Here is a 54,569-nt window from a genome sequence, read left to right as displayed (position 1 = left end):
CCCGGTGAACTTCGATGCCAGCTCCGATGACAGACTCCGTCAGAGCGTTGATCCGCTCCCGAGTCCGCTTGCCATCTGTAGTCGCCACCATCTGCTTCCCTTTCTCCGTCTTTCGTTTCTTACCTTTTCTCTGTGCCCTCTCTTTTTAACCTCCGTGCCCTCTGTGTTGACTCCTTTTATCTTTTGTTTTTACATCGTCAGTGCATTCGTCCTCTCCATCACCAGTTGCCGCAGGTGTTTGCGGAGGCTGGGGACGGGGATGCGGCTCAGGAGGTCGGCGGCAAAGCCATAGGTCAGGAGGTTCTTGGCGGCGTTCAGGTCCAGGCCCCGGCTCTGGAGGTAGAAGAGCTCCTCGGGGTCCAGCTGGCCGATGGCGGCGCCGTGGGCGCACTTCACATCGTCCGCCAGGATCTGGAGTTCGGGCTTGGTGTCCACCTGGGCCTTTTCGGACAGGAGCAGGTTGCGGCTCTGCTGCTGGGCATCGGTCTGCTGGGCGCCGGGGCGTACGAAGATCTTGCCGTTGAAGACGATGCGGCTCTGGCCGTCGCCGATGGCCTTGTGAAGCTGGCGGCTGGAACAGTTGGCTTGGGTGTGGTCGATGATCGAGTGGGTGTCTGCCACCTGCTGGCCATCCAGGAGGGCCAGACCGTCCAGATGCACCTTGGCGCCCTCATCGGCCAGGACCACGTGGGGGCTCTGGCGGGAGAGGCGGGCTCCGAAGCTGATGGTTCGGCTGAAGTAGCGGGCGGAGCGGCCCACCTGGGCCCGCAGGTGGCAGAGGTGGATGGCTTCAGGGGATTCCAGCTGGATACGCTCATGGCGAAGCTCTGCGCCATCCTTGACGATCACTTCCGTGAGAGCGTTGGTGAAGTAGCTGCCCTGGCCGCTGTATTCCTCCACCAGATGGAGCTCGGCTCCCTTCTCCAGCACCACCAGGAGCCTGGGGTGGGCGCAGGTGGCTTGGTCGCCATCGGGGGCACCCATGAAACAGACGTGGAGCACCGGCTCCACCTGGAGTCCCTTGGGGACGTAGATGAAGGCACCGTCCGCGAACTTGGCGGTGTTGAGGTTGGCGAAGACATCGCAGGTTTCGGGGGTGGCCAGGGTGCCCAGGGCCGAAGCTGCCTCGGAGGCGCTGGCGAGCTGGAGCATCCGCACGCCCGGGGGCAGGCCCGAGGCGTTGCTGTAGTGGGGATCGTAGTGGCCATTGACAAAGACCAAGCGGGCACCACGGCTTTCCGGCAGGATGTGCCCCCGGATGTCCACGCAGGCATGGATGCCGGGCTTGGGCGCCAGGGTCTTCAGTGGGGCCAGATCGGTGTATTTCCAGTCCTCGGCCTTGGGGGCAGGGTAGCTCTTGCCATCCAGGTGGGTCTCGGCTTTGGCCCGGAGGGTCTCCCACTCCTTGGGCCGGGAGGCCGCAGCCACCTCTGGCAGGAAATCGATGGCGGCGCTCATCAGGCCCTCCCGGCGGCTTCCGCCGTGATCCAGTCGTAACCGCGTTCCTCCAGCTCCAGGGCCAGTTCCTTGCCGCCCTGCTTCACGATGCGGCCCTTGTATAGGACGTGGATCGCATCAGGAACCACGGTCTCCAGAAGCCTGGGGAAGTGGGTGATGACCAGCAGGGCCCGGGTGGGGGTGGTGAGGCGGTTGACGGCCTCGCCCAGGATGCGCAGGGCGTCGATATCGAGACCGGAGTCCAGCTCGTCCAGGATGGCCAGCTTGGGTTCCAGGACGCTCATCTGGAGGATCTCGTTCCGCTTCTTTTCGCCCCCGGAGAAGCCCTCGTTGAGGCTGCGGTCCAGGAAGGAGGAGTCCATCTTCACCAGCTTGATCTTCTCCTGGATGTAGTCATCGAACTCCAGGGGATCCAGCTCGTCCTGGCCGTTGGCCTCGGCCTTCTTGTTATAGGCCAGGCGCAGGAAACTGGCGTTGGAGACACCCGGCACTTCGATGGGGTGCTGGAAGCCCAGGAAGACCCCGGCCCTGGCCCGCTCATCGGCGGAGAGTTCGAAGAGGTTCCTGCCCTCGAAGAGCACCTCGCCGCCGGTGACAACGTAGGAGGGGTGTCCCGCCAGGACCTTGCCCAGGGTGGACTTGCCGCTGCCGTTGGGCCCCATGATGGCGTGGACCTCACCGGCCTTGATCTCCAGATCAATGCCGTGAAGGACTTCGGTTTCCCCGATGCGGGCGGTCAGATTGCGAATGGTGAGCATGTGAGGACTCCTACCGGGGCGGAAATGCGGGAACGCGGAGGGCGCGGAGAAGGAAAAGAAAGGGCGCGGAGGGAAAAGCAAGGGAAAACGGGGAAGGGCTGACCAAGTCGAGGGAGGATCGCTGCAAAACCCAACTGGGCTTGCTTTTCTCTGCGCCCTCTGCGTTCCATCTTTTCTACCCCACCGAACCTTCCAGCTTCAGCGAGAGCAGCTTGGTGGCCTCCACGGCGAACTCCATGGGGAGCTCCCGGAAGACGTCCTTGCAGAAGCCGTTGATGATCATGGAGATGGCGTCCTCGGCGGGGATGCCGCGCTGCTGGAAGTAGAAGAGCTGCTCTTCCCCGATCTTGCTGGTGGTGGCTTCGTGCTCGACCCGGGCGCTCTTGTTCTGCACCTCGATGTAGGGGAAGGTGTTGGCGGCGCAGGTGTGGCCGATGAGCATGGAGTCGCACTGGCTGAAGTTGCGGGCTCCCTCGGCTCCCGGCAGGACCTTCACCAGGCCCCGGTAGCTGTTGACGCTGTCCCCGGCGCTGATGCCCTTGGAGATGATGGTGGACCGGGTGTTCTTCCCGAGGTGTATCATCTTGGTGCCGGTGTCGGCCTGCTGCTTGTTGTTGGTGAGGGCCACGCTGTAGAACTCGCCCACGGAGTTCTCGCCGGAGAGAATGCAGCTGGGGTATTTCCAGGTGATGGCGCTGCCGGTTTCCACCTGAGTCCAGCTGATCTTGGCGTTGCGGCCCTTGCATAGGCCTCGCTTGGTGACGAAGTTGAAGATCCCGCCCACGCCGTTCTTGTCGCCGGCGTACCAGTTCTGGACGGTGCTGTACTTGATGCTGGCGTCGTCGAGGGCCACCAGTTCCACCACGGCGGCGTGGAGCTGGTTGGTATCGAACTGGGGGGCGGTACAGCCTTCCAGGTAGGAGACGGAGGCCCCCTCCTCCGCAATGATCAGGGTGCGTTCGAACTGCCCCGAATCCTTGTTGTTGATGCGGAAGTAGGTCGAAAGGTCCATGGGGCAGGTGACGCCCTTGGGGATGAAGACGAAGGAGCCGTCGGTGAAGACCGCGCTGTTGAGGGCGGCATAGAAGTTGTCAGTGGTGGGCACCACGCTGCCCAGATACTTCTGGATCAGCTCGGGGTGCTCCCGCACGGCCTCGGAGAGGGAACAGAAGATGATCCCCTGCTCGCCCAGGCGCTCCTTGTAGGTGGTGGTGACGCTCACGGAATCGAAGACCACATCCACAGCCACGCCCGCCAGGGTCTTCTGCTCCTCGATGGGCACGCCCAGCTTCTCGAAGGTCCGCAGCAACTCAGGGTCCACCTCGTCCATGCTCTGATACTTGGGGGTCTTGGGCTTGGGGGCGGAGTAGTAGACGATCTTCTGGAAGTCCGGGACTTCGTAGCACACATGCGCCCACTGGGGCACCGTCATGGTCAGCCAGTGGCGGTAGGCCTTCAGGCGGAACTCCAGGAGCCATTCCGGCTCCTCCTTCTTGGCGGAGATCATGCGGATCGTGTCTTCGCTCAGCCCCGGGGGGGCGGATTCCGACTCGATGTCCGTTACGAACCCGTACTTGTATTCCTGGCCTGTGAGATTCTGTAGCGACGAGCTCATGGAAGGCTCCCAATGTCCTCTATGATGAAATCTTGACCTAGAATGTCAACTATAGATCCGGTGGTGAGGGCATCATCCGATCTCCATGTGAACATAGGCGCTTAACCATAGGATCTTGCGCCCCTTCTAAGGAATGAAACCATGTCGCTTAAGACAGATCAGGAAAAGTACAGCTACGCCATCGGCATGGATGTCTGCGAGAACCTGCAGCAGCAGGACTTGGACCTCGCGCTGGCCGCCTTCCTCCAGGGTTTCCAGGACGCCTACAACGGTGGAACCCCCCTGCTGAGCGAGGATGAGAAGCATCAGGCCCTCCGGGCCCTCCAGCAGACCCTGCAGGCCAAGCATGCGGAGAAGGCTACCGCCGCCAGCGCCGAGAACATCGCCGCCGGGAAGGCCTTCCTGGAGGCCAACAAGGCCGCCGAGGGCATCCAGGTCACCGCCAGCGGCCTGCAATACAAGGTCATCCAGACCGGGGATGGCGCCACGCCCACCCTCGGCGACACCGTGACCACCCACTATCGGGGCACCCTCATCAACGGCAAGGAGTTCGACAGTTCCTACCGCCGCGGCGAGCCCGCCACCTTCCCCGTCAACGGCGTCATCCCCGGCTGGACCGAAGCCCTCCAGCTCATGACCGTGGGCTCCAAGTGGCAGCTCTTCATCCCCTCGGATCTCGCCTACGGCCCCCGCGGCGCCGGACAGGATATCGAGCCCCACTCCACCCTGGTGTTCGACATCGAACTGCTGGCGATCAAGTAGTTCGACCGGGCGCGCTTCGGGCAAAGATTCAACGCAGAGGGCGCAGAGAAAGAAAAGAAAGGGCGCTGAGGACAGCCGGAAGGCTCACTCGGTGCCCTTTCCCTTGGACACAGGAGTACGTTGCATATGGGCAGAATTACAGGCAGCTGCGCCTATCGCGCCCGAGTCTTGCATCTGGTGGCCGATCCGGCCGTGGCGGGGGATTCGGCGGCGCAGTACTTCGATGACGGCGTGCTGTGGGTGGAGAATGGGGTGGTACGCGCCGTGGGGCCTGCGGAAAGCCTGCTGCCGCTGGGGGCCGGGGTCGCCGTGCACGAATTCCCCAACCACCTGATCCTCCCCGGCTTTGTCGACACCCACCTGCACTATCCGCAGACCGAGATGATCGCGTCCTACGGCGAGCAGCTGCTGAACTGGCTCGAGACCTACACCTTTCCCACCGAAACCAGATTCCGCGATGCTGATCACGCCCGCCGCATCGCCGAGCTCTTCCTGAAGGAGCTGTTGCGCAACGGCACGACCACCGCCCTGGTCTTCTGCACCGTGCATCCGCAATCCGTGGACGCCTTCTTCGAAGCGGCGAAGGCGCTCGGCCTGTGCATGATCGCGGGCAAGGTGCTGATGGACCGGAACGCGCCGACGGACCTGCTCGACACCGCGGAGAGCGGCTACGAGCAGTCACGGCTTCTGCTCGAGCGCTGGCATGGGGTTGATCGCCTGCGCTATGCCGTGACGCCACGCTTCGCGCCCACCTCGACGCCCGAGCAGATGAGCCTGGCGGCCCGCCTGCTGCGCGAGTACCCCGGCGTATACCTGCAGACACACTTGGCGGAAAACCTGGGCGAGGTCGAGTGGGTGCGGGAGCTCTTCCCCGCCGCCAGGCACTACCTGGATGTGTACGATCAGTTCGGCCTGCTGGGGGAGCGCAGTGTGTTCGCCCACGGCATCCACCTCTGCGAAGACGAGTATCAGCGCTTGGCCCAGTCCGGCTCGTCCGTGGCGCATTGCGCCACCTCGAACCTGTTCCTGGGGTCGGGCCTGATCGATCTGGACCGCCTGCGGGCCCACGACGTGCGGGTGGGGCTGGGCACCGATGTGGGTGCCGGTACCAGCTTCTCGATGTTCAGGACCATGGACGAGGCTTACAAGATCCAGCAGCTGCGTGGCAGCAGGCTGGATCCGCTGCAGGCCTTGCACCTCGCCACCCTGGGGGGTGCTGAGGCGCTACGGCTGGGTGAGCGCATCGGCAATCTCCAGCCGGGCAAGGACGCAGATTTCTCCATCCTGGATCTGGAAGCCACCCCGCTCCTGGCATTCCGTCTGAAACAGTGCCGCAGCGTGCGGGAGCTGCTGTTCGTGCTCAGCACGCTGGGCGACGATCGCCTGGTGCAGGCGACCTACGCCCTGGGCAGGTGCGTCCACAACCGTTAGTCCTGCGGCTCCTGCGAGAGGCTCTGGTCCAGTTCCTGGATCAGTGCCTTCATCTTGGTGTGGACCATGGCGATCTGGGATTCCTGGAGGTCATGGGGGTCAGCTTCGAGGCCGGCTTCCAGGACATCCAAGGCCTCGTCTTCCCGGCGCAGGGCGGCCAGGGCGGTACCGAGCTGGAAGTGGTTGATGAGGGTGGGCTCGTTCTTGAGAACGGGGCCGAGGAGATCCACGACCTCCGCAGGGCGCTTGAGGTCCAGGAGATACTGGCCCAGCAGGGTGCGGGCGCGGCCCTCCTGGCCGGGCAGGGGATTGGCCTGGAGGCGCTTGACCTCCTGGAGGTCTTCATCGCTGATGTCCCCGGCCATGAGGCGGCATGCCTGGTGGATGACGGCGGCCTCCCAGGCTCCACTGCTCTTGGGGTGGGCTGTCATGTATGTGCTCAGGGCCTCCTGGAGCTTATCGTCGGCGTTCTGTTCCATCAGGATATCCAGTACCAGCCGGAGGGCCTGGAAGCAGAGGCGGGGGTGGCGCTTCGAGGCGGCGAAGGCCAGGGCCTTGGAGATGTTGGCCTTGGGATGCTTGAGAAAGGCGATCTGGAGTTCCAGGAACTCGGCCCTTTCGCTGCGCTCCTTGCGGAGGGTGGGCTTGAGGCAGACAGCTGCGTCCGCAGTGGCTCCCTCCCGGATCAGGAGCTCCACCTCGTCCAGGACCATCCGGGAGATGGCGGTGCCTCCCCGGGCGGAACGGAGCTGGGCGGGGTTTTCGGCGTCCAGCAGCAGGAGCAGTTCGTGGTCCCCGGGGTTCTGGCGGAGCAGCTCCTCGAGGATGGCGAAGGCCTTGGGCCGCTCATCGGCCAGGAGGTAGCCCTCCGCCAGGAGTTCCCGCACGAAGAGTTCGCCCGGCAGGAAGACCGAGGCCTCCTTGAGGAGGGGGATGGCCTTGGCGGCATCGCCCCGGGCCAGGAGCACCTCCCCCATGAGGCTGAGGGTGTGGCCGTCCCGCTGGAGGTTGAGGGCATCGGTGGCGGCTTCGAGGGCACCCTGGAGATCCTCCTCGTCCAGCAGGACCTCGCAGAGCTGGATGCGGGGCTCGGCTTCGTCGGGTCTCAGCTCGGCAGCCTTGTGGAGGGCTTCGATGGCCTCGTCGGCCCGCTCAAGATCATCCCGGAGGAGCTTGGCCAGGAGCATCCAGGCCTCGAAATGGCGCGGACTGAGCTGGACGACCTTGCGTACCAGGTTTTCGGCCTCGTCCAGATCCTGGGCCACCTCCTTGAGGGCGGCTACTGTAAATAGCAGTTCATAGTTCTTGGAGTCCATGGCCAGGGCCTGGGCCAGGCGGTTGGCGGCCTCCGGGAGCTTGGCCATGTCGAGAAGGGCCGAGGTCTCCAGAAGGGCGCGGCGGAGCTGGCTCATGGACTTGGGCTTGGCGATGGGGAGGATGCGGGCGCGGTAGCGGGTGAAGAGTTCCCGGGCGCCGATGAGCTGGAGGTTCTCCTCCACCAGTTCCTCCCAGCGGGAGGAGAAGGCGTGGCCATCGAGCTGGCCCTTCTGCTCCATCTCCTGCACCAGGGACATCAGGCCGTTGCGGAGCATGACCTCGGAGCGCTCCAGTTTGCCCAGCTGATCCGAGATGGCCTCCAGGTAGGTCTCGATGCGGCGGAGATTCTCCTCCAGACCGGTGATCCGCTCCAGGAGGTGCTCGTCGAGATCGTCGTCCTGCTCGTTGTCGACCTCGTCGTCCCAGCCCTGGTCCCCGGCCACAATGAGGAGGCGGGTCCCGCATTTTCGGCAGGTCTCCCGATCCCCTGGATTCCAGGTGAAGCAATTCTGACAGTAGGTTCCTGGGGTCTCGGTCGCCATGGGAAGAGGATAGCCAGGGAAATGGGGGGCGGAAATGCCCTATCCTGATTTCCATGGAGAACGAGGATAAGCGACAGGAAGCCATGGAGCTCGTGGGCAAGGCCTACCAGGCCCACATGAAGGGCAAACTGGATGAAGCCATCGAGCTGTACACCCAGTCCATCGGGCTCTGCCCCACCCCCGAGGCCTTCACCTACCGGGGCTGGGCCCAGTCCGGCCTCAAGGATTACCAGGCCGCCATCGCCGACTGCCATCGGGCCATCGACCTGGATCCCGAGTTCGGGAACCCGTACAACGACATCGGGGCCTACTTCCTCGAGATGGGGCTGCCCGAGGATGCGGTTCCCTGGCTCCGCATGGCCCTCAAAGCCAAGCGCTACGAGAACTACTGCTTCCCCTACTACAACCTGGGGCGCATCCACGAGGGTTTCGGCCGTCTGGAGGAAGCCCTGGCGCAGTACCGGAAGTCCCTGGATGAGAACCCGGGCTTTGGCGTTGCGGCCAAGGCCATTGATCGGGTCAAGGCCAAGCTGGCCTCCCTGACCCGAAAGGAAGAACCATGACCCGTTTTGTCATCGCCCACAGCCCAGACTCCGACGACGCCTACATGATGGCCCCCCTGGCCCTGGGATGGCTCGACGAGGACCCGGACCGCGCCGGTTTCGATTTCGAATTCGTGCGGAAGGACATCGAGACCCTGAACCATGAATCCCTTGAGAGCCGCTACGATGTCACCGCCATCAGCTTCGGCGTCTATCCCGAGATCCGGGATCGCTACGATCTGCTGACGGCTGGCAGCAGCATCCAGGAGGGCACCGGGCCCCTGGTGGTCACTCGTCGTCCCATGACCCCGGAGGAGCTGGACGATACCGTCGTGGCCATTCCCGGGAAGCGCACCAGCGCCTATCTGAGCCTTCGCAAGTGGCGCCCCGGCCTGGATGTGGCCCTTGTGTCCTTCGATCGCATCATGGAGGAAGTGGAAGCCGGGAACTACGACGCCGGGCTTCTGATCCACGAAAGCCAGCTGATGTACCAGGAACGGGGCCTCCACCTGATGGTCGACCTGGGGGCCTGGTGGAAGGATAACTACGATCTGCCCCTCCCCATGGGGGGCAACGCCATCCGGAAGGATCTGCCGGAGGAGCTCAAGGCCCAGTTCGCCCGCCTCATGCGCAAGAGCGTGGTTATGGCTCGGCAGCGCCACTGGGAGAGCGTGGACTACTCCCAGGGCTTCGGCCGGGGCATGGATCGCGAGATGGTGAGCCGCTACGTCCAGGCCTGGGTCAACGACTTCACCGAGGATCCCGGGGAGCGCGGGCGGAAGGCCGTGGAGGTGCTCCTGGGGCTCTCGCCGGTCTGGATCCAGGGCTGACGCTCAGCGCCGATCCTCGTCGCGGTCCCGATCGCCTCTCTGGTCGCGGTCACCGTCGGAGTGATGGCGGTCCCTGTCCCTGTCCCGGCCCCGGCGGCCCGAATCCTCGGATTCATAGCGGTCCCCACGATCCCGACCTCCCATTCCGCCGGGGCCTATGGGACGAATGAGGCAGCCCAGGGTCATGCCGAGGCTGGCTACTGCCATCACGGTCAACAACGTGCCTTTGATCAGTCTGGTTTTCATGGCCGTCTCTTATGAAAAGCAGGGATTGGTCGCCCCCTGCCCGGGGCTCATCGGTCGGGACACCCCATCCCTGGAGTTTGGATCCGGACAGCTTACAACGCCGCTGCTTCAATCCTGAAGGACACCCTTCGTTTCTGCCCCTGGTTCTGCACCTCCAGGGTCACTGTCGATCCGATGGGTTCCTCGTAGAGGCGGTCCAGGAATCGGTTCCAGTCGGGGGTGGGCTTGCCATTCATGGAGAGGATGACATCCCCCAGGATGTAGCGGTTGCCGCTGCGCGTGAGGCCCCGGAGACCGGCCCGCTCGGCAGGGCTCCCTGGGGTGACCTTCAGCACCACCACGCCTTCGGGGGCCTTGAAGTAGCTGGCGTAGGCAGCGGGCAGGGGGGTGAATCCTGGTTCGGGCTGGGGGTTCTGGCCGTGGGCGATGAGCTGGGGCACCACCCGGTTGACGATATCCACGGGCACGGCGAAGCCGATTCCCGCGCTGCTGCCGCTGGTGCTCTGGATGGCCGTGTTGACGCCTACCAGTCGGCCCGCGCTGTCCAGGAGAGGGCCGCCGGAGTTGCCGGGATTGATGGCGGCGTCCGTCTGGATGACCCCCATGATGTGGCGCCGGGCGGGGCTCTGGATCTCACGGCCCAGGGCCGAGATGATGCCGGTGGTGAGGGTCTGGTCGAGCCCGAAGGGGTTGCCGATGGCGATGACGCTCTGTCCCACCTGGAGGTCCGAGGAGGTGCCGATGGGGATGGGGCGCAGCTCCCTGGGCGGGGTCACCAGCCGGAGCACCGCCAGATCCTTTTCGGGGGCCACGCCCACCACCTTGGCCCGGTGGGTCTCCTGGTTGGCGAAGGTCACTTCGAACTCCTGGGCGTTCTGGATGACATGGAAGTTGGTGACGATGTGTCCGGCCTCGTCCCAGACGAAGCCCGAGCCCGTGCCCGTGGCCACGGCCTGGACATCGAAGGAGAGCCAGTCCCGCTGGTAGGCGATGGAGGTGATGTAGACCACGGAGCTGCGGGCGGCCTTGAACTGGTCGATGAGGGCCTGCTCCTGGGGGCCCAGGGGCCCGCGGGGGTCGATGGGGCGTGGCGATGTGGAGGGATGTCTGAGCGCCTGCCCGCCGCACCAGCCCGCAAGAACGCCTGCCAGCACCAGTGCCGTCACTCCCATGATCCGGCCTGCTCTCATGATCCGCCCTCCTGATTCCCTATTCTGTCTCCGATTCAGGCGGGGAGGGAATTGGCCGAAATGATTTCCATGAATTCCATGTCGAACCGATCCCTTGCCCTGATGACCGGCCTGCTGGTGGCGGTCTTTCTCCTTGTGACGGCGGGCCTCTTCCAGGCCATGGGGTGGGGACCGGCCCTGGTGGTGGCGGTGCTGGGCGGCCTCTCTCTCCTGGTGGTCCGAGCCCATGCCCAGCGCCTGGAGCTGCTCCAGGTCACCCTGGATCAGAATGAGGATTACCTTGAAGGTGTGGCCGGGCTCTCGTCGGAGATCCACGCCCTGCTAGAGGGTGAGCGCTTCCTGTACGTGAACGCGGCCTTGTCGGAGTCGCTGGGCCATGCCCGGGAGGCCTTCCTGGCGGGGGGGCTGGAGCATCTCCTGGCCCTTGTGCATCCCGAGGAAGTGCCCAGGGTGAGGACTCAGCTCCAATGCCGGGAAGAGGCCCCGGGTGACCTCGTCTTCCGGATGAAGGACAACCACGGGGCTTGGCGCTGGCTGCACTGCCGCCGGATGCTCATGCGGAGGCCCGGTGGGAGGGCTTCTCTGCTGGTGATGAGGGAGATCAGTGCGGAACGCTCCCTGGAGGCAGCCCAGGCGCGGATCCAGAAGCTGGAAACCGTCGCCTCCCTCGCACGCGGGACCCTGCATGATCTGAACAATGTCCTCATGGGCATCCAGGGATACTCGGAGATCCTGGAGGCCGAGGCCCCTCGGGGCAGGCTGCTGGGACTCTTGGAGCGGGGGAGGGAACTGTGCGGGAAACTGGCGGCACAGGTCGGTCCGGGGCGGATCCGTATCGGTCGGATTTCCCTCGACGCCCTCATCCGGGGCTCCCTGCCCCAACTGGAGGCCATGGTGCCGGATAGCGTGGCCTTCGAGACGGAATTCCAGTCCGACCTGCCCCCCATCCACGGGGACGAGGGGCAGCTGCGCCACGCCCTGCTCCAGATCCTCACCCACTCCGTGGGGATCCTGGAGGGGCAGGGAGGGGTCATCACCCTTCGGACCCTCTGTGAAGGGCCCGATCGGGTGTGCATCCGCCTGGAGGACCAGGGGCCGGGGCTCCAGAAGGCCGCCCTGGAGCGACTCTTTGACCCTCCCCACCCTGATACCGGGCCTGATTCCGGGCTGGCGGCGGTGCGGAGCATCGCCCAGGTCCACGGGGGCGAGTTCCGTGTCGAGAGCCAGTCGGGGAAGGGCAGCACATACACGCTCCGCCTTCCCGCTGCGCCAGGGAAGCCCGCGTTTCTCGAGGGAGAGCGGGATGCCTCTGCCGATACCCCCGCCACGATCCTGGTGATGGACGATGATCCTGATATCCGCCACATCCTTCGCCAGGGGCTGGAGGGCCAGGGCTTCCGGGTGATGGAGGGCGGGGATGGGGTGGAGGGCTTCGATCTGTTCCTGCGCCACCGCCATTCCATCTCCCTGGTGCTTCTGGATCTGACCATGCCCAGGATGGGGGGGCAGGAGGTCCTGGAGGGGATCCGCAGTCTTTCTCCGGAAATCCCGGTGGTGCTCATGAGCGGCTACAGCCGGGAGGAAGCCACTGCCGCCTTTGACGGGAAGGGCTTGGCAGGATTCCTTCCCAAGCCCTGCAAGCTGCGGGATGCTCTGGGGGTGGTCCGGGAGGTCCTGGGGCAACGGGAAGGGAGTTTGGGATGAGCTGGCGGAGAGGCGGACTTGCCCTGGCTGGACTGGGGCTCCTCGGGATCCTGGCCTGTCAGGCGGAAAAACCCTTCACCCTGGATGATGCCTCTCTCGGGGTCAAGGCCGTCTTCCCTGGCGAGGCCCGGATGGCCAAATACTCGGAGCAGACGCCCTATGGCGAGATTGAATGGTTCAGCACCGCCTATGCGCCCCCGGGGCGTCTGGATGTCACCTGCCATGTGAGCGTGGGCAATCTTCCCCAGGGCGCCAAGGGTGGCACAAGCTCCGCTGCGGTCCTGGACACCTTTGCCGAATGGATGAAGAAGCGCTTCGGGGGCTTCACCCGCACCGACCTGAGTCCGGCCCAGGGACCGGGTTTCCGCTATCGGGCCACCGTGCCCACCGGTGCCTCCGTGGAGGGCATCGTGGTGGTGCGCCGCGCCCGCCTGCACCATGCCCAGGCCACGACGGGCAAGGCTGCCGATCCCAGGGGACAGGCCTTCCTTTCGAGTTTCGAGGTTCGGAAGTAGCGGCTATGCTGAATCCCAGTTGGTGGCTGTAGATGAGGATGTTTGGCGCCCTGGGCGCATGGATGCTGAGTGCTAGTCTGTTTGCGGGGACCCCGGAGGGCCTCTCATACCGTTTCCGCATCCAGTTTCAGGGTGACTCCGAGGCTGTGGAAGGGCGTTTCCGCCTGGTGCCCACCCCGGTTGTCCGCACCCGCAACCGGGTGAAGCCTCCCCGTCTGGGGGGCTGGCAGGTGGAATCCCCTTCCGGTTCCGTGCGGGGTGCCCTCGCCAGGGTTGAGCGCCTGCTCTACTTCGCGGGGCCCGGCCCGGGGACCTCCCGTCGAGGGGCGGTGATCCGTTACGGGAAGCGCCTCTGTCCGGTATGGGATGTCCAGACCTCTCCCAAAGGGGGCATATACGCCTATCTGGTGGAAGTGAAACCTGGCGTGCTGGCGCTCTCCTACCTGAGTGGCCGATTCGCTTCCGGGGACCTCCATTCCGTGGAGCTGCAGCTTGAGCGAGTGGACCTGCCCGCCCATGCGGCTCCGGCCGAGGAGGGTACGGTTCTGTTGAAGACCCTGGCCCAGCTCGCGGAGCTGCCAGGGGAGGTGGAGGGGATCACGTTCCTCGAAGAACGGGTGGAGCTGCGGTAGAGCAGTCCGGATCCTCGGGTATTCTGGAGCTTGGGGGAAATTATGGCTTTCAAGGACGAGTGTGGCGTTTTCGGCATCTGGCCGCATCCAGAGGCTTCGCGCCAGACCTATCTGGGGCTCTATGCCCTCCAGCACCGGGGCCAGGAGGCTGCTGGCATCTGTTCACGCGGGGCGACGGAGCTTCTGCTCCACAAGGCTCAGGGCTATGTGGCGGATGTCTTCAGCCCCGAGACGCTGGACCGCCTTTCGGGGGATGCGGCCATCGGCCACACCCGCTACTCCACCACCGGAGGCAATGTGGCCTCCGCCGCTCACCCCTTCCTGGTGCAGGGGCGCTTCGGCCAAGTGGCTCTCTGCCATAACGGCAACCTGACCAACACCGAGGTCTTGCGGCGTCGCCTGATCGAGCAGGGACAGGTCTTCACCAGTCCTTCCGACTCCGAAGTGATACTGGCCCTCATCAACCGGGCCTGCGCCGCCACCCTTGAGGACGCCGTCGTGGAGGCCCTCCGCCAGGTCGAGGGCGCCTTCTCCCTGCTGATCCTGAGTGATACACAGATCATGGCCGCCCGGGATCCCCGGGGCTTCCGTCCCCTTTCCCTGGCCAAGCTGGGCGATGCCGTGGTCTTCTCCAGCGAGAGCTGCGCCTTTGACCTGGTGGGGGCTGAATATGAGCGGGAGATCCAGCCCGGAGAACTCCTGATCGTGGACGCAGAAGGGATGCGCTCCCGCCATCCCGTCAGCGGGATCGAACCCAAGCCCTGTGTCTTCGAGCATGTCTACTTCGCCCGGCCCGATTCCTTCGTCTTCAGTCGTTCCGTCATGGGCACCCGCCGTGAGATGGGACGCCTTCTGGCCAAGCGCTATCCCGCCGAGGTGGACCTGGTGGTGCCGGTGCCCGACTCCGGCGTGAGCGCCGCCCTTGGGTATGCCGAGGCCTGCGGGGCCCCCTTCGAGTTCGGCCTGATCCGCAACCACTACGTAGGCCGCACCTTCATTGAGCCGAAGCAGAGCATCCGCTCCTTCGGTGTGAAGATCAAACTGAACCCCGTCCGGGAGCTCCTCAAGGGCAAGCGGGTGGTCCTGGTGGACGACAGCATCGTCCGGGGCACCACCAGCCGGAAGATCGTCCAGATGGTGAAGGAAGCCGGGGCCGCCGAGGTGCACTTGCGCATCTCCAGCCCCCCCACCACCCACAGCTGCTTCTACGGCATCGATACCCCCAGCCGGGAGCATCTCATCGCCGCCAACCATACGGTGGAGGAGATCCGGGAATTCCTGGGGGCCGACTCCCTCGGCTATCTCACCGAGGAGGATCTCCAGACCGCCATGACGGATCCGGGGGGCCAGGGCTTCTGCTATGCCTGCTTCAACGGCGCCTACCCCATCCTGCCCAAGAAGTAACGTGAGCCTGTCCTCATCGGGACCCGCCGGGGCACTGCAGTCGCGGTTCGAAGACGGGCTGCGGCTGCTGGCGGCAGCCCTGGCCCTGCGGGCCGGCTGCTCTCCCGCCCCCGCCATCACGGCGGCCTGCGACGCCCTCCGCTGCTTCCTGGCCATCCTGGAGGCGGGGGCGGAGCGCCATCTCCCGGATCCCGGGGGCGAGGTGGCGCACTTGCGCAACCAGTGCCAGGCCTTGCTCACGGAGCGTCAGGACCCTGCCGAGGTGATGGAGCACGCCCTGGATGCGGCCAAGCTGGCCCGGGATCAGGCCGCCCGCATCCTGCCGAGGCTGCTGTGAAGATCGCCATCCTGGGCCCCACCGCCTCCGGCAAGTCCGCCCTGGCGGCGGCCCTGGCCCGGCGCCTGGAGGCCACAGTGGTCAACGGGGATCCTTTCCAGGCCTACCGGGGCTTGGCCATCGGCACCGGCCAGCCGAGCCCGGAGGAGCAGGGGGGGGTGCCCCACCTGGGATACGGAGAATTGCCTCTCTCCCATCGCCTGAATCCCCAGGCCTTCGGCAGGCTGGTGAGGGGCTGGCTGTCGGGCTGCCCCCGGGCCGTCCTGGTGACGGGTTCCGGGCTCTATCTGCGGGGCATCTGGAACCAGCTCAGTGATCTGCCGGAGGTGCCTGAAGCCATCCAGGATCGAACCCGCTCCTGGTGCGAGCGCCTGGGGGCGCCCAGGCTTCACCGCTACCTCCAGGCCGTGGACCCCCAAAGGGCGGCCCAGATCCACCCCAATGACCGCTCCCGCATCCAGCGGGCCCTGGCCCTCCACCTGGCCACGGGGCGACGCCCTTCGGAATTGCTGGACGGTGTGCGTCCAGGCGTCCCCGCGGGGTGGCGGGCCCTCCTGGTCCTGCCCTCGCGGGAGGCCCTGCGGCACCGTGTCCAGAGCCGGGTGCGGGCCATGGTGGCGGCCGGTTGGCCGCTGGAGGTCCAGGCCCTGGTGGAGGCTGGCCAGGAAGACCTCCTCCGGGATCTCCGCCCCCTGGGCTACCTCGACTGGCTGGAGGGCGGCGACCCCCAGGAAATCGAAGCCCGCATCGTCCAGGAGACCCAGGCCTACGCCAAGCGCCAGACCACCTTCTTCCGGAACCAGTGGCCGGAACTGCCGGTGTGGGATCCCGAAGAGGGGTTGGATGCTGCTCTGGAGCGGGTGATCACCTCAGCGTCCGCCGAAGCGGAGCACGGCGTCAAAAGATAGCCAGGTGATGGAGCTGAAGCCCAGCCCGTCGCTTCCGTTCCTGTCGACGGACACGCTGTTCAGGCTTCCTGTCCGGCCCTTTCCCTCAGGTCACTGATCCGGTTGCGGACCTCGCTCAGAATGGCTTCCCGGTCGGGGTAGTCTCCGGGGCGGACGGGCTGGCCGAAAAGGACATCGAAGCGTCCGGGGCTCGGGGAGAGGCTGTCGGCTGGCAGGATGCGATAACCACCCACGGTGGCCAGGGGAACGATGGGGACGCCAGCGTCCATGGCAAGGTTGAAGCCGCCCTTCTTGAAGGAACCCAGCTTCCCGTTCCGGGTGCGGGTGCCTTCGGGGAAGATCAGGACGTTCTTGCCGCCCCGGATCTCTTCCGCCGCCAAGCGCAGGCTCCTCACGGCCTTCTCGCGGTTTCCCCGGTCGATGAAGATGGTGCCGGCGGCCCAGGCGGCCCAGCCCACCAGGGGCATCCACTTGACCTCCTTCTTGGCGATGTAGACCGCCGGGATGGGGATGGCGTGGATGAGGAAGGGAGGGTCCAGATGGCTTTCGTGGTTGGACATGAAGATCACGGGCTGCTTGCCGTTGCGGATCTCCTCGGGCAGATCCTCCCAGCCCCGGACGCTCCACTTCACGCCGCAGAGGGGGAAGATCTGGCGCACCCACAGGGGGGCGACCGTGAAGAAGGCCCGCTTGGGCCCCAGGAAGATGGCGGCTATCAGGACCCCAAGGGCTGTCAGGCAGACGCTCACCAGCCCCCAGACCACCAGAAATGCCTTCCAGACCGGATTCTGTCGCCAGCTTTTCACAAAACCTCCACCTCTATTGAAACCCAGTTCAGGGGCAGGAGCCCAGGATTCCTTCCAGTGGTTGGGGCTCCACAGGATGTGTGGATGAAATTATTTAATTAATTATTTATTTTTTCATCCTGTCTATCCTGCCCATCCTGTTGAAAAGATGGAGAACAGGATGGGCAGGATGTACAGGATGAAAGCGGGGTGCCAATATCCCTTATCCTGTTGAGAGTGGGGGTGGCATGCGTGTTGAACGGGATTTCCTGGGGGAGCGGTCGCTGGAGGATCCGGTCCGCCATGGCATCCATACCCTCCGGGCCATGGAGAACTTTCCCCTTCTGCATCGCCCCGTCCACCCCGAACTGCTGCGGGCCTTCGGGGCGGTGAAGCTGGCGGCCCTCCAGACCAACGAATCCCTCGGGTTTCTGCCCCCGGACCTGGTCCCGGCCATGAAGCGGGCCTGTCGGGAACTGCTGGCAGGCGTTCTGGTGGGGGATCTGCCGGTGGACGCCCTGCAGGGGGGGGCTGGCACCAGCACCAACATGGCGGTGAATGAAGTCCTGGCCAACCGGGCCCTGGAACTCCTCGGTCGGCCCCACGGGGAATACTTTCTCGTTTCCCCTTCGGATCACCTGAACCTCCATCAGAGCACCAATGACACCTTCCCCACGGCCCTGCGGGTGGCCGCCATCTGGGGGCTGCGGGAACTGGAACGCCAGGTGCTGGCCCTCCAGGAGTCCTTCCAGGCCAAGGAGAGGGCCTTCGCCCATGTGGTTAAGGTCGCCCGCACCGAGATGCAGGATGCCGTTCTCATCACCCTGGGCCGGGAAATGGGGGCCTATGCCGAGGCCCTGAACCGGGACCGCTGGCGTCTGGCCAAGAGCGAGGAGCGCATGAGGGTGGTGAACCTCGGCGGGACGGCGGTGGGCACTGGGCTGGCGGCGCCCCGGCAGTACATCTTCCGGGTGGTGGACGAGCTGCGGCAGATCACCGGGCTGGGGCTGGCCCGGGCCGACAACCTGGTGGAGGCTACCCAGAACGCCGATACCTTCGTGGAGGTCTCGGGGCTCCTGAAGGCCCTGGCCACTACGCTCATCAAGATCTGCGGCGACCTGCGCTTCCTTTCCAGCGGCCCAGAGGCCGGGGTCGGGGAACTTAAACTCCCGCCAAGGCAGGCCGGGAGCTCCATCATGCCCGGCAAGGTGAATCCCGTGATTCCGGAGGCGGTGACCCAGGCGGCCATCATGGCCATGGCCCACGATCAGGCCCTCTCCTTCGCCATCTCCATGGGCAGCCTGGAGCTCCATCCCTTCATGCCCCTGGTGGCCCACTGTCTCCTGGAGAGTTTGGACCTCCTGGCGCGGGGCTGTGACATCCTCCGCCGCCATTGTATTGATGGCATCGAGGCGGACGAAGTCCGCTGTCGGACCACCGTGGAGAACTGCACGGCATCGGCCACGGCCCTGCTGCCCCTCCTTGGTTACGAGCCCCTATGCGCCCTGGTGGGCCGGGCCCAGCTCTCGGCCTGCAGCGTCAAGGACCGGGGGATTGCCGAGGGACTGTTCACCGAGGAGCAGTTCCACGAGCTCACCAGCCCCGAGGCCGTGGGGCGCCTTGGGAGTCCCCGATGAATGCCTGGGTCCTCTTCGACTGGGGGGGTACCCTCATGCGGGATTTCCCTGGTTCCAAGGGGAAGATGAAGGACTGGCGCAGGGTGGAAGCCGTTCCGGGTGCCCGCAAGGCCCTCCATCAGATCCATGGACAGGTGGGCGTGGCCCTGGCCACCCGGGCCGAGGAGAGTGACGAAGCCGATATCCGGGAGGCCCTGGCCCGGGTCGAGCTGGATGCTTTCATCAAGCGGATCTATTCCCCCCTGGCGCTGGGGCTCGACAAAGGCTCTCCTGATTTCTACCGCCGGATCCTGGCCGAGCTCAAGGTGTCGCCGGATCGGGTGGTGATGGTGGGGGACAACTACAAGGAGGACGTGGAGGCCGCCCGGGCCGCCGGGATGCGGGCCGTCTGGTTCAACGAGCACAACTCCGAGGAACGCACGGGTGCACACATGGCCACCCTTCACCACCTGGATCACCTCCAGGGGCTCCTGACCGCCTGGGGCATCCTGAAGAGGAGCTGATTCGGGGCTCACGCGGAGGCGCGGAGACGCGGAGGGAGAAGGACATCTGGCTCCGGGTAGAGGCATCCATCGACGGATGGATGTCATCCGGCACCCGGCAAGGGATACTGTTATCCGATTATCCACATGCCTCCGAAACCAGGAGGCGGACAGGGTGAGGCGGGGTATTTGTGACTGCGGCGAACAAGGCAGGGAAGATGGCCTGGAGGTTGAAGCGGCGATTGAAACGGAACTGGTGTTCGGCAAGGTATCTGGGCAGATGCCGGGCGCTGCACCAGCGACAGACGCCGAGGATGTTGCCCTTCAGGTTGGAGATGACGGTGTTCACGGCCTGAAAGGCCTCCATCTTGGAACCCTTCCAACCCCCTTCACTTTTGATGGGTTCGTGGGAGGCTCCAGATGCGGCCACGCCACGAAAGCAGTGAAGGCCATCCGATACGACGTGAGTTCCAGGGTCCAGGGCCTTCTTGGCCCATGCCTCGATCGTCTCAATTTTGAAGTCCGTCACGGCTTTGAGCACGGTATAGATGACCTGCCTGTGGTTCTCCATCGCTGTTTGGACCGCAACCAGGAAGGGCTGCTTCCCGGGAGCCCCACGGCCACGCTTGCCTCCGTGGGTAGCTCCACCCGCATAGGCATCATCGATCTCAACCCGATCCTTGAGCTTCCGGCTCGATTCCGCAGCACTCATGGCGCAAAGGATCTTCTGCTTCAGGTAGTAGGCAGTGGGGTATCTGACACCCAGATAACGCTTGAGTTCCAGGGCAGAAATCGAGTGTTTGCCGTGTGAAAGCCGATACATGGCCTCGAACCAGGTCCTCAGTGGGAGGTGGCTGGACTCCATGACGGTCCCCACGGTGACAGATGTCTGGTGGTGGCAAGCCTTGCACTGGAACAACTGCCGAGGAACCAAGAAGTAAGCCCCGCCACTACCACACTTCGGGCATTGGAACCCGTGTGGCCACTTTGCCTTCACCATTGCGTCCCTGCACTGCACTTCTGTGCCATACCGGGCTTGGAAATCCCGAAAGGACAGACCCTTCTGGAACTGGATCCGATTGATCGCCATGGAACACCCCCATGACTCGAAGGTTCGGTCCCATGGCGCGACAAATCCTGTCCAAAACCCGCCTCACCCAGAGGTTTCGGAGATACATGGATAATCGGGTACTGTTATGGGTGTCGGACCTCCTGGACTCCGCGCCTCTGCGTCTCCGCGTGAGAATCTCTCCGCTTCTCAATCCGAAGGTCCCCCATGCAAACCACCCCCAAGTCCCTTCGCCTCCACATCGGCCTCTTCGGTCGCCGCAACGTGGGCAAGTCCTCCCTCCTGAACGCCATCACCCGCCAGCAGGTCTCCATCGTTTCGGCCTTTGCTGGCACCACCACCGACCCGGTGGAGAAGCCCATGGAACTGTTGCCCCTGGGGCCTGTGCTCTTCGTGGATACGGCCGGGGTGGATGACGAAGGGGCCCTGGGGGAACTGCGCATCGAGCGCACCAAGGCCGTCTTCGATCGGGTGGACCTGGGGGTGATCGTCACCGAAGCCGGGGCCTGGGGCGCCTTTGAGGAGGGCCTGCTGGAGGAGTTGAAGTCCCGGAAGGTGCCGGTGCTGGTGGTCCTCAATAAGGCGGACCTCCAGGCCGCGAGCCCCGAGGAGCAGGAGGCCCTGGCGGCCAAGGGCACCCGGGTGGTGGTCGTTTCCGCCTCCACCGGGACAGGCATCCTGGACGTGCGGGAAGGGCTGCTCCGCCTTGCCCCGGCGGACTTCTTCGACAACCGCCGCCTGGTGGCGGACCTGGTGCCCCCCGGCGAGGTGGCAGTGCTGGTGGTGCCCGTGGACAAGGAGGCCCCCAAGGGGCGCCTGATCCTGCCCCAGGTCATGACGATCCGGGACCTTCTGGACGGGGAGGCCATGTCCCTGGTGTGTCAGGAGCGGGAGCTGCGCCGGGCCCTGGATCGGCTGAAGACGCCCCCGGCCCTGGTGGTGACCGATTCCCAGGCCTTCCTCAAGGTGGCGGCGGACGTGCCCCGCGAGGTGCCCATGACCTCCTTCAGCATCCTCATGAGCCGCTTCCAGGGGGAGCTCACGGAACAGGTCCGGGGGACCCTGGGCATCGAGAAGCTCAAGGGGGGCGACCGGATCCTCATCGCCGAGACCTGCGCCCACCATCCCGTGGGGGAGGACATCGGCCGGGTGAAGATCCCCCGCTGGCTCACCCAGTACGTGGGGGCCAAGTTGGAGTTCGAGCACACCCAGGGCAGGGACTTCCCCCAGGACCTCAGCCCCTACAAGCTCATCATCCACTGCGGCAACTGCACCGGGAACCGCCGGGAGATGCTGAGCCGCATCCACCGGGCCAGGATGGCGGGGGTTCCCTTCACCAACTACGGCCTCACCATCGCCTATTCGCTTGGCATCTTCGAGCGCGCCCTGGGGCCCTTCCCGGAGGCGGCGATCCTTTAAAGACCAAGTAACCCCGCGCGGGGTTGCTTTTGGTCAGGCCGATTTCGGCTCGTGGGGAGATTCCCAGGCCAATCGGAGGTGCTTTTGGGAAGCCGCGCATTCTCTGAGGTAGAGATTGATCAGAGTTTGGTAGGGGATAGCCATTTCCTGGGACAGTGACTTGAAGTAGGCAAGCGTGGGCTCGTCGAGGCGGATGGTCACCGATTTCTTGAGTAGCTTGGAGTAGGGGTTGGGCTTGGCGTTGGAGAAATCGTAGTGCTTTCTCATGGGTGCACCCTTTTGATGTATCCGTTGCGTTCTTGGCGATCAGCTTTGCGGGCGGAGATGATGCGGATGGTGTCGCCGGTCGCCCGGTAGCAGTGGCATACAAGAAGCACGCGAAGTGATGAGCTAAGGCCCAGCAGGATGAACCGATCTCCCTCTTGGGAGTGATCGGGGTCGTCAATCAACAGGCCGTTTTCGTCGAGGAATACCGTTGAGGCTTCTTGGAACGAGACCTTGTGTCTCTTTTGGTTGGTGAGGTCCTTGTCGGAGTCCCATTCGAAACGCAGGTTGTTCGCCATGCCATACATTGTATGGCTGATTTGGAGGCCGCGCCAGGGGAGGCCTCCCTGAACCCTCATATTCTCCTTCGGCCCTTCTACTTACCAAGTAACCCCACCGCGCGGGGTTACTTGGAGGAGGATCCTTTCTTCAACCGGTAGGCCAGCTGGGGTCTGGAGATCCCCAACAGCCGCGCCGCCGCTGACAGATTGCCCTTGCTCCGCTCGACGGCCTCCTGGAGGAGGCGGGCTTCGAACTGCTCCAGGGAGCACCCTCCTTCGGGCCGCCACTGGGCCAGATGGTCCAGCAGGTCGGTCTGAGGAGGGCGGGGAACCGACTCTTCCGGATTGGCCAGGGTCCCGCTCCGGGCCACGGAATAGACCTGCTCGCGGGGGATCTGCTCCTTGCGGAACAGGTGGGAGATGTCGATGAGTTCGTTCTCCTCGACGGAGATGACCCCCCGCTCCACCAGGTTCTGCAGCTCCCGGATGTTGCCAGGGAATCCGTAGTTGAGCAGGGCCCGGACAGCCCTGGCGGTGAAGCCGAGGACGCTGCGGTCATGCCGGGTGTTGTAGCGCCGCAGGAAGTAGGTCATGAAGAGGGGGATGTCATCGCGCCTCTCACGGAGGGGGGGGAGATGGATAGGGAAGACGTTGAGCCTGAAGAAGAGATCCTCCCGGAACTCGCCGCGACGCACGGCTTCCTCAAGGTCCACATTCGTGGCGGCCACCACCCGGGCATCCACCCGGAGGAGCTCCGTCCCCCCCACCCGCTCGATGACGCCCTCCTGGAGGGCCCGGAGCAGTTTGCCCTGGGAGGTGAGGCTCAGGGTGCCGATCTCGTCCAGGAAGAGGCTGCCCCCGCTGGCTCGCTCGAAACGCCCGGGGCGGGAGACCGTGGCCCCGGTGAAGGCCCCCCGGTCCACGCCGAAGAGCTCGGATTCCACCAGGGCTTCGGGGATGGCGGCGCAGTTGATGGATATGAAGGGCCCTTTCCGGCGGGGGCTGATGTCGTGGAGCATGCGGGCGAAGAGCTCCTTGCCCACCCCTGATTCGCCGGTGAAGAGGACCGTGGCGCGGGTGGGGGCCACTTTGCGGAGGAGGTGGCAGGCGGTGCTGAACGCAGAGGAGACGCCTACCATCTGATCCTCCTCTCCCTCACCCGGGACCTCCAGGTCCGGGAGATGGCCCGCTTCGCGGGACTGGGGCGGGCCGAAGGCCGAGGCGTTGACGAAGCCCTCGGCATTCAAGTACTGCAAGTCCTCCTCCACATCCGGCCATTCCTCCGCCGGGCGCCCGATGATCCGGCAGGCCGCCGCCCCCTGGGCACGGCATTCCACCTCCCGGAAGATGATGAGCTTGCCCAGCAGGTTGCTCACATAGCCGGTTACGCGGCCCACCAGCCCCCAGCAGGCGGGCTCCCGCACCAGGCCCTGGCTGGCCACGACCTCGTCGGCCTCGGCGGAGTTGAGGTTGAGGAACTCACCTTCGTACAGGCCCCGCTCGGCGTCGAAGGCCAGGTGGACGGGCACGACCTTGACGCCACCCTCCAGGGCGTGGAGCTTGGCCCCAGCCAGGGCGGTGGAGATGGGATCAACCTCGGGCCCCAGACTCCGCGCGAATTCCGCATCCCGGACGCCCTCGCTGTAGCCCAGGCGGGTCAGGATCCCCCTGGCCCGAGCCTCGCCGAGGCTGGCCACCAGCTCGCGGCGCATCTCTCCCATGGTGGAGGTGCGCATCAGGATCACCCGCTGGTCGTGGAGCCAGACCCGGCCCTCTTCCGGAGAGAAGGAGATGCACTCGGTCAGGTCCTGGACGCTGGGGCGCTGGGGATCCTGCTCCTCGCCAGCCGGTGAGAGTCGGAGATTGCCCACCAGGCGGCGGGCCGGGGCCGGAATTCCGGGGAGCTCGGTCATGGGTGCTCCGTTTTATCAAATGGTGAAGCCTTAGCCTGGCCAGGATCTCTGAATTTGATCAATTCAGAAGCCCAGTATGAATCGAGTTTTCGATCATGGTCGTCGTTAAAATTTATCGCTGCAATGCCATGTGTTGCTGTGCAGGATGCCATTCCTGGCATCTGCTTTTCAGGACTGGCATCTTCATTGCCAACGGAGTAAAACCACACCAAGAGACTCAGCAGGCCATCACGGGCGCGCCGCCCGGATTCATCAGGAGGAAGCGGTGTCAAAATCCGAATCCCAGGGGAGTGCCGTCCTTGATCGCCCCCAGATCGCCCCGAGACTGCTCTTCATCGGAGGCCGGTGGGTGGAGGCCCAGAGCGGCAAGCGCCGGGAGGTGATCGATCCCTCCACGGGCCGGGTCATCACCACGGTCGCCGAAGGGGGGCTGGCGGACCTGGAAGCGGCGGTGGCCGCAGCCCGCAAGGCCTTTGATCAGGGCGACTGGGCCCGGATGAGCGGCCGGGAGCGGGCCCGGATCCTGCTTCGGGTGGCGGAGGTCATGCGCCGCCGGACAGACGAGCTGGTGCAGACCGAGAGTGTGGATGTGGGCAAGCCCGTGACCTTCAGCCGGGTGGTGGATGTCCAGACCGTCATCGAGGAATACGAATACTATGCAGCCCAAGCCCAGGTCCGGGAGGGCTCCTTCCGGGAGGTCCCCGGCGGAGCCAAGGCCTATGTCTGCCGGGAGCCCCTGGGTGTCATCGGGGCCATCACGCCCTTCAACTTCCCCCTGATCCTGTCGAACAACAAGCTGGCTCCAGCCCTGGCCACGGGCAACACCATCGTCCACAAGCCCGCCAGTGAGACTCCCTTGAGCGCCCTCCTCATGGCCGAGATCTTCGCGGAGGCCGGGATCCCCGAAGGGGTGGTGAACGTGGTGACCGGTCCCGGCTCCCTTCTGGGGGATGCCATGGCCCGCCACCCAGGGATCGACAAGATCGCCTTCACCGGCTCCACCGAGATCGGCCGGGAGGTGGCGAAGGTGGCCGGGGAGGCCCTCAAGCCCGCGACCCTGGAGCTGGGCGGCAAGTCCGCTCACATCATCTTCGAGGACGCGGATATCGAGAGGGCCGTCGGTTCGGTGATCCAGGGCTTCATCTTCAACACCGGACAGTTCTGCATGGCCGGGACGCGTCTCCTGGTGGCCCGCCCCCTTCACGATGCGGTGGTCCAGGCCCTGGTGGGCGCGCTGCCCCAGGTCCCCCTGGGCAACCCCTTCGATCCGGCCACCGTCGTGGGCCCCATGGTGAGCGCGAAGCAGCGGGCCACCAGCGAGGAATATTGCCGGATTGCTCGGGAGGACGAAAAGGCCACCATCGCCGTGGGCGGGCAGCGCATCGACCTGGACGGCGGCTTCTACTTCCAGCCCACAGTGGTGACCGGCGTCAGCAATGCTTCCCGGCTGGTGCAGGAGGAGATCTTCGGGCCTGTGCTCACGGTCCAGGCCTTCGACTCCGAGGCGGAGGCCGTGGCCCTGGCCAACAGCACGGTCTATGGGCTGGCGGCGGGGCTCCACACCCGGGATATCGGCCGGGTGCACCGGGTGGCTTCCCAGCTCAAGGCAGGGATCATCTGGGTGAACAGCTGGGCCATCCTGGATCCTTCGGTGCCCTTTGGAGGCTACAAGGCTTCTGGATTCGGACGTGAGAACGGCCCCGAGGTCCTCTCCTACTACACCCAGGTCAAGTCCACTGTCATAGCGCCCTAGCGATCATCCGGTAGCTTTCTATGCAACGACAGTTAGTCGCCCTGCCATCAGGATCCCACCGGGGCTAGGTCCCGGCCAACTATTCCGAGGTGAAGGATGAAGATCACCGCTGCAGTGGTTCACGAGAAATCGGGTCCCTTCCGGCTGGAGTCCGTCGAACTGGATGAGCCCAGGGAGGACGAGATCCTGGTGAGGATCGTCGGGTGCGGGGTCTGTCACACGGATCTCGTCGCCCGGGACCAGCATCTCCCGGTGCCGCTCCCCGCCGTCTTCGGCCACGAGGGCTCAGGCGTGGTGGAACGGGTCGGCAGCCGGGTCACCAAGGTCCAGCCCGGTGATCACGTGGTCATGAGCTACCTCACCTGCGGAACCTGCCCCTCCTGCCTGAAGGGGATGCCCAGCCACTGCCCCTCCTTCCTGCCCTTGAATGTGGCGGGGGTCCGGCCCGATGGGACCACTACGCTGAGCCAGAACGGCGCTCCGGTCCGGGGCTCCTTCTTCGGGCAGTCCTCCTTCGCGACCTATGCCCTCGCCCGGGAGCGGAACGTGGTCAAGGTCTCGAAGGAGGTGCCTCTGGAGATCCTGGGGCCCCTGGGCTGCGGGGTCCAGACCGGGGCCGGGGGGGTGCTGAACTCCCTCAAGCCGCCGGTGGGATCCTCCATCGTCGTCTTCGGCGCCGGCTCCGTGGGCATGAGCGCCGTCCTGGCAGCCCAGGCGGCCGGGTGCGCCGTGATCATCGCCGTGGACATCCAGCCCGAGCGTCTGAGGCAGGCCGCCCAGCTGGGGGCCACCCACACCCTCAACCCCAAGGATCGGAATCCGGTGGAGGAGATCCGGAGGATCACGGGCATCGGGGCCGACTACTCCCTGGAGTGCACGGCGCTGCCCCAGGTGCTTCGCCAGGCGGTGGATTGCCTGCGGGTGGGCGGAACCTGCGGGCTCATCGGGGTGGCGGCACCGGGCGTGGAAGTGGCGCTGGAGATGGCCACCCTCCTGGATGGGAGGACCATCAAGGGGATCGTTGAGGGCGATTCCAACCCAGACATCTTCATCCCCCAGCTCATCGAGCTCTACCGGCAGGGCAAGTTCCCCTTCGATCGCCTGATCCGCACCTACTCGCTTGACCAGATCAACCAGGCTGTGGAGGACTCCGAAAAGGGACGTGTCCTCAAGGCCATTGTCCGCCCCTGATCGGGTTGATCTCCCGGTAGTCCCCTAGCGCCCCCACGCGGATAGTCACCTGCATTGCAGGTCGGACCCGGTTCCGGCCTGGAGGGGGACTGCCGACTCTTTCAAGGAGGCTGGTGATAAGTGTAAATATATTTTAATTATATATCATAATCGGCGTATTTCTCCCACTGCTATGGCGTTCTCGGGATGTGCAATTCCCCTGAACCCAAATAAACGGATTCCTTGGAGATCCAAACATGAGTGCTTCGGCAAGAAAGAGCTTCTGGAGGTACGAGAACTTCATCGTGATCGCGATGTTCCTGGGCTACGGCGTCATCATGATGGACCGGCTGACCCTCGCATTCCTGTTCCCCTTCGCACTGAAGGAGACCGCCCCCCGCAAGCTGGAGAAGATGGGCATGGTCAATGAATTCCTTGATGATGCCGTGCCGGTCGCCGAGTAAGGCTGACCAGGATACCTATCGCCCGATCTGATCTGTCACCCCGCCCATCTTCCTGAAAGGAAGTTGCATATGGATAGGAAATTCATCTTCACCCTGGGCTGCATGGTCACCCTGACCCTCGCTCTGATCTGTCTCATCTGGATCTTCGTCTTCAACTACGACCCCATCCATCCGGAACGGATGCACCCATGCTTCGGCCTGGTCTGGTGCATTTTCTGGGGTGCCAGCGTGGTCATCGCCTGCCAGGGCACATGGAAGACGCTGCCCAGCGGCATCCTGACTGCCTGCTGTGGACCCATCTACGGCTTCATCCTCTACACGGTCATCGGCCTGATGGTCATGAAGGGGGTTTCCCCCAAGCTGGCTTTCATGATCGGCGCCATTCCGGTCACCTTTGCCCTCTGCATGGTCCACATGGTGCTCCTGGGGAACACCGTCTTCGGCAATGTGCCTGCGCTGCTAGGCACCTATGGCATCTGGTTCGCCCTGAAGAACCCGGCGGATCCCTCCAACCTGATGTGGCTCTGGGGCGCCCTGGCCTTCATCTTCGGCCTGGCCTACGCCACCAGCCTGGTGCCCCTCACCCTCTGGCTGCTCGGCAAGCTGGCCAAGCCCGTCAGCCCCGGGGGCGAGACGGCCTGAATTGAAGCTTTTTAGGTCATTTGCTTTCTGCTTTTATCCTGCCCATCCTGCATATCCTGTTGAAAATCTTTGAACAGGATAGACAGGATGGGCAGGATAAAGTAATTAAATAATCATATCATCCTGTTGGCGAAGGCTCGCCCAGGGCCAGTTGGGTGAGGTAAAGCCTCAGATCGAACTCAAGCTGGTGATAGTGGGGCTCCATGTGGCAGCAGAGCTGGTAGAAGGCCTTGTCATGGGCCTTCTCCTTCAGGTGTGCCAGTTCGTGCACCGCGATCATGCGCAGGAAGGGTTCCGGGGCCTTCTGGAAAAGGGTGGCGATGCGGATGTGGGCCTTGGCCTTGAGGCGGGCGCCCTGGACCCGGCTTGTGCTGGTCTGAAGTCCCAGGGCGTTGTGGGTGAGGCCGATGGTGCCGTCGTAGCTGACCCCCGCCAGGGGCGGGGCGTTCTTCATGTAGCGGGCCTTGAGGTCCATCACATAGGCGTGGAGGGCCTTGTCGCTCTGAATGGCGTGGCGGGCTTCTCCGTGGCGTTTCCGGAGCAGCTCTCCCAGGGCATCCGCGGCGATCAGCTCCCGCACCTGGGCGAGGAGGTGTTCCGGGTAGCCTGCGAGAAAGGGAAGGTCGCTCATACCGGAAAATCTTCTCACGAAAGCTATTGTTTTTAATTTTTGGAAATATAGAATTATCGCCATGAGCGAGCATGATCCCCAACTCCAGCTTTTCGCCCAGGCCCTGAAGCCCTTGGGGCATCCGGACCGATTGGCGGCCCTGCGGGCGGTGGTCCGGGGGCCGGTGGAGGGAACCCCTGCCGGAGAGATCCAGGCCAACCTGGGCATCCCCGCCTCGACCCTGAGCCACCACCTCTCGGAGCTGGTGCAGGCTGGGCTGCTCAAGGTGCAGCGCCAGGGAACCACGCTCCGCTACGCTGCCTGCTTCGAGCGGCTGAAGGCCCTCACCAGCTACCTCTGGGAAGACTGCTGCGGTGGTGGCTGCCGCGACCCCCACTGTCTGTGAATGGAGATCCGATGACTCAGAAACGCCTTGGCTTCCTGGACCGCTACCTGACCCTCTGGATCTTCCTGGCCATGGGGCTGGGGGTCCTGCTCGGGTACGCCGCGCCGGGCTTCAACGCTGCCATCAACGCCTGGAACGTGGGCACCACCAGTGTGCCCCTGGCGGCGGGCCTGATCCTGATGATGTATCCGCCCCTGGCCAAGGTGAAATACGAGGAACTCCATCTGGTGTTCCGCAACCGCCGGGTGCTGGGGCTCTCCCTGATCCAGAACTGGGTCATCGGCCCCCTGCTCATGTTCGGACTGGCGGTCCTCTTCCTGCGGGACCGGCCGGAATACATGATCGGGTTGATCCTGATCGGGCTCGCCCGCTGCATCGCCATGGTCATCGTATGGAACGACCTGGCCAAGGGGGATACGGAATACTGCGCGGGGCTGGTGGCCTTCAACTCGATCTTCCAGGTGCTCTTCTTCAGCGTCTACGCGTGGTTCTTCGCCACCATCCTGCCCGGGAAACTGGGGCTCCACGGGGCCGTGGTGGCCATCACCATCGGCCAGATCGCCCAGAGCGTCTTCATCTACCTGGGCATCCCCTTCATTGCGGGTTTCCTGACGCGGTTCCTGCTGGGCAGGGCCAAGGGCCTGGACTGGTACCACCGGGTCTTCGTACCCAGGATCAGCCCCATCACCCTCATCGCCCTTCTGTTCACGATCGTGGTGATGTTCAGCCTCAAGGGGGAGGCCATCGTGAAGCTGCCCTTGGACGTGATCCGTATCGCCATCCCGCTCCTGATCTACTTCGTGGTGATGTTCCTGGTGAGCTTCTGGATGTCGAAGAAGGTCGGCGCCACGTACCCTCAGAGCGCCACCCTCAGCTTCACCGCCGCAAGCAACAACTTTGAGCTGGCCATCGCCGTGGCCGTGGCCACCTTCGGGATCGCCCACGGCGCGGCTTTCGCCGCGGTCATCGGGCCCCTGGTGGAGGTGCCGGTGCTCATCGGACTGGTGAGCGTGGCCCTCTGGCTCAAGCGGCGCTGGTACCCCGAATCCCAGGAGATGGCATGAACATCCTTTTCCTTTGCGTGGCCAACAGCGCCCGCTCCCAGATGGCCGAGGGGCTGGCCCGCCAGCTCTTCCCGGGACTGCTTGTCCAGAGCGCGGGCAGCCGCCCGAGCCGGGTGAACGCCCAGGCCATTGAGGTACTGGCGGAACTGGGCATCGATATCAGCGCCCACCGGAGCAAGTCCGTCGAGGAGATCGATCAGGCCAGTGTCGATGTGGTGATCACCCTCTGCGCCGAAGAGGTCTGCCCCCTCTTCCTGGGCAAAGCCGAGCGCCTTCACTGGCCCATCCCGGATCCCGCCAGCCAAGTCTCCGATCCCACGCCGGAACAACTCCGGGAGCCCATGCGCATCGCCCGCGACGAGATCCGGCGCAGGCTGGAGGCCTTCGGGGCGGAGCGCGGATTGCTCTAGGGGAATCCCCCTCTGAGCTGGGTGACACCGTCGTGGGTGTGCAGATCCAGGCCAACGAGCCTACGTTGCGGGGCAGCGCCAGATTCCCATCAGGTGTGAGAATCGGAGCAGCTTCCTGGCCGCCCGCCGGGGAGAGAATGCCGCCGTCGGCAGGGCCCAGGCTATTTCCAGGATGAGGGAAAGGAGCTTCAGGAAGAGCTTGGAGTGCATTTCCCGACGGTCGACAGGATCCATGATGCTGGCGTGGCTCAGGGCACCCTGGAAGGCCCGTTGAAGCATCCAGCGGAATCGCAGTCGGCTGGCCGGGACCCGGTGGACCAAATAGCCTTCGCTGGAATAGACGATAGGGATTCCTGCCGCCGTGATGCGCCGGGCGTATTCGGTATCCTCACCGCTCAGGAGAGACGTGCCGACGCGTCCGAGCATGAGGCTGAAGTCTCCAATCCGCTGCGCTGTTTCCCTCGTGATCAGGAAATTGGCTCCGTAGAACTCGATGTCCCGGGTCATGACTCCCGACAGGGCTCCCTTGTCGAACTGGCTGTAGTAGCCGTAAAGCCTTGGGTCAAGCCATTTGGGCAGAGGCTCCTGCTCAAAACGAAGCTCGATGCGGCCTGCGATGCAGCCCGCGCCGGGGGCCAGGGACAGGGCTTCGACCATGTGATCCATCCAGCCCGGAGGCACCAGGACATCGTCATCCACGAAACAGAAGTATCCCCCCCTGGCCTCGGCCACACCCCTGTTCCGGGCCCGGGATATCCCAGGTTCGGGCTCCGGGATCCAGCGGATTGCCATCTCCGGCCAGGACTGCTGCAGGGATACAAGCCAGGGCTCCAGGCGTCCGTCCCTTGAGTTGTCCACGACCAGGAGTTCCCAGGGACGTTTCGAGATCTGGTTGGACACCAGAACGGACTGGACGGCGTCCCTCAGCATCTCCCTCCGCTCGTCTGCGGCGGCAGTGCAGATGATGACGCTGACCAGTCCGTGCGCCAGATCCCCGGTTGGATTTCCGGGTTGGGGTGCAGACATCATTGCTTGGAGAGGCTATATGTTTTGGTGACCCAGCCGGCCACAGGCTTGCCCTCCCGTTCGCCCGGCTTGTACGCAGAGGCGAGGGCGGAGTCCCGGACGGCTTCGTCAATTCCGGAGCCCGGGACGCCGCTGACCACGATGACCTTCTGGGGGCGCCCCATGGAGTCGACATAGACCTTGACGGTCACGGCGCGGTCCTGATCCAGGTACTTCCGGGAGGCGTAAGAGAGCTTGACCGGGGCGACATTGACCATCTGGCATTCGCTGGAGGAGGCGGAAGTGCCATGCCCCTGGGCTGCGAACGCATAGGTCTTGGTGATCCAGCCCGGGACAGCCCGACCATTCTGGGTGGCAGGCTTGTAGGAGGATGACTTGGCGGCCTCCACGGCGGCCTCGTCGAACCCGTAGCTGCCTGCCACACCGTTGACCACGATGGTCTTCTGGGGTCTCCCCATGGAATCCACGTAAATCTTCACGGTCACTGAACGGTCCTGGGATGCGGCGTTGAGTCGCACCGCAGCCTGGGGGTAACGGGCAGGAGCGGCATTGAGCATCTGGGCCTGGGAGTCCGAGGAGGACGGTTGGGCATGGGTTTGCGGTTGGACTTGGGGCTGAGTTGCGGGCGGAACCTGGGCTTGAGACGGAGGAGGAATCTGGGCCTGGGGCTGACTGTTCCCCTTCTTCTTCGCAGCCGCTTCGGCCGCGAGCCGCTTCTTCTCCCGGATCTCCTCAAGGCGCTTCTGAGTCTCAATGCGTTTCTTGGCCAGCTCCTCCGCCTGCTTCTTGGATGCCTCCAGGGCTTCCTTGAGCTTGGCCTTCTCTGCGGCTGTCTTCTGTTCCTCGAGTTCCTTTTCAAGCGCCTCGCTCTTCCGGCGATTCTCTTCTTCCTGCTGCTGGATCTTCATCCGATTGGCTTCTTCAGCGCTTTCCGACCGGGTCAGCTGGTCCAGTTTGGCCTGGAGTTCTTCGGCCCGTTTGCTGGACTGGTGGTTGTTGTAAACCAGGCCGCCGACTACGATGACCAGGGCCGCGCCGCCAATGCTGGCCCACCGGACCATCTTCCTGCGGTTGGCCGGAGAGACCGGAACCTCCGCCGGGGTCGGCAGGTAGGGCGTGAAATCCTGCGTCTGGTCCTCCTTCATGCCGAGCGTGTCCTGCTCGTTCTCCTCCCGGAAGAGGGTGTGCATGAAGAAAGCCATGTTGAAGGTTGTGGGGCTGTAGTCCCCGTCGTAGAGCACGCTCTCCAGGGTGGAGCTGAGTTCTTCGGCGCTCTCGAAGGGTTGGCCCACCATGAGGAGGCGGCCCAGGAAGTTCTGGATCTCGGCGGGAACGGGGGCTTCGTCCTGAGCGGCCTTCAGGGTGGCCTGGGCCAGGGCGGCGGGAATCTGATCCTGGGGGGGGAGTTTTCCCAGGGTCAGAAGCTCGAAGAACATGGCGCCAAGAGCGAAGAGATCGATATGGAAGGCACTGGCTGCCTTGGTGGGGCGATAGGCGTCCAGCGCCTTGGCCAGGGAGGGGCACTTGGCCAGGATGGAGCAGATAGTCGGAGCCACGGGGGCATCGGCGATCTGGGTGGCGCCCTCGAAGCTGACCCAGACGCTGTGGGGGGAGAGGATCCCATGGGACAGCCCCCTGGACCGCATCTGAAGAAGAGCCTGGGTGACACCCTGGGTGATGGACAGAGCGTGATCAATCCCCAGGGGGATCTGCTCCTGCCGGGTCTTCTCGATCAGCTGGGCCAGGCTGCGGCCCGGAAGGTAGTCCCAGGCCAGGTGAGCAGGGGCGGTGACCTCCATCCGGTATCCGGCTCCCAGTCCCCTGGCGCCGCTCAGGCTGCCGATGGCTCGTTCGATGTCCTCGCCACGTTCCGTCAGTCCGGCGTCCTGGATCTCCTGGGAGAATGCCCTGATGAGGAAGTTATGGTCGAGTGCTGGGCCGGCTGTGGTGAAGCCACGATGGATTCCGCCAAGGGGGTCCGCCGAAAGTTCGCTGGCAAGCAGGTAGTTTCCAAGGCGGGTATAGGCCATCAGAGTCTCCAGAGTCGTGATGAGAAAAGATAGCTCCAATTCATAAAAAATCCTAGTCGAGGCTGCTGAGACTTCCGTGGGAATTTTCCGGTGAAATCCAGAGGTCCCCGGTGGCCCGCCAGGCCAGGATCCACAGATTGGCGGTGGAGTTGACGCCATCCGAGAAGGCGAGCTGGAGCTGGGCGAAGGGAAGACTTCGGAGGTCCCATGAGCCGATCCTTTGCCGCGTTGACTCATCGAACTGGGTCGAAAGCACGGTGTGGCGCTGGAATTTGGTCTTGGCGGCCAGGAGGAGGGGGCCCCTGGTGTCCAGGGGGCCCTTGGCCGCCCAATATGGTTCGCCGGTGATCACCAAGTGCTGGGTGAGCTCATCGGCATAGGCCTCAAAGTGCTCCCGGAGAGGGGTCACGCCCCGGATGGCCGAGGGATCCGCCAAGAGCTGAGCCATGTGGGCCAGGGTGCCCAGTTCCCGCACCAGGGTCTCTGGATGACGACGTTCCTCGCTCATGCGGAGGACCCGCTGGAATTGCTCCTCCACTTCTTCCACCGTGGGCACCTGATCATTGGGAATGCCCCGGGCCCCTTCTGTCAGGGCCAGGGGGTGCAGGAGCAGGAACTGCTTCATGCCAGTGGGAACCATTCCCAGCGCCATCCGGGTCTGGACCTCATGAAATTTCGGACTCCAGGCCTGAAGGGGCAGGGTGAGGAGCGCGCCGTAGAGGACTGTTTTAAACAAATGTGTCATGGTTTGTCCCGGGAGGTACACCTCAGTATGCTCTCACGGGCCGGAATCTGGCAGCGCTTCAGCGGCAGCGGGCTCTGGGGTCTTCCCTGGGCCCTGGCTCTGGCCTGCACCCTCCCGTGGATTCTTCCGGAAGCCTGGGACGGACAGCTCCCTGGCAAAGGGCTATGGCTAGGCTGGATCCTGAGCGCGGGAAGCCTTCCCCTCCTGTTCTCACACCGCTGGCGGGTGCTGCCCCTCTCCCTGATTCTGGCCTGGATCACTCTGTTGGGCCTGGCCCGCAAGGCGCGCTGGGAGACCAAGCTCCCAGTGGGGTTCCTGGAGATCGATGCCCGGGTCTGCGCTCCGTGGACGCCGATGGGGGAGCGTCGGGTAGGGCGGGTCGAAGTGCTGGCTCCTGAGGGGCTGCGAGGACTGGACCTTCCGGTCAGCCTTCCTTTCGAAGGGGAGACGGCACCGCCTCCCGGAACCCCCGTGCGCTTCCGGGGGGAACTTCGTAGAGTGGAGCCCGCGCCCCGCTTCCTGGGGGAGCGTCCCCTGTGGCGGGCCCGGAGTGATGAAAGTCCCCGGAAGATCCACTTGCGCTCCGCACTGCTCATGGAAGTGCTGGGGCCTCCCAGGCTCTCGCCACTCCTGCGCCTACAGATATTCATGCGGCGGCGTTTCGAAGCCCTTGGGCTCCCGCCCGTGGCAAAGGAGCTATGGGGGGCTCTGACCCTGGGGCTTCCCCCGGCCCGGGACGAACTGTTCTCGGCTTTTGCGGAAAGCGGGACCATCCACACCCTGGTGGTATCCGGGCTTCAGGTGACCCTGGTGATGGGGGCGGTCCTCTGGCTCTGGGGTCGGATCTGCCAACGGGGCGGGGGATGGGCGGCCTCGGCCACTGGCGTGGTCTACGCTCTGCTGGTGGGCCTTTCCGCTCCGGTGTGGCGGGGGCTCCTCATGGGGTTGGCCTGGGCCCTGGGAAAGGAAAGCGGCTGGAAGCTTCCCCCGGTGTTGACCCTTCACGGAGCCCTCCTGGCCTGGCTGCTGTCCCACCCCGCCGCTGGATGTGAACCGGGGTTCCTGCTGGCCTGGTTCGCCCTGTTGGGCCTTATCTGGGCAGCGGAGCCACTGGCGGGCCTGATCTCTCCCCTCCTGGGGCGCTGGTCTCTGCCCCTGGCGCGTCTTGCGGCACCCTGGCTCTCCACGATGCCCCTCCTGGCCCTTCTGCATGGAGGGGCCCCCCTCTGGGGTGTCCTGGCCAATCTCCTGGTGCTTCCCCTTGTGGTTGTCCTGACGCCCCTTTGCCTGGGATTGACCCTGCTTCCGATCCCCGGCGCTGTGGGCGCTACGGGGCACCTCCTGGCCTGGACCGGAGAACGGGTCGTGCCCTTCTTCGCCCGGGTCGTCCCCCTGGGGACGGGGATCCTGTGGCCCTGGATCGCCCTGTGTCTGGGCTGGCTGCTCCTGGCCCAGTTCCATGCGCGTTTCCGGCGCACCCGGGCCCTGGCCGTGGGGATCCTGGTCGCCAGCTTCAGCCTTCTTGCCAGCCGTGGCACGGGGTGGGCCCCCCGGACCCTGAGTCTGGAGAGTGTGGAAGTCGGCCAGGGGGACGCCCTCCTCCTTCGGGTGCCCGGAGGTGATGCCACGGTGGTGGATACGGGACAGAGCCCCTGGAGTGCCCGACGTCTGGTCCGGGTCCTGAGCCGTCGGGGGGTGCGGGAGCCGGTGCACCTGATCGTCACCCACCCCCACGGCGACCACGCCGGGGGATGGCCCACCCTGGCCCGGCTCTGGCCCCTGGCCTCGGTGCATGGACCCGCCCTGGCGGAGCTTGCGGACTGGAAGCCCTTCATCCCAGTCATCGCGCCTGACTTCGCGCTGAAAAGGGGAGACGTCTGGATGAGGGGTGAGGCTCAGTTTTCTGTCCGGTGGCCCCCGGTGCCCCTGGCGCTTTCAGACGCCAATATGGTTTCGGCAGTCCTGAGGGTCCGGTGGCGGGATCGGGAGCTCTGGCTGATGGGGGATGCCCTGGGGATCCAGGAGCGGGATCTCCTGGACCTGGGGGATCCTGGGAATGAGCCCTTCCTGCGCCTCCTGAAGCCGGGACACCATGGCGGGGCCAACGCCTCGGACCCGGCCTGGATCGAGGCACTCAGGCCCGAGGTCGCCCTGATCACGGCAGGGCGGAACAACCGCTTCGGGCACCCCGATGCGGTCACCCTGGAAACCCTCGGGAGGGCTGGAGTCCGCCGGACGGGCATCACCGGGGAACACCTCGGGTTGCGCATCGAGGCCAGCCCCGGGGGGTGGTCGGTCGTGGGGGGGGATGGCCTTCGTCTCTTGACCCTGCCGCCCTCCAGGACTGATTCCGCGGAATCGGCGAAGTGATGGCAAAGCAAAAGCACGATCAGCCGCGGAGTCACCTGTGCGGAGGCTGCACACCTCACGGCAAGAAAATTGGGAGGTTCGGGCCACCCCCTCCGGCTGCTCATGGGCTGACAAACGCCTCCTGTTTGCCGTCCCGTTCATCCCCTTCATCCTGGCCGCCCCGCTGCACGGCACTGTCGGCTCTCGAATGGGCGGCTCCAGAAAGGGTTCTATACCTGAAGATGAAGACCCTGGAGCACGCCTCTGGCGAGGTAATGGAACGCTGGTTCAGGGAAATCGAGAGTGAACCACTTCAAAAACTGCGATCTTGCCTTTGACGGATATACATCTAGGCTTGAATCTGGTATACCCAATGTGTATTCTACTTTGGGTATACCGTTGTTCCTAGGGGATTTTGATATGCCAAAGAGGCCGAATGCTCCGGAGGCCGGTCCGAAATCGATACCGCTTTCATTGTCAGAAAGCCGTCTATTTGGGGATCCGAGCCAAGATTCGGAGCCAGCCCAATTGCCAGTTCCTACTCCCAAGCTCCCGAAGCCAATCCCGACAGACACTCAAACTTTATACATAGAGCTTCTCGAACGGCTAAAAGGCATGGAATTCGACAGGACGTTTGGAAGCCTGCCCGGATCGTTCAGCCGAAAGTCAAAGGGCGGCAAGGAGAACTGGTACTTCAGAACTTCGGAAGGAGCCCGTGGCCGTGAGGAATTTTATGTTGGCCCCGATAACGAGAAAACACGCAAGCTGATTGACGAACATCAAACGTCGCGCACCGAATCGATGGAAATTACAGCCGATATCAACCGAATGGCGTCAATGCTTATTATTGGTGGGTGTGCCTCGGTTGATCATGCCTCGGCGAAAGTGATCAATGCACTTGCTGCAAGTGGTTTGTTTCGCCTTGGAGGAGTCCTGGTCGGGACTCATGCCTATGTTGCAATGGGCAATATGCTTGGTGTTCGGTGGCAAAGCGCTAGTAGGACTCAAGATATTGACCTTGCTTCATTTCGATCGCTAGAGATTGTTGTCCCACCGATGGACACAGGCGTTTGGGGGACATTGGAGGCGCTTAACATGGGTTTTCTGCCAACCCCTGGCCTTGACCCAAGGAGTCCATCCACGTCGTATGCCATTCGTGGACAAAAACTGCGGGTTGACCTACTCACCACTGCATCCAGGACTGGTCCATTCTCTCCTGTTTTTATTCCAAGATTCAACGCCTCGGCGCTTCCCATGCCGTACATGGACTACCTCCTAGAAGGTAATGTTGATGGCATTGTGATTAACGGAGGGGCAACGCTGGTCAAAATCCCAGACCCAGCACGCTTCGGGTTTCACAAGCTGATCGTGTCCGAAGAAAGGCCCATCATCGAGCATGCGAAGGCGACCAAGGATCGAGCCCAAGCCTCAGAGGTGCTCAACCATCTCCTCCGTACACGCCCTGGTGATTTGGAACTCGCCTACGACCGACTCGAAGCCAAGGGACTGCATAAACGAGTTGCGAAAATCATCAGACAACACCTCTCTCAAGAACAAGGAATTGTTGCATTCCTTGACCGGCGATCCAAAGCTTAACCAAGAGGCTTCTCTGGGCTGGGAGAATGGTTCGCCATCACTTACCACGAGCTTTTGCCGCATGTCAGGCTGAAGCACGTCCCAGAGTCTCCTCCCAGGTCCGCAGAAAATTCTTCCCCCATATCAGCCCCAGTTGGGCTTCCCCGTGGCCCCGCCGGATCAGTTCCTCGGTGATCCTGGGCAGATGGGTCGCGTCCGGGCAATCCGACAGGCCGCCTCCTCCATCGAAGTCGGAGCCGATCCCCACGTGCTCCACCCCCACCAGGGCGATGGCGTGTTCCAGATGATCCACGAAGTCGGAGACGGAGGCTTCGTTCTCCCCTGCTCCGAGCCGAAGGAATGGGCTGTAGGCGCAGATCTGAACCACGCCGCCCGAGTGGGCGATGGCCCTCAGCAGATCATCGGAGAGGTTGCGGCGGTGGTCGCAGAGGGCCTTGCAGCTGCTATGGCTGGCGATGACCGGTGCGCGGCTGACTTCCAGGGCCTCCCAGGCGCTGCGCTCCGAGGCGTGGCTGACATCCACCATGATTCCGAGTTCATTCAGGCGGTGCACCAGCCGTCGGCCGAAGGCCGTCAGTCCCTGCTGGGGTTCGAGGTTGCTGCCGCATACCCAGTTGGCGCCCTGGTGACAGAGGGTGGCGTAGGCCAGGCCCATGCTTGCCAGACGGTCCAGGTCCTTGAAATCCCGGCCCAGGGGATAGGTATTCTCCAGGCAGGCCACCAGGGCCCGGCGGCCCTGGGCGTGAAGACCGTGCAGCTCCTCGGGATTCCTGGCCCTGCCGCAGCGTTCTGCTGCCGATTCCGCCAAGCCGTCCAGGATGGCCAGCATGGCCTCGGCCCGGGCCAGGGCAGCCCGTCGGGCCTGTTCGGTGAGGGGGCCTTGCGGGAGAAAGGCCGTGAAACACGCGCTCCAGAGCCCCCCCGCTTCCATCCGAGGCAGGTCGAGACAGGATCTGCCGCGCTGGTCCAGGCGGAGATCCAGGGCGGCATCCAGGGCCCGTTCCAGGGTGTCCACATGAGAGTCGAGGGTCAGGAGAGGGTCGGCCATGGATTCAGTGTGCCTTGATCCCGTCGGGCGGCTGATAGGCGACGTTCAACGGGCCTGCTTTTCCGTTCCCATGGAGAAAGGGACGCCTTCTGGATATTCGTTTCATTATCAATCCATGGGGGGCCGGATGCCTGCTGGGTCTGATAGTGTCGTGAAAGGAGCCTGCCGCAGCCTCTTCTGTTCTCTCCTGAAGTGGCCTCTTGGTAACCATGGTAACTACCAGAAGGTAGATGGCTACCGGGTTCGCCGGGTGCTCGTGATGAGGCACGATGGCGTCCGGCACATGGTCGCCTCGCTACCCTCGTTCCGTCTGATCAAGCGTCTGGCACCCCAGTGCCGGTTGGATGTCCTTGCTTCGAGGAATAATCTGGCCTTGGCTGAGGCCTGCCCCGATGTCGATTCGGCCATCGAATTCCCCAGCGGATGGCTGGGGCGGATGGGGGTGATCTCCTCGCTTCGCAAGCAGAATTACGACCTCATCCTGAATCTGATGTTCACCGGTACCTCGGAGAATGGCACCGTCGCCAACCTCATAGGGGGTAAACAGGCGGTCAAGGTGGCGCACTATCGGAAGCTGGCACACTCGGTCTTCTACAACGTCCAGGCCCTGTCCACCAACCGCGGGCATTCCATCTGGGAGAAGCTGCCGATGATGGTGGCCGACGCATTCAATGGATACGCGGACCTTACGGATCTGGATCCAACGCTGGTGACCGATCCACGGCATTCGGAAGCGGCCTTGAGGACTCTGCAACTTCTTGGGATGGCGGAGGAACCCTTTGTCGCTCTCCACTGCTTCACCCGGGAGGCCGTCTGCCAATGGGCCGAGGGGGCTTATGCGGAGCTCATCCCGCTGATCAGAATGCACCTGGGCTTCAAGGTGCTGCTGCTCTGCGATCGGCAAGGGGAGGCCATGGCTGGGCGACTCAAATCCCGGTTTCCCGGTGTCGAAGTCTATCCCTCGGGGGTGCCAGTCCTGGAGCAGGCGGCACTCCTCGCGAAGGCCCAGGTCGTGGTGACACCGGACATCACCCTGCTTCAGCTTTGCCATGCGGTGGGCACCCGGGTGGTCAATCTCTGCCCTTGGATGGGCAAAGCCCAGGACCTGTGGCGACCCGTGGGGCCCGTTCCCTGGCGCCAGATCGTGGCCCCGCCGGGATGCGGAGTGCAGGTGATCCAGGTCGATCGGGTGTGGGAGGCCGTCTCGGAACTGGCTGTGCGATACTAAGGACCCCGCCTGCTCGGATTCATCAAGGATTTCATGGCCTGCAACACACGTCCCAATCTCAAACACTGGATCGAATTCAGCCTCTTCAAGGCCGCGGAAGTCTCGATGCGCGCCTTCTCCTGGGGAGGCGCCTGCCGCCTGGGGGCCGCCCTGGGGCGACTGGTCTGGTTCCTCGATCCCGCCCATCGCCGCATTGTCCGACGCAACCTGCGGGAGTCGGACCTCGGGCTAGAGGAGTCCGAGGTCCGGAGGCTGACCAAACAGTGCTTTGCCAACTTCGGTTCCATGCTCATGGCGACCTTGCGGATGCTGACCCTGGAGCCGGAACGCATCCGGGAACTGGTGCGCATTGAGGGGCTTGAGCACTTCGACGCGGCTGCCGCCGAGGGGAAGGGCACCATTGCCCTCACGGGGCACTTCGGCAACTGGGAGCTTATGGCTCTGGGGCTCAGCCTGGAGGGGCGTCCCCTCGCGGTCATCGGGCGGGAGCTGGACAACCCCCTGCTTGAGCCCCACCTCAGCGGGCTCCGGGGGCGTTTCGGAAACTCGGTGATCGCCAAGAATGGCGCTGTCCGGGAATCCCTCAAGGCCCTCAAGCAGGGCAAGGCCATCGGCTTCCTGCTGGACCAGGATGCCCTGAAAAATGGCGTCTTCACCCAGTTCTTCGGTCGCTGGGCCTCCACCTTTCCCACTGCAGGGATGCTGGCAACCCGCTACGACCTTCCCATCCTCCCCATCTTCAATCGGGTCCACCCCGATGGCACCGTGACCGTCCTGATCCGCCCTCCCTTCCACGCACCCAGGACCGGCAATCCCGAGCAGGACACCTGGACTGCGACCCAGCTCATGACCCGCTGCATTGAGGACGAGGTCCGCCAGGACCCTGCCTGGTGGTTCTGGATGCACCGGAGGTTCAAGACGCAGCCGAAGGAGGGGGGGCTGCCCAGCCAAGCTTGAGTGAGGGACCTCGGATCCAGTGTTGAGGTTCGGGCCACACCTCCCGTTTTTACGGTTCTGACAACGCCAAGGCTTCATCGCAGGTGACGAGGCGTTTCCGGAAATCGCTGATGGTGCGGGAAAGGCCTGTGTCCAGATCGATGGCCGGATGCCATCCGATGAGTTGCCGGGCCTGTTCGACGTTGGGTTTGCGCTGCTGCGGGTCGTCATGGGGCAGGGGCGCCATCGTGAGTCTTGAGCTGGAGTGGCAAAGGGCTATGATCCGCTCCGCGAGCTCCCGGATCGTGTATTCCTGGGGATTGCCAAGGTTGACCGGCCCCGGGGGACGGACCTCATCACTCATCAGGGCGATGAGCCCATCCACCGTATCGTCCACGTAACAGAAGGAGCGGGTCTGATTCCCGGTGCCATACACGGTGATGGGGTTGCCCTGCAGAGCCTGGACGATGAAATTGGAAATCACCCGGCCATCATGTTCATGCATCCTGGGGCCGTAGGTGTTGAAGATCCGCGGTACCCGGATGTCAACGCCGTACTGGCGGTGGTAGCTGAAGAAAAGGCTCTCGGCACACCGCTTGCCTTCATCGTAGCAACTGCGCAACCCGATGGGGTTTACATTGCCCCAGTAGGATTCACTCTGGGGGTGGACGGAGGGATCGCCGTACACCTCGGAGGTGCTTGCCTGAAGGATTCTCGCCTTTGTGCGTCGGGCCAGGTCGAGCACATTGATCGCGCCGTGAACGCAGGTCTTGATCGTCTGGACTGGATCGAACTGGTAGTGGATGGGGGAGGCCGGGCAGGCCAGGTTATAGATCTGATCCACCTCCACTTGGAGTGGGAGGGTGATGTCGTGTCTGAGGGCTTCGAATCGGGGGTTTCTCATCAGGTGGGTGATATTGCCCTTCCTGCCTGTGAAATAGTTGTCCACGCACAGCACCTCGTGTCCGAGGGCCAGGAGGCGTTCGCACAGGTGAGAGCCCAGGAATCCCGCCCCTCCAGTGACCATGATTCGCTGCATGTTCTCTCCCGGCGCCTATGCGGATTCCAGTGTGCCCAGCCTGGATGACATGTATCAATCGTGGTGCAGGCTTGGCTGGGGCCAGGCCAGCCAGGTCATCGGAGCCAGGGCGCCCAGCTCTACCCTTGGAAGCCACAGGCACTCGCCGTCGAGGCCAGCCTTGTGGAGGCGCTGGAGGAAGTCGCGCCCATGCCTGGTTCCTTCTCTGGATTTGGTCGTAGTGGGGCTCCAGGGGTCATAGGGGATCACCAGGGCAAGGCATCCCTTGTTGCTCAAGGAGTCTGCAATGCAGGCGAGTTCCGCAACATCGAGGTCGTTGGCTCCGTCCGGGTCATGGAAGATGATGGCCCTGTGCGGGGTGTGAGCCGGATGGGGGCGACACCATGGATAATGCTGCTCACGCACGCTGTCCGGAATACCTACAGACGAGATGGTCTCTTCCATTTGTGCGGAACTGAAGGCGTTCCCCAGGAAATCCTCTCCCGGGAAACACTCGTCCAGGATCGCTTTTGCTGCGATGCGGAGGTTCGGAGAAGCCCCGCATCTCGGGCATTTCGGTTCACGGCTCCAATCCGGGCTCGCAAGGGGGGCAAAAGTCCCCTGGTAACTGCACAGGGGGCAACTGGCGCTCAGGGGAGGAAGGCCGAGGTCGGCGAGCAGGTTCGCCATGCGAAGGGTGTTGGATTCCCTGGAAAAGAGCTGGGTGGCCAGGTGGCGTCCGTTATTCGAGATTTCACGCCATAGATCATCATCACTCAACAGGGAGAGTATCTGGTGGGCCATCTCCTCGGGTTCCCTGGCGATCATGATCTCTTTTCCGTGCTTGGCTGGCATCCCTTCGGCGCCGATCGGAGTCGTAACGCAGGGGACCCCGAACAGCATCGCTTCAGCAACCTTCCCTTTCAGGCCTGCGCCATAGCGAAGGGGGGCTATGGCAACCCGGGCCTCCCGGTACGGGAGTGCCAGGTCTGCGACGTACCCCAGAACATGAACGCTGGGGCTGGCCAGTTGCTGGATTTTGGGAGGAGTGTTGCTGCCCACGATGGTGAGCGTCGTTTCCGGGCGTTCCCGCAGCACCCGTGGCCAGACGCTGGAGATGAAATAGGCTATGGCGTCAACATTCGGGGTGTGCCGGAAGCCGCCGATGAAAAGCAGGCCGGAACGTTTGGAGGCATCTCGGATGTCGAGTGGGGGGATTTCCCTTGTCAATGGGAACAGTGTGGCGGGAACCCCATTTACACTCGTTTCGAGTAGGGACTGCTCAGTGGTGCTTCGGACAAGGGTGGCATCAGCTTTCCGCATGATCTTGAATTCAAGCTTGCGGAAATGGTTGGCGCTCCTGAGCGTCTTTCTTGAACCATCAAGGCGGGCCTGACGCTCCAGCCTCAGGTGGTGCAGGTCCACCGTGTCGTAGATGATCTTTGCAGCAGGCACTGCCTTCCGGATTCTGTCCATCCACTCGTCCGCCACCTCCGGCCGTGCCAGGAACACCAAGCTTATGGTGCTGCTGTGGGTCTTGAGGTGGGATCCAATCGTCTGGTCGTCATTCGCGTAAAGGCAGTGTATGCCCAGCTTCTGCATGACCCTGGTGTAGTGTGGGTCAAATCTTTGTCTAGTGTCTGTAAATGTTACATTGTAGCCAAGGTCCACCAGGATCTTGAGGGTGTTGAACATGTCGATGGAGCCGCTGTCCTGGTCAGGTTTGGGAAGCTGCGAATCGATCACCAGGGCTTCCGGGCGCGTTCTCCTGTCGGATGTCTCACCCCGGAAGTCCGAGGGGAAGGAGCGGTTCAGAATCCTGTCCCATTTGCTCCTGAACTTGATCTGATTCAAGATTTGATGGGCCTTGACTCCGCTGGAGGTGTCCCGGCCACAGGTTCCCCCCCCTTCATGGATGACCTGGGAGGCTGGCTGGTAGATGACCTTGAGGCCCAATCGCTGGACTTGCATCGCCAGGTCCGTATCTTCGTAATAGGCCGGGGAGTACCTCCGGTCGAAACCGCCAAGCTCGATGAACAGATCCCGGGGCACCAGCAGGGAGGCCGCTGAGCAATAGGCCGGGAGAGTGCGGTAGGAATAGGTCGGGTGGAAGTGACTGTTCCCTCGGCCGAGATTCCCGGCGTGGCCGTCAGATCGGAGCGTCGATCCGGCCTCCTGGATCTCGCCGCTGGGGAACAGGAGCTTTGAACCCACCATTCCGGCGGATTGATCGCTTTGCCACGCCTCTACCAGGGAATCGAGGGATCCAGGTAGTGGCAGGGTATCATTATTGAGAAACCATAGGACTTTCCCTCTGGCGAGTTCTGCCCCAGCGTTGCATGAGTGCCCGAATCCTTTGTTGACCGGGTTCCGGGCATATCGGATTCCAGGCAGGTGCTGGAACCGTTGTTGGGTTTCATCCGAGGAATGGTCGTCCACAAGGATGATCTCGCGCGGAGTCCGATCCGGGAGGATGGCCAGGGCCAGCAGGGTTCGGGTTGTGGATTCGGCTCGATTGAATGCTGGAATGACAACGCTTACGATTGGATTCTCTTCGGGCTTTGATGTGAAGAGCCTTGCGAGGTTTTCATGTGCGGGGGGGGTGTGAACGAGCAGCGCTGACAATTCGTCTGATATCAGACCTTCGGGCTTATATGGCCGGATGGATGGCCTTTGCTGGAGTCCGAGGCGTCTTGTGAAACGTTGCCATTCCCTGCTCAATCTGGATGTCAGACTGGCCTTGCTGGTGTTGTGAGAAATGCTCATATCCCCGCGTCGCTCCCTCGAATGACAGACCCTTCGTGGTTCGGGCGAATGTCCTCGAATCACACATCAGGCATCTATTCGGCCCAGGACTGCGCCACACAGTTCCAACTGCTTCCTTCTGGGGGTGAGTCGTGTCTGGAAATCCGCGATGGTGAGGGTCAAGCCCTCGTGAAGCGCTACGGTAGGCCTCCAGTTCAGGTTGCCCATGGCCAGTCGGATGTCGGGTTGCCGCTGCTTGGGGTCATCATGGGGCAGCGGGGCCAGGGTGAGCTCTGAACTGGAATTGCAGAGCTCAATGGTTGCCTCGGCGAGCTCGCGGATCGTGAACTCCTTTGGGTTGCCCAGGTTGACGGGCACCGCCCGGCTGGCTTCGTTTTCCATGAGGGCGATGAGGCCCTCGATCAGGTCGTCCACGTAGCAGAAGGAGCGGGTCTGCGATCCATTCCCATAGATGGTGATGGGCTCTCCCTTCAAGGCCTGGACAATGAAGTTGGAGACGACCCGTCCGTCTTTTTCGTGCATCCTGGGGCCGTAGGTGTTAAATATCCGCGGAACTCGGATGTCAACGCCGTACTGGCGGTGGTAGCTGAAGAAGAGGCTCTCGGCGCAGCGCTTGCCTTCGTCGTAGCAGCTTCGTAGGCCGATGGGGTTGACATTGCCCCAGTAATCCTCGGTCTGTGGATGCACACTGGGATCCCCATAGACTTCGGAGGTACTGGCCTGAAGGATGCGGGCCCCCGTGCGGCGGGCCAGCTCCAGGACATTGATGGCCCCATGGACGCAGGTCTTGATGGTCTGGACTGGGTCGAACTGGTAGTGGATGGGAGAGGCTGGGCAGGCGAGGTTGTAGATCTGATCTACCTCCATCTGCAGGGGGAGTGTGATGTCGTGTCGGAGCGCCTCGAACCGCGGATTGTCCAGCAGGTGGGCGATGTTGGATTTCCTTCCGGTGAAGTAGTTGTCCACGCACAGGACGTCGTGGCCCTGCGCCAGGAGGCGTTCGCAGAGATGGGATCCGAGGAAACCGGCTCCACCAGTGACTAGAATGCGCTGCATAGAAACTCCTGAACGACCCAAATTGTATTGTCGATTTATTTATTGGAATAGTGTGCCTTGAATCTCGTTGATGTCGGCTATCGGGGGTGTGGGGTCAATTGTGTTTTTATTATTTCTTGTAGTGTTTTGCGAGTGAAAAATGCGATAGTTTCTATTTTTCTACCAATCGACAAAGGTAGACTTATTATTGTTGATGAATAGTCTCGCATGTCTTGGATTGATGGCTTATTGATTTCTTTAAATTCGCGCTTGGTGATTCGATACATGTCGTAAGGTGTAAGCGCCGCGTAGCGACTGCCCATGTGGCTGAAAAAACGGTTTACAACTAACAGTCTTTGAACTTCGGCATGGAAGGGGAATTTCCTTCCATAGAAGTTGTTATTTTGGTGCAAGCGATATCGGACAAGGGGCTTGTCGCAATAGCACTTGCGAGCTCCAAGCATCGCAGCCCCCCATACTAGGCAGTCATCGGCCCGGGTTTTCCAGTCTTTCAGGAATTCCTCGGGCATGGGGAGAAGCTCCTCAAGGATGGAGCGGCGGATGGAATTGGCAGAGGTCGGGGAGCCCACCCACCTTTTGCTTCCGAGGTGGAGCGTCCTCATGAGTGCTGTCCCGAGGTCCTTGTCCTCGTCGTACGGTCTCAGACAGCGGCTTTCCGTTCCGAAGGTCTGCATGGCGAAGAACAGGAAATCGCATTGCGGATGGTTCTCGTAATAGGCCAGGGCCTCTTTCAGGTAATCGGGTTCATAGAGATCATCCGCATCCAGGAAGAAGATGATGTCGCCGATCGAGCTAGAAAATCCTTCGTTGAAACAGGAGAGCTGTCCTTGGTTCTGTTTTGCGATAATTTTGACTCTTTCGTGGTTGCCAACGTATTGGCGGATACTGTGGAGGGATTCATCGGTGGATCCGTCATCTACAACGATGATCTCGTCGAATGGAACACTTTGCGCTAGCGCACTTTTGATTGCATCGATAATGTAACTATTGTAATTGTAGTTATTTATTATGCAGCTGGTTCGCACTTGATCCTCATTTGTATGGTTTGTGATTCGGTGTGTATAGATGTGATTGTATTGTTTTAGTAGTGAAGATTCCAACGCATAAGTGGGGCAGCATCCTGACATCACTTCTCACGTATTGTTCTTCAGCAGGCTCCCGATGCGGATTGCGAGTCTGCTGAGCAGGTCTTTCCAAATGAAATTCTTTTTGAAGTGGGCGACTGCCCGTTGGGAGTACGAGGCCGATAGTTGCTCGTCGTTCATCAGGGTTGTCAGGGCGTCCTGCTGGGGCTGCATAGGACCTCCGACTGGAACCCGCGGTGCTTCTGAAGCTGATAGGGGGTCTGGCCCACGTCTTTGTGCAGGTGCATGCTGCATGGATTCCTGAAGAGGGGGGTGAAGCGGATCGGTTGGGTCGGAGTGCTCATGGGTTCTGCCTGTTGTTGTCCATACACCATTTCACGGTCCTGATGAGCCCTTGGCGGAATGCATGATCCGGGTGCCAGCCAAGAGCTTCCATCCTGCTTGCATCGATCGCATATCGTTGGTCATGCCCTGCCCGATCCTTGACGAAGGTCAGGAGCTTTCGGCTGGTGCCATCGGGGCGTCCCATCTGCTGGTCCACAAGGTCGCAGAGGAGGTGGAGCAGGTCGAGGTTCTTCCACTCATTGTTACCGCCGATGCAGTAGGTTTCGCCAGGAGTGCCCTTGGCTATGACGGTTTCGATGGCAGTGCAATGGTCCTCCACGAAAAGCCAGTCCCGGATGTTCTGCCCATCCCCGTAGACAGGGATGGGCTGGTTCTGGGCCATGCGGCTGATGGCCAGGGGAATCAGCTTTTCCGGGTGCTGGCGGGGGCCGTAGTTGTTGGAGCAATTGGTCGTGAGGGTCTGGAGCCCGTAGGTGTGGTGGTAGGCCCGCACCAGGTGGTCGCTGCCAGCCTTGCTGGCGCTGTAGGGGCTGTTGGGGGCGTAGGCCATCTCTTCGTGGAACTTGCCAGTCTCCCCCAGTGAACCATAGACCTCGTCCGTGGAGACGTGGAGGAAACGCGTGTCCTTGTCTCCCGCCCATACTTCCCGAGCGGCGTCCAGGAGGCCGAAGGTGCCGACCATATTGGTCTGGATGAAGGCGGCCGGGCCGGTGATGCTGTTGTCGACATGGCTCTCGGCGGCGAAGTGGACCAGCTTGCGGATGCCGTGCTTATCCAGCAGGTGGGTCACCAGTTCCCGGTTCTGGATATCGCCCTTGACCAGTTCCACGCGGTCCAGGCCTGCGATATGGGATGGATTTGCAGCGTAGGTGAGCTTGTCCAGTACCAGGATTCGGCCCTCGGGATGGGACCTGTGCCAGCGGTGGACGAAGTTGGAGCCGATGAATCCGGCACCGCCAGTGACGAGAATGGTTTCATGCATAAGTCTGCCTTGCTGTCTAAATTATCCTATCCCGATGACTTCCCCAAGGGCTTCCCGCCAATCCGGCATGAGGTCGGTTCCCAATTCGCAGCGGTGAGCACCGTCCAGGACGGAATAAGTCGGTCGAGTCGCGGGTGTGGGGTAATCGGCAGTGGGGCAGGGGCTCAAGTCGGCCTGGATGCCTGTCTGGCGGAAGATCTCCGTGGCGAAGCCGTGCCAGCTTGTCTCCCCTCCGCAGGTGCCATGCACCAGGCCTCGCCAGCCTTCCTGAGCGGCTACCTGGAGCTGTCGGGCCAGGGCGCGGCAGGTGGTGGGGGTTCCACGCTGGTCGTCCACGACCTTGAGTTGGCGGCCCTGGGCCGCGGCGTTGCGCATGGTGAGGTAGAAGTTCTTCCCCCAGGCGTCATAGAGCCAAGCTGTGCGGACGATGAGGTGCTCTCTGGCGAGGGCGGCACTATGCTCGCCCAGGAGCTTGGATCTGCCATAGACGGACTGCGGATTGGTGGGGTCCGTTTCCCGGTAGGGCCGGGTGGCGGTGCCATCGAATACGTAGTCTGTGCTGATCTGGACAAGCAGGGCTCCTGTCTCATCGGCGGCTTCTGCCATCCATCGCACGGCCTCTCCGTTGATCCGCATCGCCCGTTCGACCTCGCTTTCGCAGCGGTCCACCTGGGTGAAGGCGGCAGCGTTGAGAACCACCTGGGGTCTGGCTTCGAGGATGGCGGAGCGAACGGACTCGGGGTTACCCAGATCGAAGCTGGCCTCTGCCGGGACGATCAGTTCGTGGTCAATCCATGTCTCCCGGATGGCTCGGGCCAGCTGACCGGCGCCTCCCGCGATCAGGACCCGCATCAGACGTGCACCCGGCGGGAGCGTTCGTCCTTCACGAAGATATTGTCGGGATCCGCCTCATGGCGGATCTCATCCACCTGGGATTTCTTGCCCTCCCCTGCGAAAAGCTGATTGGGGGCGTTAAAGACCCAGCCTGCTTCGGAGCTGATGCAGCGATAGCAATGAACGACCCCCTTGGGGACGATGATCGATCCCGGGTTGTTGATGCCCATGACCAGCTCCATCCGGTTGAGGTAGGTGGGGCTCGTCGGACGGTTGTCCCAGAGGGTCACCTTGAAGTCACCGGGCCCCACCCAGGCGAAAAGGTCTGCCTGGTCCACATGTTCGTGGGGACCCCGCAGAACTCCTGGAAGGGTCACGCTGATGTAGGCCATGGCGGGATGGAATTCCGGAGCCACTTCATCGTGCCGGAAGAGTTCCGCCAGCCAGCCCCGCTCGTCAGTGAACTTGCGAATCGGCGCAACCACGACGCCATCGATACTGCCTTTCCTGATAACCACTCGAATCTCCCTTCAGCTACTTGGAAAAGGGGGCCGGCTCGCCGCTGGCCAACTCGTTGGCGACCGCCAAGCTTGGGAAGGTCCCCGCATCTGTCCACCAGCCCTTGAAGGTTCCGAAGCTCATCTGCCCCCGGGAAATGTAGGCGTTGTTGACGTCCGTGATCTCCATCTCGCCACGTCCCGAGGGTTTGACGGTGCGGATGATGCTGAAGACTTCCGCATCGTAGAAATAGATCCCTGTGACGGCCAGATCGGATTTGGGGGTCCTTGGCTTCTCCTCGATGGATAGCACGCGGTCCCCGTCCAGCTCTGCAACCCCGTACCGCTGGGGATCGTGGACCGCCTTGAGGAGGATCCGTGCGCCCTTGCCCCGGGCCTCGAAAGCCCGGACATCGGCCTTGAGGTCATCCTGAAAGATGTTGTCCCCCAGGATCACGCAGATGGAGCAGCTCCCTGCGAAGTTCTCGGCCAGTCCCAGGGCCTGGGCAATGCCCCCGGCCTCGTCCTGGACCTTGTAGGTGAAGCGGCAGCCGAAGTCCTTCCCGCTGCCCAGGAGGCCTACCACATCCCCCATGTGCTCCGTCCCGGTGACGATCAGGATCTCCTCGATGCCAGCCTCTTTGAGCTTCCAGACCGGGTGCCAGATCATGGGGACCGGGCCGACGGGAAGGAGATGTTTGTTCGTCACCTTGGTTAGGGGGTAGAGACGGGAACCCGTGCCTCCTGCGAGAACAACACCCTTCATTGGGAGCTCCTTGGTAAAAATCGGAAACGCTATCACCAACCATGGAGTGTGCGATGCGTAAAATCAAGGCTTGAATGGTTTGGGTGGGGCTGCCCGCCGGGGGGGCGACGGAGGCTCCGGCCAAGCCCTGTATCGCGAAATCAAGATTCAATCCGGTCTTGGGGCCTTGCCAATCTTCCGTAGTATTCGTATTTGGCCCTGATCTTTTCACTTTTGATAATGCTGTTCAGAAAAGCGTATTTATAGTGCTTGTACCGAATCCTGATGCGGTCGATCCCGGCAAGCCAGGTGGTGTGGGGAGGCCCGTAGCACTTGTCGATGTAGAGTCTGCGGCTTGCCTGGAACAGCTTGCCTCCTTCTGCGGATGTGGATTGGCCTCCCAGGTGGATGATCGAAACACTGGGAAGGGCAAAGCACGGAATTCCCTGCCGCCAATACCGGTGTGCCAGCTCGGTGTCTTCGTAATAGAAGAAGAAATCCTCGTCGAATAGGCGCTCGGGGAACATGGCCCGGCGGATCATGAAGAAGGCTCCCTGGGTGCCAGGAACCCGGAGCGGCCCGGTGGCTGTCTTAACCTTTTTCTTCCATCGCCTGGCGTTGATCCCGCCAAGGGTTTGAAGATACTCAAAGCAGAGGCCTGGCAGGGTCAGAAAACCCTGCATCCGACCGTCCTTCCACCGGATGACCGGCGTGGCGACCCCGGCTTCCGGATTCCCTTCAAAGAACTCCCAGAGTGCGACCAGTGCTTCCCGGTTCAGGATCAGATCGGTGTTCATGATGCAGGCATAACGGCTTGAAACGGCTTCCAGTCCGCGGTTCATGCCTCGACCGTACCCCAGGTTCTGATGGGTCTGGATATAGAGGACCTGATCACCCTGGGCCTGCTCCAGCATGGCCTGCGACCCGTCTGTGGAGGCATTGTCGACAACTACGAGGCCGTGGCTGAAGGGAAGGTCGACGGTCCGGAAGAACTGGATGATGGCTTCCGTCAGGCCGCAGGTGTTGTAATTTACGACGATGAACGCGACATCCCTATTCAACGTGACTCCCGGGGAAAAAATCAATGGATTGATGGGCTGATCAGCGCTGTGTAGGTCGCCAGATAGCGATCCGCAACGGAAGAGGGTGAAAACTTCTCGAGTTGTCTGGTCGCTTCCCCCGCGAGGGCGGTCCTGAGGTCAGGGTTTCCTTCCAGTCGCGAAATGGCCCCGGTGAGGGCCTCAGCATCTCCGGGGGGGATCAGGATCCCGGTGCGCTTATGATCGATGAGGTCCGGAATGCCCCCGGCCTCGCTGGCGATGACCGGGATTTCCGCCTGCATGGCTTCCAGGATGCTGGACCCCAGCCCCTCCGAGAGGGATGGAAAGACGAAGAGGTCCAGGATGGCGAGGTAGTTGCCGATGTCCTTCCGGTGTCCCAGCAGCGTCACGTTGGGGAGTGCCGAAGCGGCTTGTTCCAATTCCTGGCGTCGGGGGCCATCTCCCAGGATCAGGAAATGGAGGTGGGGGTGGGTTCCAGCCAGGCGGCTGGCGGCTTCGAAGGTGACGTCATGGCCCTTGTGCGCAAGGAGATTGCCGATCTGGCCCACCAGGAAGCGCCCGGACCATGCCTGCCGCAGCCTGGCGACCTCCGCAGGATCGATCTGGAATCCTGAATAAGTGCTGGGGATGATCCCGGTGGGCACCGGGCCCACGCATGCCTGGACGCTGCTCTCGATGGCCCGGCTAAGGCAGACCACCCGGGCGGCATCCCGGTAGGCCCGGCGGGTGAGAACACCATGGCTCAAAGGGTTATCCACCCGTCGTGTGACGAGGTAGGGGGTGCCGCGGAACTGGTGTTCCAGGGCGGCCCAGTAGATGCTCTTGCCGCAGTGGCCGTGGAGCAGGTCCGTTCCCAGACCCCTGAGGTGGCCGAACAGGAAGTGGGACACTGGGTGGCAGGGGATCCCCTTTTCCCGGGCGCGACGTTCCACTTCCCCCCCCTCACGGCAGACCAGAATCTGCCTAAGTCCCCGTGTGGCGAGTTCCGCAATGAGGTTAAGGGTCTGCTGCTCCCCACCCGAGAAGCCTTTCGCCAGATTGATGTGACAAAGGTACATGGAACTCCTGCGTGGACTGACCCTCAGTCTGGCCTCTTGGGCTGGTCATACATCCAGAGGCTCACGTATTTTATGAAGACTGCGTGCCCGCCCAGGATGGACAACACCAGCCCGGCCTTGCCATCCATAAATCCAGCCCGCAGGACGTACATCCGCAGGAAACGGAAGCTGCCGTGAAGGAGGGCCTGGGATAGGCTGCCCCGCTTGCCCTTGCGTGCCCGCTCTTCCGCCCAAGCCGAGGCATACTTGGCGGCCTTGGTGAGGTGGTGTTCGAGGGTGTCATAGGAAAAGTGGAGGAGGTCGCCCTTCAGGGGCTGGACTTTCATACCAGGTACCCGTTCCAGGTTCTCGTGGACCAGCGCGGCGTTGAAGGTGGTATAGGCGGTGGGGTAGAGCCGCAGGCAATGGTCGGGGTACCAGCCACAGTGCCTGATGAAGCGACCATAGGCCCAGGTGAGCCTGGGGAGGGCATAGACGGTATCGGGGGCGGGACTCGCCAGCGCCGCCTGGATGCTGGCCTTCAGCTCCGGCGTGATCCTTTCGTCGGCGTCCAGCCACAGGCACCAGCCCGTTTTTACATGGGTCTGAGCTTTTTGGCGCTGCTTGCCGAAGCCCTGCCAGTCGGGGTCCCGGATGAAGCGGGCGCCGAAGGAGGCGGCAATTTCCTCGGTGGCATCCGTGCTGCCCGAATCGTAGACCACGATTTCGTCCACCCAGCCCTTCACGGTCTCCAGGCAGGCAGCCAGATGCTTGGCCTCATTCTTGACGATCAGGATGGCGGTGACGCTCATCCCAGGGAAGCCCAGTCCGTGACGTCATACTTGGCCTTGCCCCGGTAGTCGGTGTCGATCTGGGCCAGCTGGAGCTTGCCCGAGAGGTCCTCGTTGACGGCGTGCCAGCGGGTGTAGTGTTCCAGGACCCAGAGGCCGCCCTCCCGGCTGTTGTTGCCGCTCCACCCCGTGCCTCCGAAGGGCATGTGGGCTTCGGCGCCGATGGTCGAGTTGTTGATGGAGGACATGCCCGCCTGGATCTCCCGCTTGAAGCGCTCGATGCACTGGCGATTCTCGGTATAGAGGGCGCTGGAGAGGCCGTAAGGCGTGCCGTTGGCGTAGGCCATGGCCTGGTCGAAGTCGTCCACCGTGCAGATGTTCACCGTGGGACCGAAGGTCTCCTGCTGGAAGATCGCCATCTCGGGAGTGACGCCATCCCAGACGCAGGGCTGCATGTAGGCGCCGTGGCCGATTTCGCCCAGGACCCGGTCATCCCGGTTGTCTTCAGTCCAGTGGGCGCCGCCAGTGAGGAGGGTGGCGCCGTCCTGGCGCCCAAGCTCCCAGTGCTCCTCGAAACGCTTGGCGAAGCGGGGATTGATCATGGGGCCGTAGAAGACCTCCGGGTGGCCGGTAGGATTGCCGACCGTGATCTTGGCCACGGCCTCCAGGAAGCGGGCCTTGAAGGTCTCGGCGATGTCCTTGTGGAGGATCAGGTTGCCCAGGGAGGTGCAGCGCTGTCCCGCGGTGGCGAAGGCGCTGGTGAGGGCGCCATCCAGGGCCAGGTCCAGATCGGCGTCCGGCATCACGATCATGGGGTTCTTGCCCCCCAACTCG

54 protein-coding genes (2 of these 54 only partly in view) are annotated in these 54,569 nt (G+C 63.1%); 24 read left to right on the top strand and 30 right to left on the bottom strand.

The window, feature by feature from the left end; translation table 11 throughout:
• The 4 genes from HOLFODRAFT_RS0206685 to sufB form a co-directional block, all read right to left on the bottom strand.
• Positions 1-91 carry the beginning of a GxxExxY protein gene (locus HOLFODRAFT_RS0206685; RefSeq protein WP_005036460.1) on the bottom strand. The gene continues 317 nt to the left of window position 1, outside the view, so 91 of the gene's 408 nt are visible here — the first part of the coding sequence; the start codon lies at positions 89-91; the stop codon falls past the left edge of the window.
• A 98-nt stretch (positions 92-189) separates the two neighbouring features.
• Entirely contained in the window at positions 190-1,458 is a 1,269-nt protein-coding gene (gene sufD, locus HOLFODRAFT_RS0206680) for a Fe-S cluster assembly protein SufD (protein WP_005036462.1), read from the bottom strand.
• Positions 1,458-2,216 carry a Fe-S cluster assembly ATPase SufC gene (gene sufC, locus HOLFODRAFT_RS0206675; protein WP_005036464.1) on the bottom strand — a complete coding sequence of 253 codons (759 nt, stop codon included), beginning with the start codon at positions 2,214-2,216 and terminating at the stop codon, positions 1,458-1,460. Before sufC ends, sufD begins: the two co-directional genes overlap by 1 nt.
• A 175-nt stretch (positions 2,217-2,391) precedes the next feature.
• Positions 2,392-3,831 (bottom strand): Fe-S cluster assembly protein SufB, encoded by a 1,440-nt coding sequence (gene sufB / locus HOLFODRAFT_RS0206670; protein WP_005036466.1) that lies wholly within the window; start codon positions 3,829-3,831, stop codon positions 2,392-2,394.
• Positions 3,832-3,972: 141 nt separating this feature from the next.
• Between sufB and bamJ the strand changes: the two genes are divergently transcribed.
• Both bamJ and guaD read left to right on the top strand, forming a co-directional pair.
• Positions 3,973-4,593 carry a BamJ family beta-barrel-assembly machinery protein gene (gene bamJ, locus HOLFODRAFT_RS0206665; RefSeq protein ID WP_005036469.1) on the top strand — a complete coding sequence of 207 codons (621 nt, stop codon included), beginning with the start codon at positions 3,973-3,975 and terminating at the stop codon, positions 4,591-4,593.
• A 126-nt stretch (positions 4,594-4,719) separates the two neighbouring features.
• On the top strand, positions 4,720-6,024 hold the full coding sequence (gene guaD / locus HOLFODRAFT_RS0206660; protein ID WP_005036471.1) for a guanine deaminase: 1,305 nt from the start codon (positions 4,720-4,722) through the stop codon (positions 6,022-6,024).
• Here the strand turns inward: guaD and HOLFODRAFT_RS0206655 are convergent.
• Positions 6,021-7,883 (bottom strand): tetratricopeptide repeat protein, encoded by a 1,863-nt coding sequence (locus tag HOLFODRAFT_RS0206655; protein WP_005036473.1) that lies wholly within the window; start codon positions 7,881-7,883, stop codon positions 6,021-6,023. The genes guaD and HOLFODRAFT_RS0206655 overlap by 4 nt on opposite strands.
• Before the next feature lie 53 nt (positions 7,884-7,936).
• Here HOLFODRAFT_RS0206655 and HOLFODRAFT_RS0206650 point away from each other — a divergent pair, with 53 nt between their 5' ends.
• The gene (locus HOLFODRAFT_RS0206650; protein WP_005036476.1) at positions 7,937-8,446 is read left to right on the top strand and encodes a tetratricopeptide repeat protein; all 510 of its coding nucleotides are present in this window, start codon (positions 7,937-7,939) and stop codon (positions 8,444-8,446) included.
• A complete protein-coding gene (locus tag HOLFODRAFT_RS19815) occupies positions 8,443-9,255 on the top strand; it encodes an MqnA/MqnD/SBP family protein (protein ID WP_005036478.1) in 813 nt (270 codons plus the stop codon). The genes HOLFODRAFT_RS0206650 and HOLFODRAFT_RS19815 overlap by 4 nt, the downstream gene beginning before the upstream one ends.
• A gap of 3 nt (positions 9,256-9,258) precedes the next feature.
• On the opposite strand, the gene HOLFODRAFT_RS0206640 is transcribed toward HOLFODRAFT_RS19815, so the two are convergent.
• Both HOLFODRAFT_RS0206640 and HOLFODRAFT_RS0206635 read right to left on the bottom strand, forming a co-directional pair.
• Complete coding sequence (locus tag HOLFODRAFT_RS0206640; RefSeq protein WP_005036480.1) at positions 9,259-9,501, bottom strand: hypothetical protein; 243 nt, start codon at positions 9,499-9,501, stop codon at positions 9,259-9,261.
• Between the two features lie 92 nt (positions 9,502-9,593).
• A complete protein-coding gene (locus tag HOLFODRAFT_RS0206635; RefSeq protein ID WP_005036482.1) occupies positions 9,594-10,691 on the bottom strand; it encodes a S1C family serine protease in 1,098 nt (365 codons plus the stop codon).
• 78 nt (positions 10,692-10,769) lie between these two features.
• Here HOLFODRAFT_RS0206635 and HOLFODRAFT_RS0206630 point away from each other — a divergent pair, with 78 nt between their 5' ends.
• The 6 genes from HOLFODRAFT_RS0206630 to miaA are packed head-to-tail and all read left to right on the top strand — an operon-like array spanning position 10,770 to position 16,191.
• A complete protein-coding gene (locus tag HOLFODRAFT_RS0206630) occupies positions 10,770-12,395 on the top strand; it encodes an ATP-binding response regulator (RefSeq protein WP_148300378.1) in 1,626 nt (541 codons plus the stop codon).
• Positions 12,392-12,910 (top strand): hypothetical protein, encoded by a 519-nt coding sequence (locus HOLFODRAFT_RS0206625; RefSeq protein ID WP_005036486.1) that lies wholly within the window; start codon positions 12,392-12,394, stop codon positions 12,908-12,910. The genes HOLFODRAFT_RS0206630 and HOLFODRAFT_RS0206625 overlap by 4 nt, the downstream gene beginning before the upstream one ends.
• 32 nt (positions 12,911-12,942) lie before the next feature.
• Complete coding sequence (locus tag HOLFODRAFT_RS0206620) at positions 12,943-13,542, top strand: hypothetical protein (RefSeq protein ID WP_005036488.1); 600 nt, start codon at positions 12,943-12,945, stop codon at positions 13,540-13,542.
• A gap of 42 nt (positions 13,543-13,584) precedes the next feature.
• A complete protein-coding gene (gene purF, locus HOLFODRAFT_RS0206615; RefSeq protein WP_005036490.1) occupies positions 13,585-14,946 on the top strand; it encodes an amidophosphoribosyltransferase in 1,362 nt (453 codons plus the stop codon).
• Position 14,947: 1 nt separating this feature from the next.
• Positions 14,948-15,283 (top strand): hypothetical protein, encoded by a 336-nt coding sequence (locus tag HOLFODRAFT_RS24410; protein WP_005036491.1) that lies wholly within the window; start codon positions 14,948-14,950, stop codon positions 15,281-15,283.
• Complete coding sequence (gene miaA / locus HOLFODRAFT_RS19810; protein ID WP_005036494.1) at positions 15,280-16,191, top strand: tRNA (adenosine(37)-N6)-dimethylallyltransferase MiaA; 912 nt, start codon at positions 15,280-15,282, stop codon at positions 16,189-16,191. Before HOLFODRAFT_RS24410 ends, miaA begins: the two co-directional genes overlap by 4 nt.
• A 59-nt stretch (positions 16,192-16,250) precedes the next feature.
• On the opposite strand, the gene HOLFODRAFT_RS22755 is transcribed toward miaA, so the two are convergent.
• Positions 16,251-16,997 (bottom strand): lysophospholipid acyltransferase family protein, encoded by a 747-nt coding sequence (locus tag HOLFODRAFT_RS22755; RefSeq protein ID WP_005036496.1) that lies wholly within the window; start codon positions 16,995-16,997, stop codon positions 16,251-16,253.
• Positions 16,998-17,224: 227 nt separating this feature from the next.
• Between HOLFODRAFT_RS22755 and HOLFODRAFT_RS0206595 the strand changes: the two genes are divergently transcribed.
• Both HOLFODRAFT_RS0206595 and HOLFODRAFT_RS19800 read left to right on the top strand, forming a co-directional pair.
• On the top strand, positions 17,225-18,613 hold the full coding sequence (locus tag HOLFODRAFT_RS0206595; RefSeq protein WP_005036498.1) for an aspartate ammonia-lyase: 1,389 nt from the start codon (positions 17,225-17,227) through the stop codon (positions 18,611-18,613).
• Positions 18,610-19,116, top strand: coding sequence for an HAD family hydrolase (locus HOLFODRAFT_RS19800; protein WP_005036500.1), 507 nt, complete (start codon positions 18,610-18,612; stop codon positions 19,114-19,116). Before HOLFODRAFT_RS0206595 ends, HOLFODRAFT_RS19800 begins: the two co-directional genes overlap by 4 nt.
• Before the next feature lie 118 nt (positions 19,117-19,234).
• Here HOLFODRAFT_RS19800 and HOLFODRAFT_RS0206585 read toward each other — a convergent pair whose 3' ends face one another.
• On the bottom strand, positions 19,235-20,185 hold the full coding sequence (locus tag HOLFODRAFT_RS0206585) for an IS1595 family transposase (protein WP_005036503.1): 951 nt from the start codon (positions 20,183-20,185) through the stop codon (positions 19,235-19,237).
• Between the two features lie 186 nt (positions 20,186-20,371).
• Here HOLFODRAFT_RS0206585 and hydF point away from each other — a divergent pair, with 186 nt between their 5' ends.
• The gene (gene hydF, locus HOLFODRAFT_RS0206580) at positions 20,372-21,583 is read left to right on the top strand and encodes a [FeFe] hydrogenase H-cluster maturation GTPase HydF (RefSeq protein ID WP_005036505.1); all 1,212 of its coding nucleotides are present in this window, start codon (positions 20,372-20,374) and stop codon (positions 21,581-21,583) included.
• A gap of 33 nt (positions 21,584-21,616) precedes the next feature.
• Here hydF and HOLFODRAFT_RS0206575 read toward each other — a convergent pair whose 3' ends face one another.
• The 3 genes from HOLFODRAFT_RS0206575 to HOLFODRAFT_RS0206565 all read right to left on the bottom strand — a co-directional run bounded on the left by HOLFODRAFT_RS0206575 (position 21,617) and on the right by HOLFODRAFT_RS0206565 (position 24,041).
• Positions 21,617-21,850 carry a BrnA antitoxin family protein gene (locus HOLFODRAFT_RS0206575; RefSeq protein ID WP_005036508.1) on the bottom strand — a complete coding sequence of 78 codons (234 nt, stop codon included), beginning with the start codon at positions 21,848-21,850 and terminating at the stop codon, positions 21,617-21,619.
• The gene (locus tag HOLFODRAFT_RS0206570) at positions 21,847-22,146 is read right to left on the bottom strand and encodes a BrnT family toxin (protein ID WP_043486305.1); all 300 of its coding nucleotides are present in this window, start codon (positions 22,144-22,146) and stop codon (positions 21,847-21,849) included. The genes HOLFODRAFT_RS0206575 and HOLFODRAFT_RS0206570 overlap by 4 nt, the downstream gene beginning before the upstream one ends.
• Positions 22,147-22,253: 107 nt before the next feature.
• The gene (locus HOLFODRAFT_RS0206565; protein WP_005036512.1) at positions 22,254-24,041 is read right to left on the bottom strand and encodes a sigma-54-dependent Fis family transcriptional regulator; all 1,788 of its coding nucleotides are present in this window, start codon (positions 24,039-24,041) and stop codon (positions 22,254-22,256) included.
• Between the two features lie 265 nt (positions 24,042-24,306).
• On the opposite strand from HOLFODRAFT_RS0206565, the gene HOLFODRAFT_RS0206560 reads away from it, so the two are divergent.
• The 4 genes from HOLFODRAFT_RS0206560 (at position 24,307) to HOLFODRAFT_RS0206545 (ending at position 28,070) form a co-directional block, all read left to right on the top strand.
• Positions 24,307-25,794, top strand: coding sequence for an aldehyde dehydrogenase family protein (locus HOLFODRAFT_RS0206560; RefSeq protein WP_005036514.1), 1,488 nt, complete (start codon positions 24,307-24,309; stop codon positions 25,792-25,794).
• 96 nt (positions 25,795-25,890) lie between these two features.
• Positions 25,891-26,985: an NAD(P)-dependent alcohol dehydrogenase gene (locus HOLFODRAFT_RS0206555; protein ID WP_005036516.1), complete on the top strand. Its 1,095-nt coding sequence runs from the start codon at positions 25,891-25,893 to the stop codon at positions 26,983-26,985.
• A 236-nt stretch (positions 26,986-27,221) separates the two neighbouring features.
• Complete coding sequence (locus HOLFODRAFT_RS0206550) at positions 27,222-27,428, top strand: hypothetical protein (RefSeq protein WP_005036518.1); 207 nt, start codon at positions 27,222-27,224, stop codon at positions 27,426-27,428.
• Positions 27,429-27,497: 69 nt separating this feature from the next.
• The gene (locus HOLFODRAFT_RS0206545; RefSeq protein ID WP_005036520.1) at positions 27,498-28,070 is read left to right on the top strand and encodes a DUF1097 family protein; all 573 of its coding nucleotides are present in this window, start codon (positions 27,498-27,500) and stop codon (positions 28,068-28,070) included.
• A gap of 118 nt (positions 28,071-28,188) precedes the next feature.
• Here HOLFODRAFT_RS0206545 and HOLFODRAFT_RS0206540 read toward each other — a convergent pair whose 3' ends face one another.
• Positions 28,189-28,701: a M48 family metallopeptidase gene (locus tag HOLFODRAFT_RS0206540; RefSeq protein WP_005036522.1), complete on the bottom strand. Its 513-nt coding sequence runs from the start codon at positions 28,699-28,701 to the stop codon at positions 28,189-28,191.
• A 61-nt stretch (positions 28,702-28,762) separates the two neighbouring features.
• On the opposite strand from HOLFODRAFT_RS0206540, the gene HOLFODRAFT_RS0206535 reads away from it, so the two are divergent.
• From HOLFODRAFT_RS0206535 to HOLFODRAFT_RS0206525, 3 genes are read left to right on the top strand one after another with little or no spacing between them, the layout of a single operon-like run.
• A complete protein-coding gene (locus tag HOLFODRAFT_RS0206535) occupies positions 28,763-29,086 on the top strand; it encodes an ArsR/SmtB family transcription factor (RefSeq protein WP_005036524.1) in 324 nt (107 codons plus the stop codon).
• An 11-nt stretch (positions 29,087-29,097) separates the two neighbouring features.
• Complete coding sequence (arsB, locus tag HOLFODRAFT_RS0206530; protein WP_005036525.1) at positions 29,098-30,150, top strand: ACR3 family arsenite efflux transporter; 1,053 nt, start codon at positions 29,098-29,100, stop codon at positions 30,148-30,150.
• Positions 30,147-30,560: an arsenate reductase ArsC gene (locus HOLFODRAFT_RS0206525; protein WP_005036526.1), complete on the top strand. Its 414-nt coding sequence runs from the start codon at positions 30,147-30,149 to the stop codon at positions 30,558-30,560. The genes arsB and HOLFODRAFT_RS0206525 overlap by 4 nt, the downstream gene beginning before the upstream one ends.
• A gap of 60 nt (positions 30,561-30,620) precedes the next feature.
• Here HOLFODRAFT_RS0206525 and HOLFODRAFT_RS0206520 read toward each other — a convergent pair whose 3' ends face one another.
• From HOLFODRAFT_RS0206520 to HOLFODRAFT_RS24795, 3 genes are read right to left on the bottom strand one after another with little or no spacing between them, the layout of a single operon-like run.
• Entirely contained in the window at positions 30,621-31,586 is a 966-nt protein-coding gene (locus HOLFODRAFT_RS0206520) for a glycosyltransferase family 2 protein (RefSeq protein ID WP_158412925.1), read from the bottom strand.
• Positions 31,586-33,616 (bottom strand): TonB family protein, encoded by a 2,031-nt coding sequence (locus HOLFODRAFT_RS0206515; RefSeq protein WP_005036528.1) that lies wholly within the window; start codon positions 33,614-33,616, stop codon positions 31,586-31,588. The genes HOLFODRAFT_RS0206520 and HOLFODRAFT_RS0206515 overlap by 1 nt, the downstream gene beginning before the upstream one ends.
• Before the next feature lie 52 nt (positions 33,617-33,668).
• The gene (locus tag HOLFODRAFT_RS24795) at positions 33,669-34,361 is read right to left on the bottom strand and encodes a hypothetical protein (protein ID WP_005036529.1); all 693 of its coding nucleotides are present in this window, start codon (positions 34,359-34,361) and stop codon (positions 33,669-33,671) included.
• A gap of 27 nt (positions 34,362-34,388) precedes the next feature.
• Between HOLFODRAFT_RS24795 and HOLFODRAFT_RS0206505 the strand changes: the two genes are divergently transcribed.
• Together HOLFODRAFT_RS0206505 and HOLFODRAFT_RS23870 are read left to right on the top strand one after the other, a co-directional pair.
• Positions 34,389-36,731, top strand: a complete 2,343-nt coding sequence (locus HOLFODRAFT_RS0206505; protein ID WP_005036530.1) for a ComEC/Rec2 family competence protein — start codon at positions 34,389-34,391, stop codon at positions 36,729-36,731.
• Between the two features lie 282 nt (positions 36,732-37,013).
• Complete coding sequence (locus HOLFODRAFT_RS23870; protein WP_148300375.1) at positions 37,014-38,306, top strand: GSU2403 family nucleotidyltransferase fold protein; 1,293 nt, start codon at positions 37,014-37,016, stop codon at positions 38,304-38,306.
• A 64-nt stretch (positions 38,307-38,370) separates the two neighbouring features.
• Here HOLFODRAFT_RS23870 and HOLFODRAFT_RS19795 read toward each other — a convergent pair whose 3' ends face one another.
• On the bottom strand, positions 38,371-39,354 hold the full coding sequence (locus tag HOLFODRAFT_RS19795) for a dipeptidase (RefSeq protein WP_005036533.1): 984 nt from the start codon (positions 39,352-39,354) through the stop codon (positions 38,371-38,373).
• A 127-nt stretch (positions 39,355-39,481) separates the two neighbouring features.
• On the opposite strand from HOLFODRAFT_RS19795, the gene HOLFODRAFT_RS0206490 reads away from it, so the two are divergent.
• Together HOLFODRAFT_RS0206490 and HOLFODRAFT_RS0206485 are read left to right on the top strand one after the other, a co-directional pair.
• Positions 39,482-40,582 (top strand): glycosyltransferase family 9 protein, encoded by a 1,101-nt coding sequence (locus tag HOLFODRAFT_RS0206490; RefSeq protein WP_005036534.1) that lies wholly within the window; start codon positions 39,482-39,484, stop codon positions 40,580-40,582.
• A 33-nt stretch (positions 40,583-40,615) separates the two neighbouring features.
• On the top strand, positions 40,616-41,539 hold the full coding sequence (locus HOLFODRAFT_RS0206485; RefSeq protein WP_005036535.1) for a lysophospholipid acyltransferase family protein: 924 nt from the start codon (positions 40,616-40,618) through the stop codon (positions 41,537-41,539).
• Between the two features lie 49 nt (positions 41,540-41,588).
• On the opposite strand, the gene HOLFODRAFT_RS19790 is transcribed toward HOLFODRAFT_RS0206485, so the two are convergent.
• The 13 genes from HOLFODRAFT_RS19790 to HOLFODRAFT_RS0206420 all read right to left on the bottom strand — a co-directional run.
• Entirely contained in the window at positions 41,589-42,557 is a 969-nt protein-coding gene (locus tag HOLFODRAFT_RS19790; RefSeq protein WP_005036536.1) for a UDP-glucuronic acid decarboxylase family protein, read from the bottom strand.
• A 54-nt stretch (positions 42,558-42,611) separates the two neighbouring features.
• A complete protein-coding gene (locus tag HOLFODRAFT_RS19785; RefSeq protein WP_005036537.1) occupies positions 42,612-45,302 on the bottom strand; it encodes a glycosyltransferase in 2,691 nt (896 codons plus the stop codon).
• A gap of 66 nt (positions 45,303-45,368) precedes the next feature.
• Positions 45,369-46,358: a UDP-glucuronic acid decarboxylase family protein gene (locus HOLFODRAFT_RS19780; RefSeq protein ID WP_005036539.1), complete on the bottom strand. Its 990-nt coding sequence runs from the start codon at positions 46,356-46,358 to the stop codon at positions 45,369-45,371.
• Positions 46,359-46,435: 77 nt separating this feature from the next.
• Positions 46,436-47,383: a glycosyltransferase family 2 protein gene (locus HOLFODRAFT_RS19775; RefSeq protein WP_005036540.1), complete on the bottom strand. Its 948-nt coding sequence runs from the start codon at positions 47,381-47,383 to the stop codon at positions 46,436-46,438.
• Between the two features lie 108 nt (positions 47,384-47,491).
• On the bottom strand, positions 47,492-47,656 hold the full coding sequence (locus HOLFODRAFT_RS24790) for a hypothetical protein (RefSeq protein ID WP_005036541.1): 165 nt from the start codon (positions 47,654-47,656) through the stop codon (positions 47,492-47,494).
• Between the two features lie 127 nt (positions 47,657-47,783).
• Positions 47,784-48,770 carry a dTDP-glucose 4,6-dehydratase gene (gene rfbB / locus HOLFODRAFT_RS19770; protein WP_005036543.1) on the bottom strand — a complete coding sequence of 329 codons (987 nt, stop codon included), beginning with the start codon at positions 48,768-48,770 and terminating at the stop codon, positions 47,784-47,786.
• A gap of 21 nt (positions 48,771-48,791) precedes the next feature.
• Positions 48,792-49,622, bottom strand: a complete 831-nt coding sequence (rfbD, locus tag HOLFODRAFT_RS0206450; protein WP_005036544.1) for a dTDP-4-dehydrorhamnose reductase — start codon at positions 49,620-49,622, stop codon at positions 48,792-48,794.
• A complete protein-coding gene (locus tag HOLFODRAFT_RS0206445) occupies positions 49,622-50,122 on the bottom strand; it encodes a dTDP-4-dehydrorhamnose 3,5-epimerase family protein (protein ID WP_005036545.1) in 501 nt (166 codons plus the stop codon). Before HOLFODRAFT_RS0206445 ends, rfbD begins: the two co-directional genes overlap by 1 nt.
• A 16-nt stretch (positions 50,123-50,138) precedes the next feature.
• Positions 50,139-50,867, bottom strand: coding sequence for a sugar phosphate nucleotidyltransferase (locus HOLFODRAFT_RS0206440; protein WP_005036546.1), 729 nt, complete (start codon positions 50,865-50,867; stop codon positions 50,139-50,141).
• A 140-nt stretch (positions 50,868-51,007) separates the two neighbouring features.
• Complete coding sequence (locus HOLFODRAFT_RS0206435) at positions 51,008-51,907, bottom strand: glycosyltransferase (RefSeq protein WP_005036547.1); 900 nt, start codon at positions 51,905-51,907, stop codon at positions 51,008-51,010.
• 20 nt (positions 51,908-51,927) lie between these two features.
• Positions 51,928-52,965 (bottom strand): glycosyltransferase, encoded by a 1,038-nt coding sequence (locus HOLFODRAFT_RS0206430; protein ID WP_005036548.1) that lies wholly within the window; start codon positions 52,963-52,965, stop codon positions 51,928-51,930.
• Between the two features lie 23 nt (positions 52,966-52,988).
• Positions 52,989-53,756: a glycosyltransferase family 2 protein gene (locus HOLFODRAFT_RS0206425; protein WP_005036549.1), complete on the bottom strand. Its 768-nt coding sequence runs from the start codon at positions 53,754-53,756 to the stop codon at positions 52,989-52,991.
• Positions 53,753-54,569: the 3' portion of an aldehyde dehydrogenase family protein gene (locus HOLFODRAFT_RS0206420; protein ID WP_005036551.1), read on the bottom strand. It continues 797 nt past the right edge of the window; the window shows 817 of its 1,614 coding nt (coding positions 798-1,614); its start codon lies off the right edge, out of view; the stop codon is at positions 53,753-53,755. Before HOLFODRAFT_RS0206420 ends, HOLFODRAFT_RS0206425 begins: the two co-directional genes overlap by 4 nt.

This window comes from Holophaga foetida DSM 6591, assembly GCF_000242615.2.
GTDB classification, from domain to species: Bacteria; Acidobacteriota; Holophagae; order Holophagales; family Holophagaceae; genus Holophaga; species Holophaga foetida.
This window is presented reverse-complemented; position numbering and strand designations above follow the sequence as displayed.

Excerpts from the sequence above, each read along its gene's own strand:
- sufD (WP_005036462.1), bottom strand. The coding sequence starts at position 1,458 with ATGAGCGCCGCCATCGATTTCCTGCCAGAGGTGGCTGCGGCCTCCCGG.
- sufC (WP_005036464.1), bottom strand. The coding sequence starts at position 2,216 with ATGCTCACCATTCGCAATCTGACCGCCCGCATCGGGGAAACCGAAGTC.
- sufB (WP_005036466.1), bottom strand. The coding sequence starts at position 3,831 with ATGAGCTCGTCGCTACAGAATCTCACAGGCCAGGAATACAAGTACGGG.
- bamJ (WP_005036469.1), top strand. The coding sequence starts at position 3,973 with ATGTCGCTTAAGACAGATCAGGAAAAGTACAGCTACGCCATCGGCATG.
- guaD (WP_005036471.1), top strand. The coding sequence starts at position 4,720 with ATGGGCAGAATTACAGGCAGCTGCGCCTATCGCGCCCGAGTCTTGCAT.
- HOLFODRAFT_RS0206655 (WP_005036473.1), bottom strand. The coding sequence starts at position 7,883 with ATGGCGACCGAGACCCCAGGAACCTACTGTCAGAATTGCTTCACCTGG.
- HOLFODRAFT_RS0206650 (WP_005036476.1), top strand. The coding sequence starts at position 7,937 with ATGGAGAACGAGGATAAGCGACAGGAAGCCATGGAGCTCGTGGGCAAG.
- HOLFODRAFT_RS19815 (WP_005036478.1), top strand. The coding sequence starts at position 8,443 with ATGACCCGTTTTGTCATCGCCCACAGCCCAGACTCCGACGACGCCTAC.
- HOLFODRAFT_RS0206640 (WP_005036480.1), bottom strand. The coding sequence starts at position 9,501 with ATGAAAACCAGACTGATCAAAGGCACGTTGTTGACCGTGATGGCAGTA.
- HOLFODRAFT_RS0206635 (WP_005036482.1), bottom strand. The coding sequence starts at position 10,691 with ATGAGAGCAGGCCGGATCATGGGAGTGACGGCACTGGTGCTGGCAGGC.
- HOLFODRAFT_RS0206630 (WP_148300378.1), top strand. The coding sequence starts at position 10,770 with ATGTCGAACCGATCCCTTGCCCTGATGACCGGCCTGCTGGTGGCGGTC.
- HOLFODRAFT_RS0206625 (WP_005036486.1), top strand. The coding sequence starts at position 12,392 with ATGAGCTGGCGGAGAGGCGGACTTGCCCTGGCTGGACTGGGGCTCCTC.
- HOLFODRAFT_RS0206620 (WP_005036488.1), top strand. The coding sequence starts at position 12,943 with ATGAGGATGTTTGGCGCCCTGGGCGCATGGATGCTGAGTGCTAGTCTG.
- purF (WP_005036490.1), top strand. The coding sequence starts at position 13,585 with ATGGCTTTCAAGGACGAGTGTGGCGTTTTCGGCATCTGGCCGCATCCA.
- HOLFODRAFT_RS0206595 (WP_005036498.1), top strand. The coding sequence starts at position 17,225 with ATGCGTGTTGAACGGGATTTCCTGGGGGAGCGGTCGCTGGAGGATCCG.
- HOLFODRAFT_RS19800 (WP_005036500.1), top strand. The coding sequence starts at position 18,610 with ATGAATGCCTGGGTCCTCTTCGACTGGGGGGGTACCCTCATGCGGGAT.
- HOLFODRAFT_RS0206585 (WP_005036503.1), bottom strand. The coding sequence starts at position 20,185 with ATGGCGATCAATCGGATCCAGTTCCAGAAGGGTCTGTCCTTTCGGGAT.
- hydF (WP_005036505.1), top strand. The coding sequence starts at position 20,372 with ATGCAAACCACCCCCAAGTCCCTTCGCCTCCACATCGGCCTCTTCGGT.
- HOLFODRAFT_RS0206575 (WP_005036508.1), bottom strand. The coding sequence starts at position 21,850 with ATGAGAAAGCACTACGATTTCTCCAACGCCAAGCCCAACCCCTACTCC.
- HOLFODRAFT_RS0206570 (WP_043486305.1), bottom strand. The coding sequence starts at position 22,146 with ATGGCGAACAACCTGCGTTTCGAATGGGACTCCGACAAGGACCTCACC.
- HOLFODRAFT_RS0206565 (WP_005036512.1), bottom strand. The coding sequence starts at position 24,041 with ATGACCGAGCTCCCCGGAATTCCGGCCCCGGCCCGCCGCCTGGTGGGC.
- HOLFODRAFT_RS0206555 (WP_005036516.1), top strand. The coding sequence starts at position 25,891 with ATGAAGATCACCGCTGCAGTGGTTCACGAGAAATCGGGTCCCTTCCGG.
- HOLFODRAFT_RS0206550 (WP_005036518.1), top strand. The coding sequence starts at position 27,222 with ATGAGTGCTTCGGCAAGAAAGAGCTTCTGGAGGTACGAGAACTTCATC.
- HOLFODRAFT_RS0206545 (WP_005036520.1), top strand. The coding sequence starts at position 27,498 with ATGGATAGGAAATTCATCTTCACCCTGGGCTGCATGGTCACCCTGACC.
- HOLFODRAFT_RS0206540 (WP_005036522.1), bottom strand. The coding sequence starts at position 28,701 with ATGAGCGACCTTCCCTTTCTCGCAGGCTACCCGGAACACCTCCTCGCC.
- HOLFODRAFT_RS0206535 (WP_005036524.1), top strand. The coding sequence starts at position 28,763 with ATGAGCGAGCATGATCCCCAACTCCAGCTTTTCGCCCAGGCCCTGAAG.
- arsB (WP_005036525.1), top strand. The coding sequence starts at position 29,098 with ATGACTCAGAAACGCCTTGGCTTCCTGGACCGCTACCTGACCCTCTGG.
- HOLFODRAFT_RS0206525 (WP_005036526.1), top strand. The coding sequence starts at position 30,147 with ATGAACATCCTTTTCCTTTGCGTGGCCAACAGCGCCCGCTCCCAGATG.
- HOLFODRAFT_RS0206520 (WP_158412925.1), bottom strand. The coding sequence starts at position 31,586 with ATGTCTGCACCCCAACCCGGAAATCCAACCGGGGATCTGGCGCACGGA.
- HOLFODRAFT_RS0206515 (WP_005036528.1), bottom strand. The coding sequence starts at position 33,616 with ATGGCCTATACCCGCCTTGGAAACTACCTGCTTGCCAGCGAACTTTCG.
- HOLFODRAFT_RS24795 (WP_005036529.1), bottom strand. The coding sequence starts at position 34,361 with ATGACACATTTGTTTAAAACAGTCCTCTACGGCGCGCTCCTCACCCTG.
- HOLFODRAFT_RS0206505 (WP_005036530.1), top strand. The coding sequence starts at position 34,389 with ATGCTCTCACGGGCCGGAATCTGGCAGCGCTTCAGCGGCAGCGGGCTC.
- HOLFODRAFT_RS19795 (WP_005036533.1), bottom strand. The coding sequence starts at position 39,354 with ATGGCCGACCCTCTCCTGACCCTCGACTCTCATGTGGACACCCTGGAA.
- HOLFODRAFT_RS0206490 (WP_005036534.1), top strand. The coding sequence starts at position 39,482 with ATGCCTGCTGGGTCTGATAGTGTCGTGAAAGGAGCCTGCCGCAGCCTC.
- HOLFODRAFT_RS0206485 (WP_005036535.1), top strand. The coding sequence starts at position 40,616 with ATGGCCTGCAACACACGTCCCAATCTCAAACACTGGATCGAATTCAGC.
- HOLFODRAFT_RS19790 (WP_005036536.1), bottom strand. The coding sequence starts at position 42,557 with ATGCAGCGAATCATGGTCACTGGAGGGGCGGGATTCCTGGGCTCTCAC.
- HOLFODRAFT_RS19785 (WP_005036537.1), bottom strand. The coding sequence starts at position 45,302 with ATGAGCATTTCTCACAACACCAGCAAGGCCAGTCTGACATCCAGATTG.
- HOLFODRAFT_RS19780 (WP_005036539.1), bottom strand. The coding sequence starts at position 46,358 with ATGCAGCGCATTCTAGTCACTGGTGGAGCCGGTTTCCTCGGATCCCAT.
- HOLFODRAFT_RS24790 (WP_005036541.1), bottom strand. The coding sequence starts at position 47,656 with ATGCAGCCCCAGCAGGACGCCCTGACAACCCTGATGAACGACGAGCAA.
- rfbB (WP_005036543.1), bottom strand. The coding sequence starts at position 48,770 with ATGCATGAAACCATTCTCGTCACTGGCGGTGCCGGATTCATCGGCTCC.
- rfbD (WP_005036544.1), bottom strand. The coding sequence starts at position 49,622 with ATGCGGGTCCTGATCGCGGGAGGCGCCGGTCAGCTGGCCCGAGCCATC.
- HOLFODRAFT_RS0206440 (WP_005036546.1), bottom strand. The coding sequence starts at position 50,867 with ATGAAGGGTGTTGTTCTCGCAGGAGGCACGGGTTCCCGTCTCTACCCC.
- HOLFODRAFT_RS0206430 (WP_005036548.1), bottom strand. The coding sequence starts at position 52,965 with ATGTACCTTTGTCACATCAATCTGGCGAAAGGCTTCTCGGGTGGGGAG.
- HOLFODRAFT_RS0206425 (WP_005036549.1), bottom strand. The coding sequence starts at position 53,756 with ATGAGCGTCACCGCCATCCTGATCGTCAAGAATGAGGCCAAGCATCTG.